This window comes from Xanthocytophaga flava (assembly GCF_030068545.1).
GTDB lineage: Bacteria > Bacteroidota > Bacteroidia > Cytophagales > 172606-1 > Xanthocytophaga > Xanthocytophaga flava.
Genome location: NZ_JASJOR010000014.1, coordinates 173,014 through 230,684, shown reverse-complemented (window position 1 = coordinate 230,684; position 57,671 = coordinate 173,014). Strand labels below are relative to the sequence as shown.

General features: G+C 37.7%; 49 protein-coding genes and 1 pseudogene (1 of these 50 running past the window's edge). 33 read left to right on the top strand and 17 right to left on the bottom strand.

What is annotated here, in order from left to right:
* From QNI15_RS21065 to QNI15_RS21040, 6 genes are all read left to right on the top strand, one after another.
* On the top strand, nucleotides 1–1,021 hold the final stretch of the coding sequence (locus QNI15_RS21065; RefSeq protein WP_314033368.1) for a DUF6443 domain-containing protein. 3,398 nt of this gene lie to the left of the window's left edge; the window shows 1,021 of its 4,419 coding nt (coding positions 3,399–4,419); its start codon lies beyond the left edge, outside the window; its stop codon occupies nucleotides 1,019–1,021.
* A gap of 3 nt (nucleotides 1,022–1,024) precedes the next feature.
* Complete coding sequence (locus QNI15_RS21060) at nucleotides 1,025–1,660, top strand: hypothetical protein (RefSeq protein ID WP_314033367.1); 636 nt, start codon at nucleotides 1,025–1,027, stop codon at nucleotides 1,658–1,660.
* A 31-nt stretch (nucleotides 1,661–1,691) separates the two neighbouring features.
* Nucleotides 1,692–5,165: a hypothetical protein gene (locus tag QNI15_RS21055; RefSeq protein WP_314033366.1), complete on the top strand. Its 3,474-nt coding sequence runs from the start codon at nucleotides 1,692–1,694 to the stop codon at nucleotides 5,163–5,165.
* Nucleotides 5,166–5,272: 107 nt separating this feature from the next.
* Entirely contained in the window at nucleotides 5,273–6,904 is a 1,632-nt protein-coding gene (locus tag QNI15_RS21050; protein ID WP_314003336.1) for a leucine-rich repeat domain-containing protein, read from the top strand.
* Between the two features lie 62 nt (nucleotides 6,905–6,966).
* Nucleotides 6,967–7,608, top strand: coding sequence for a hypothetical protein (locus QNI15_RS21045; RefSeq protein WP_314033365.1), 642 nt, complete (start codon nucleotides 6,967–6,969; stop codon nucleotides 7,606–7,608).
* 156 nt (nucleotides 7,609–7,764) lie between these two features.
* Nucleotides 7,765–9,300, top strand: coding sequence for a hypothetical protein (locus tag QNI15_RS21040; RefSeq protein ID WP_314033364.1), 1,536 nt, complete (start codon nucleotides 7,765–7,767; stop codon nucleotides 9,298–9,300).
* Between the two features lie 409 nt (nucleotides 9,301–9,709).
* On the opposite strand, the gene QNI15_RS21035 is transcribed toward QNI15_RS21040, so the two are convergent.
* Both QNI15_RS21035 and QNI15_RS21030 read right to left on the bottom strand, forming a co-directional pair.
* Nucleotides 9,710–10,681 (bottom strand): nucleotidyl transferase AbiEii/AbiGii toxin family protein, encoded by a 972-nt coding sequence (locus QNI15_RS21035; protein ID WP_314033363.1) that lies wholly within the window; start codon nucleotides 10,679–10,681, stop codon nucleotides 9,710–9,712.
* Nucleotide 10,682: 1 nt separating this feature from the next.
* A complete protein-coding gene (locus QNI15_RS21030) occupies nucleotides 10,683–11,438 on the bottom strand; it encodes a DUF6088 family protein (RefSeq protein WP_314033362.1) in 756 nt (251 codons plus the stop codon).
* Nucleotides 11,439–12,342: 904 nt separating this feature from the next.
* On the opposite strand from QNI15_RS21030, the gene QNI15_RS21025 reads away from it, so the two are divergent.
* Both QNI15_RS21025 and QNI15_RS21020 read left to right on the top strand, forming a co-directional pair.
* Nucleotides 12,343–13,002: a recombinase family protein gene (locus tag QNI15_RS21025; protein ID WP_314033361.1), complete on the top strand. Its 660-nt coding sequence runs from the start codon at nucleotides 12,343–12,345 to the stop codon at nucleotides 13,000–13,002.
* 639 nt (nucleotides 13,003–13,641) lie between these two features.
* Nucleotides 13,642–14,172: a hypothetical protein gene (locus tag QNI15_RS21020; RefSeq protein WP_314033360.1), complete on the top strand. Its 531-nt coding sequence runs from the start codon at nucleotides 13,642–13,644 to the stop codon at nucleotides 14,170–14,172.
* 432 nt (nucleotides 14,173–14,604) lie between these two features.
* On the opposite strand, the gene QNI15_RS21015 is transcribed toward QNI15_RS21020, so the two are convergent.
* The 7 genes and pseudogenes from QNI15_RS21015 to QNI15_RS20990 form a co-directional block, all read right to left on the bottom strand.
* A complete protein-coding gene (locus QNI15_RS21015) occupies nucleotides 14,605–15,435 on the bottom strand; it encodes a hypothetical protein (RefSeq protein WP_314033359.1) in 831 nt (276 codons plus the stop codon).
* Between the two features lie 252 nt (nucleotides 15,436–15,687).
* Complete coding sequence (locus tag QNI15_RS21010; RefSeq protein ID WP_314033358.1) at nucleotides 15,688–16,047, bottom strand: hypothetical protein; 360 nt, start codon at nucleotides 16,045–16,047, stop codon at nucleotides 15,688–15,690.
* Nucleotides 16,048–16,214: 167 nt separating this feature from the next.
* Nucleotides 16,215–16,640 (bottom strand): annotated as a pseudogene (locus QNI15_RS39090) (integrase core domain-containing protein); the annotation flags it as partial.
* Complete coding sequence (locus QNI15_RS21005; RefSeq protein WP_314033374.1) at nucleotides 16,574–16,720, bottom strand: hypothetical protein; 147 nt, start codon at nucleotides 16,718–16,720, stop codon at nucleotides 16,574–16,576. The gene QNI15_RS21005 and the pseudogene QNI15_RS39090, both read right to left, overlap by 67 nt.
* 16 nt (nucleotides 16,721–16,736) lie before the next feature.
* The gene (locus QNI15_RS21000) at nucleotides 16,737–16,979 is read right to left on the bottom strand and encodes a hypothetical protein (RefSeq protein ID WP_314033357.1); all 243 of its coding nucleotides are present in this window, start codon (nucleotides 16,977–16,979) and stop codon (nucleotides 16,737–16,739) included.
* 566 nt (nucleotides 16,980–17,545) lie between these two features.
* Entirely contained in the window at nucleotides 17,546–18,403 is an 858-nt protein-coding gene (locus tag QNI15_RS20995) for a hypothetical protein (protein WP_314033356.1), read from the bottom strand.
* Nucleotides 18,404–18,442: 39 nt separating this feature from the next.
* Nucleotides 18,443–19,735 (bottom strand): pYEATS domain-containing protein, encoded by a 1,293-nt coding sequence (locus QNI15_RS20990; RefSeq protein WP_314033355.1) that lies wholly within the window; start codon nucleotides 19,733–19,735, stop codon nucleotides 18,443–18,445.
* 375 nt (nucleotides 19,736–20,110) lie between these two features.
* Between QNI15_RS20990 and QNI15_RS20985 the strand changes: the two genes are divergently transcribed.
* Nucleotides 20,111–20,962, top strand: a complete 852-nt coding sequence (locus QNI15_RS20985) for a DUF4158 domain-containing protein (RefSeq protein WP_314033354.1) — start codon at nucleotides 20,111–20,113, stop codon at nucleotides 20,960–20,962.
* A gap of 22 nt (nucleotides 20,963–20,984) precedes the next feature.
* A complete protein-coding gene (locus tag QNI15_RS38990) occupies nucleotides 20,985–21,170 on the top strand; it encodes a recombinase family protein (protein WP_390902206.1) in 186 nt (61 codons plus the stop codon).
* Nucleotides 21,171–21,201: 31 nt separating this feature from the next.
* On the opposite strand, the gene QNI15_RS20980 is transcribed toward QNI15_RS38990, so the two are convergent.
* On the bottom strand, nucleotides 21,202–22,782 hold the full coding sequence (locus tag QNI15_RS20980; RefSeq protein ID WP_314033353.1) for a hypothetical protein: 1,581 nt from the start codon (nucleotides 22,780–22,782) through the stop codon (nucleotides 21,202–21,204).
* 388 nt (nucleotides 22,783–23,170) lie between these two features.
* Between QNI15_RS20980 and QNI15_RS20975 the strand changes: the two genes are divergently transcribed.
* The 3 genes from QNI15_RS20975 (at nucleotide 23,171) to QNI15_RS20965 (ending at nucleotide 28,130) form a co-directional block, all read left to right on the top strand.
* Entirely contained in the window at nucleotides 23,171–25,117 is a 1,947-nt protein-coding gene (locus QNI15_RS20975; RefSeq protein WP_314033352.1) for a hypothetical protein, read from the top strand.
* Nucleotides 25,118–25,203: 86 nt separating this feature from the next.
* The gene (locus QNI15_RS20970) at nucleotides 25,204–27,210 is read left to right on the top strand and encodes a type IV secretory system conjugative DNA transfer family protein (RefSeq protein ID WP_314033351.1); all 2,007 of its coding nucleotides are present in this window, start codon (nucleotides 25,204–25,206) and stop codon (nucleotides 27,208–27,210) included.
* Nucleotides 27,207–28,130: a hypothetical protein gene (locus tag QNI15_RS20965; protein WP_314033350.1), complete on the top strand. Its 924-nt coding sequence runs from the start codon at nucleotides 27,207–27,209 to the stop codon at nucleotides 28,128–28,130. The genes QNI15_RS20970 and QNI15_RS20965 overlap by 4 nt, the downstream gene beginning before the upstream one ends.
* A gap of 606 nt (nucleotides 28,131–28,736) precedes the next feature.
* Here QNI15_RS20965 and QNI15_RS20960 read toward each other — a convergent pair.
* Nucleotides 28,737–29,924, bottom strand: coding sequence for a hypothetical protein (locus QNI15_RS20960; protein ID WP_314033349.1), 1,188 nt, complete (start codon nucleotides 29,922–29,924; stop codon nucleotides 28,737–28,739).
* A 159-nt stretch (nucleotides 29,925–30,083) separates the two neighbouring features.
* Between QNI15_RS20960 and QNI15_RS38985 the strand changes: the two genes are divergently transcribed.
* The 3 genes from QNI15_RS38985 (at nucleotide 30,084) to QNI15_RS20950 (ending at nucleotide 31,852) form a co-directional block, all read left to right on the top strand.
* Complete coding sequence (locus QNI15_RS38985) at nucleotides 30,084–30,305, top strand: restriction endonuclease (RefSeq protein WP_390902205.1); 222 nt, start codon at nucleotides 30,084–30,086, stop codon at nucleotides 30,303–30,305.
* 308 nt (nucleotides 30,306–30,613) lie between these two features.
* Nucleotides 30,614–31,282 (top strand): recombinase family protein, encoded by a 669-nt coding sequence (locus tag QNI15_RS20955; protein ID WP_314033348.1) that lies wholly within the window; start codon nucleotides 30,614–30,616, stop codon nucleotides 31,280–31,282.
* Nucleotides 31,283–31,369: 87 nt separating this feature from the next.
* The gene (locus tag QNI15_RS20950; protein ID WP_314033347.1) at nucleotides 31,370–31,852 is read left to right on the top strand and encodes a hypothetical protein; all 483 of its coding nucleotides are present in this window, start codon (nucleotides 31,370–31,372) and stop codon (nucleotides 31,850–31,852) included.
* A 505-nt stretch (nucleotides 31,853–32,357) separates the two neighbouring features.
* On the opposite strand, the gene QNI15_RS20945 is transcribed toward QNI15_RS20950, so the two are convergent.
* The 5 genes from QNI15_RS20945 to QNI15_RS20925 all read right to left on the bottom strand — a co-directional run bounded on the left by QNI15_RS20945 (nucleotide 32,358) and on the right by QNI15_RS20925 (nucleotide 39,240).
* On the bottom strand, nucleotides 32,358–32,771 hold the full coding sequence (locus tag QNI15_RS20945) for an EamA family transporter (RefSeq protein WP_314033346.1): 414 nt from the start codon (nucleotides 32,769–32,771) through the stop codon (nucleotides 32,358–32,360).
* 149 nt (nucleotides 32,772–32,920) lie between these two features.
* A complete protein-coding gene (locus QNI15_RS20940) occupies nucleotides 32,921–35,371 on the bottom strand; it encodes a TonB-dependent receptor domain-containing protein (protein WP_314033345.1) in 2,451 nt (816 codons plus the stop codon).
* Nucleotides 35,352–36,701 (bottom strand): HTTM domain-containing protein, encoded by a 1,350-nt coding sequence (locus QNI15_RS20935; RefSeq protein ID WP_314033344.1) that lies wholly within the window; start codon nucleotides 36,699–36,701, stop codon nucleotides 35,352–35,354. The genes QNI15_RS20940 and QNI15_RS20935 overlap by 20 nt, the downstream gene beginning before the upstream one ends.
* A 17-nt stretch (nucleotides 36,702–36,718) precedes the next feature.
* Nucleotides 36,719–37,822, bottom strand: a complete 1,104-nt coding sequence (locus tag QNI15_RS20930; RefSeq protein ID WP_314033343.1) for an imelysin family protein — start codon at nucleotides 37,820–37,822, stop codon at nucleotides 36,719–36,721.
* A gap of 242 nt (nucleotides 37,823–38,064) precedes the next feature.
* Nucleotides 38,065–39,240, bottom strand: coding sequence for a DUF4856 domain-containing protein (locus QNI15_RS20925; RefSeq protein ID WP_314033342.1), 1,176 nt, complete (start codon nucleotides 39,238–39,240; stop codon nucleotides 38,065–38,067).
* Nucleotides 39,241–39,513: 273 nt separating this feature from the next.
* Here QNI15_RS20925 and QNI15_RS20920 point away from each other — a divergent pair, with 273 nt between their 5' ends.
* The 17 genes from QNI15_RS20920 to QNI15_RS20840 all read left to right on the top strand — a co-directional run bounded on the left by QNI15_RS20920 (nucleotide 39,514) and on the right by QNI15_RS20840 (nucleotide 56,290).
* On the top strand, nucleotides 39,514–40,188 hold the full coding sequence (locus QNI15_RS20920) for a response regulator transcription factor (protein ID WP_314033341.1): 675 nt from the start codon (nucleotides 39,514–39,516) through the stop codon (nucleotides 40,186–40,188).
* Nucleotides 40,189–40,198: 10 nt separating this feature from the next.
* The gene (locus QNI15_RS20915) at nucleotides 40,199–41,458 is read left to right on the top strand and encodes a sensor histidine kinase (RefSeq protein WP_314033340.1); all 1,260 of its coding nucleotides are present in this window, start codon (nucleotides 40,199–40,201) and stop codon (nucleotides 41,456–41,458) included.
* A 291-nt stretch (nucleotides 41,459–41,749) separates the two neighbouring features.
* Nucleotides 41,750–42,772 (top strand): sulfite exporter TauE/SafE family protein, encoded by a 1,023-nt coding sequence (locus tag QNI15_RS20910; protein ID WP_314033339.1) that lies wholly within the window; start codon nucleotides 41,750–41,752, stop codon nucleotides 42,770–42,772.
* Nucleotides 42,773–42,890: 118 nt separating this feature from the next.
* Nucleotides 42,891–43,370, top strand: coding sequence for a DUF2158 domain-containing protein (locus QNI15_RS20905; protein WP_314033338.1), 480 nt, complete (start codon nucleotides 42,891–42,893; stop codon nucleotides 43,368–43,370).
* A gap of 474 nt (nucleotides 43,371–43,844) precedes the next feature.
* Nucleotides 43,845–46,253 carry a TonB-dependent receptor gene (locus tag QNI15_RS20900; RefSeq protein WP_314033337.1) on the top strand — a complete coding sequence of 803 codons (2,409 nt, stop codon included), beginning with the start codon at nucleotides 43,845–43,847 and terminating at the stop codon, nucleotides 46,251–46,253.
* Nucleotides 46,254–46,379: 126 nt separating this feature from the next.
* Nucleotides 46,380–47,675 (top strand): PepSY-associated TM helix domain-containing protein, encoded by a 1,296-nt coding sequence (locus tag QNI15_RS20895; protein ID WP_314033336.1) that lies wholly within the window; start codon nucleotides 46,380–46,382, stop codon nucleotides 47,673–47,675.
* A gap of 113 nt (nucleotides 47,676–47,788) precedes the next feature.
* On the top strand, nucleotides 47,789–48,262 hold the full coding sequence (locus QNI15_RS20890; RefSeq protein WP_314033335.1) for a hypothetical protein: 474 nt from the start codon (nucleotides 47,789–47,791) through the stop codon (nucleotides 48,260–48,262).
* A gap of 108 nt (nucleotides 48,263–48,370) precedes the next feature.
* Nucleotides 48,371–48,559: a hypothetical protein gene (locus QNI15_RS20885; RefSeq protein ID WP_314033334.1), complete on the top strand. Its 189-nt coding sequence runs from the start codon at nucleotides 48,371–48,373 to the stop codon at nucleotides 48,557–48,559.
* A 158-nt stretch (nucleotides 48,560–48,717) separates the two neighbouring features.
* The gene (locus QNI15_RS20880) at nucleotides 48,718–49,446 is read left to right on the top strand and encodes a hypothetical protein (RefSeq protein WP_314033333.1); all 729 of its coding nucleotides are present in this window, start codon (nucleotides 48,718–48,720) and stop codon (nucleotides 49,444–49,446) included.
* A gap of 484 nt (nucleotides 49,447–49,930) precedes the next feature.
* Complete coding sequence (locus QNI15_RS20875) at nucleotides 49,931–50,140, top strand: IS66 family transposase (protein ID WP_314033332.1); 210 nt, start codon at nucleotides 49,931–49,933, stop codon at nucleotides 50,138–50,140.
* A gap of 8 nt (nucleotides 50,141–50,148) precedes the next feature.
* The gene (locus QNI15_RS20870) at nucleotides 50,149–50,505 is read left to right on the top strand and encodes an IS66 family transposase (protein WP_314033331.1); all 357 of its coding nucleotides are present in this window, start codon (nucleotides 50,149–50,151) and stop codon (nucleotides 50,503–50,505) included.
* Nucleotides 50,506–50,537: 32 nt separating this feature from the next.
* The gene (locus QNI15_RS20865) at nucleotides 50,538–50,900 is read left to right on the top strand and encodes an IS66 family transposase (protein WP_314033373.1); all 363 of its coding nucleotides are present in this window, start codon (nucleotides 50,538–50,540) and stop codon (nucleotides 50,898–50,900) included.
* A 146-nt stretch (nucleotides 50,901–51,046) separates the two neighbouring features.
* Complete coding sequence (locus QNI15_RS20860; protein WP_314033330.1) at nucleotides 51,047–51,712, top strand: alpha/beta hydrolase family protein; 666 nt, start codon at nucleotides 51,047–51,049, stop codon at nucleotides 51,710–51,712.
* Complete coding sequence (locus QNI15_RS20855; protein WP_314033372.1) at nucleotides 51,691–52,089, top strand: acyl-CoA thioester hydrolase/BAAT C-terminal domain-containing protein; 399 nt, start codon at nucleotides 51,691–51,693, stop codon at nucleotides 52,087–52,089. The genes QNI15_RS20860 and QNI15_RS20855 overlap by 22 nt, the downstream gene beginning before the upstream one ends.
* Before the next feature lie 546 nt (nucleotides 52,090–52,635).
* A complete protein-coding gene (locus QNI15_RS20850; RefSeq protein WP_314033329.1) occupies nucleotides 52,636–53,076 on the top strand; it encodes a PepSY-like domain-containing protein in 441 nt (146 codons plus the stop codon).
* 43 nt (nucleotides 53,077–53,119) lie between these two features.
* Nucleotides 53,120–53,731: an HD domain-containing protein gene (locus QNI15_RS20845; RefSeq protein ID WP_314033328.1), complete on the top strand. Its 612-nt coding sequence runs from the start codon at nucleotides 53,120–53,122 to the stop codon at nucleotides 53,729–53,731.
* 84 nt (nucleotides 53,732–53,815) lie between these two features.
* On the top strand, nucleotides 53,816–56,290 hold the full coding sequence (locus tag QNI15_RS20840; RefSeq protein ID WP_314033327.1) for a TonB-dependent receptor domain-containing protein: 2,475 nt from the start codon (nucleotides 53,816–53,818) through the stop codon (nucleotides 56,288–56,290).
* A gap of 124 nt (nucleotides 56,291–56,414) precedes the next feature.
* On the opposite strand, the gene QNI15_RS20835 is transcribed toward QNI15_RS20840, so the two are convergent.
* Nucleotides 56,415–57,668: a sensor histidine kinase gene (locus QNI15_RS20835; RefSeq protein WP_314033326.1), complete on the bottom strand. Its 1,254-nt coding sequence runs from the start codon at nucleotides 57,666–57,668 to the stop codon at nucleotides 56,415–56,417.
* Between the last annotated feature and the right edge of the window lie 3 nt (nucleotides 57,669–57,671).

Below are 57,671 nucleotides of genomic sequence, written 5' to 3'. Positions count from 1 at the left end.
TGCAATGGCTAGTGAAGCAGGACAGGAGGTGTATTCGCCTTATGCCGCAATGTTGAACAATCCTGTTTCTACGATTGATCCGGATGGTAATTGTCCTATCTGTCCTTTTATTATCGCAGGTGCAATCATTGGTGGTTCACTAGGAGGTATAAAAGCAGATATGGAGGGAAAAAATGTATTGGCTGGAATTGGAAAAGGATTGGTTATTGGAGCTGCTTCAGGAGTAGCCAGTTACTTTGCCCCAATAGGGTTTTTGCCAGGATTTGCGTATGGTGCAGGAACTGGTGCTGTATTAGGGGGAGCAAGTGCAGCACTTGATGGTACCAACATAGGCAGAGGTGCTTTAATAGGAGGAATAACAGGAGGCATAATGGGAGGAATAAGAGGAGGCATTGAAGCTGTAAAATTAGGTGGGGATTTTATGACAGGCCAACGTCCAATTCACGACTTTACGGCTGAAGAGATTGAAAGCCTTTCTCTCAGTGGAACAGGAGTTGGGGATAAGCCTGTGAAATATGATGAGGCTAGCTTAAAAGCCTTTGCTAAAAAACAGTTCGAAAATGGAAGAGGATCTTTGACTATGAAATATATGCCTGCAAAATATAAGATGCACCCTGATAATGATGGATCATGGTTAAATCCAGATAAGCCTGACAAAAAAATATTAGGAGCAACAATGGCCCGTGTTTGGAAACATGGTCAAATAGGAGGTAATATATATATATCTAAAGCGGCTTTTGTTTCAGAAAAACAGCTTTTTATAACAGTCGGACATGAATATACCCATGCACAGCATGCATTTGACAGATTACCAATTCTATATAAGAAAGGTGATGGTTATTATGATAATTATGATGATATGACTGAAAGAGCAGCGTATGAGTGGACTTTAAGAGCTGCGGCTGAAAATAAATGGTATGGAATATATAATGATTATGCACCTATATTACAGCTAAATCAATATAATATGACTGTTCCAGACGTTTTTAAAAGTAGAATGACCACAGTTTTCACTCCTTAAATCATGAAATATATAATATTATTTTTACTAACAGTCTTACAGATCTCCTGTAAGACTAAAAACGCTTCACCAGATAATGTGATAGAGGTTAAGCTAGGGATAGATATAGTAAAGATAAAAACTCATCCAGCTTACAACAGCGGACTGATTCTATCTGGCTTAATCAAAAATATGTCTGGCAAGGATATTATTGTTCCCAAGCCTGATTTTAAAATATATCAAGTGGGTAAAGATGGAATACCACAGAGATACGATTATTTGAACAACTTTGGTCATGCTCTTCCTGATGGTTTTCTTTCAACCTATGATACTACCTATCTAAATACAATGAATAAGAATGAGAAGTTAGGAATTACAATGATTGAAGAAATGCCAGGAATAATGGCAGAAAGAGATCGATCTTCTATACAAAACCGTCTATTGGCATCCTCCTTACTTTTTTTAAGAAAAGGACAACAACTTCAGATTAAGATGGGAGTAACTGGCTTACAAAGCATGAACGGTCAATATAAAATTGTTATTACCAGCTCAGAATCTTCGTTAATAAAAAGATCTCACATGCCAGATGGTTATAATGGATATACTTTTATACAACCCGTTATTCTTTCAGACACTTTCAATCTGGCTATTATTAAATAATTGACTTAATTTTCTACATATTATTGAATATATGAGACCCCGTCTTCAACTTATTAGTTTTTTTGCATGGCTTATTGTATTCTATAGTCAGGCACAGGATATATCTACAACTTCTCCTACAGTTAAGACATTTACTTCAAATCCTGGTAAGGATGGAGCTGCTACAAATACAGTGAATCTATTTACGGGAGATGTAGCATTGCCTTTAAATTTAATTTCATTGCCAGGAGATAATGGCTTAGATGTGAATTTGTCAATCTCTTATAGTTCAAATGTTCAACGTCAAGTAAATACCTGGAATTTAGAATCGCCTACTGGTATTTTAGGATTAGGATGGTCGATGGATATACCCAAAATCATAGCAGATCATAAGATGACAGGAGCTAAAGATGATGATGAGTTATTTCTCATGGAGGCTGGTACCTCCTATCGATTGATCAGAACAGTCTCTGGTTCTGATGCACAAGGCAATTTTAATGCTTATCAGACTAAAGTGTATCAACTTTGGAAAATCAAATATTATCCAGCGTTAGAACGTTGGGAAATAATTCGTGAAAATGGAACTCGTTATGTTTATGGTGATAAGAACTCAACACGGCAAACCATACAATGGGTAGTTAAATGGGGAAATTGGATCGGAAATAGTGCTCAGGTTATAGGGCAAAGCCAAATGGCATTTGCATGGAATCTTTCTGAGATTAATAATTTATGGAATCAAAAAATAACATTTGAATACTCAAACATAGAGCAATTTGTGGGTAGTCAGTCTGGACAAAAACATACAGAAGCTTCTTATCTAAAACGGATTGTGAATGCAGAAGGTAAGAAGATCGAATTCTTTTACAGTGACAAAGCAACACAATTTTATACGGAACCACACACTGAGAAAGTTGAGCCTGATGCCTATCAGGAGCTTTATGAAAAACAATATCTGGATCATATTGATGTATTAAATGAAACAGGAAGCAAATTTATTTCCTTTGTGTTTGGTTATGGCGTTCTTAATAATGGAACCTCAACAGCAAAGATGCTTTTAACCTCTATTGTTCAGAAGAACACAGTTGGCAATAGTCTTCCTGGGATGCAATTTAGCTATTATACTAGTGGTGCAGTAAATGGTTTTTTACAGACCATCACTTATCCAACAAAAGGAACAGTTACCTATACGTATAAAACTGAGCAAAATCTATTGACTAGGTCTAACCGACAGAAAACAATTACAGCTCCTAGCGGGTATGCAGAAGCAAAGACATGGATTGGAGAAGACTATGTAATAGTTTCATGGAGACAGCTAAATGGAACTAACCATGATGCTGGTTCAAGGCCAGTAAAATTGTTTGTTTATCAGTGGGTAGGTGAGTGGAAGGAACAATTTTTGATGGATGCACCTGGTGTTACTCTAGAAGGAGACGACTTTACAAAAGATTATTCTACTACAAATCAAGGTTTAGAGATAGCTGTACAAAAAAACTATTTTGCCGTAGAAACAGGGGGGAAAATTACAATATATTACAAAGATCTCTCTAATCGGGGCAACTGGCTGAACTATTCAGGAATAGCATTAAACAGATTTATCCCTGGTGATAATTTTTTACTTGCCCATACTACTGTCGCAGGAAGGAATGCAACTTTGCTTTATACATTTTTGGGAGATAGCTGGCAAGGTGGTGAGTCTGATCCCACTTCTGGTACTTCTACTTGTTACTATACTGCCAATGGTAATTACTACATAACTCATAATATTGGAGATCCTCCTATGGAGTTAGCAAACCCAGATAGAGTACAGTTTGCTTATTTAAGTGAAGATAAAATATGGAATTTCAAAACTCTTACTGACGCTTCCTTTAGTCTTGAAACTCAAAAAGGTGCGAGTTATTGGTATTCTTCAAATACAATGGCGTTAGCGATGCTTGCTAATAACTCTGAATGGGTATACCGATGGGACGAAAGTTATGCTAACTTTTATTTAGATAAGAAAGACAAAGACAATAATGATCTAATCGGCTCAGTTACTGATACACGTCCCGTGTATATGATTAACAACAGCATGATTGGTATTGATGGGAGAATAATCCGTTTTGATGGAAATAAATGGTATAGTGCTTCTATTAGTTCAACACATAACAGTCCATATGGGTTTTATTTTTCTTATGGAGAAGATTATGTTGTTCGGCCAATTGAATATGTCCCAGCCTCCACTAATTATAAGGGAGGACTTAAGGTATTTGATCCAAATAATCTTGTCTGGAACTCTGATATTATTATGAGTGGAGCAGATCAAGGACGTGATTTAGCTCACGCAGGTATTGACTCTTATTTCTCAGGAAATGGATTTTATTATAAGCAGTCAAATGGTACCTGGGTGAAAAATCTTACTTATTCTAATGCTTCTACTCCAGTTATATGTTTAAGTGCATATCCGAGACTGTATGTGTTAGCAGCTTCTTATCCATTTAGAGTAATAGAATTAAGAGCTATGAAAAATGGTCAGGCTCTTGCTCCTTATACAATACCTAATGCTAATTTAGTCTATTCATATCGCAAATTTATCAGTAATGGTTTCTCTAGCCAGACAATTATTACATATCCAAGTAGTTTTTCTGAGCCAGAGAATGCAACCTCATTACAGCTTAACCGCTTCATAAATGATGATATTACAGGCCTTCAAAGTGATTATCCTGTAACTATGATTACTGAATATGATGGTACACAATATAGGTATACAAGTTTTGAGTATGATTTTAACTCTGCTACTCTAGATGTAAATGGGACTATTGCTCAATATAATAAGGTTAATATTATTCCGGGTAGCAATTCAATAGCAGTCAGACCTTTTGGATATAGTACCCATTATTTTTATAATGGTTTATCTGCAACAGAATTAGGCATCACTCAGACTGACTTACTATGGTCTGGACTTCCATACCAGATAGTCCATTTTGATAATAATGGAAATCAAGTTTCTATCCAAAAAACTACCTATACAACTTATAAAAACATATTAAGGAATACTAATGGTTCAAAAGTAGATGTTGCCTATTATATCAGACCAACACTTACAAGTAGTATTGTTGATGGAATAGAAACAATCACAACTCAACGGTACAATGATAAAGGACAAGTGAGCCAGACAACGGTCTTGGATTATGATTCTAAGACTGGAAATACTGTGTCCCCAAGTAAAGCCGATTCTTATTATTTCTATTACTGGGAAAAATATGATGCCAGTATCAATAATATCTATTCCCCGGTTATACAAACCATACAAGCTGTTAGCAGTGGAAGTGAAACTATTTATCCTGAAATAACTGCAACAACGTGGAAAAGTTGGAATGGGGTGCCTGCTCCGCACAAAAGTTATATATGGAAAAGGTCAGGAACCCAGATTGTTTTTGATTTTGCCAACTGGTCAAATTTAAACGAACCCTCTTCTGACTGGATTAAGGTGACTGAGGTAAATGCGATAAATGAGAAAGGCAAAATCATACAAATAACACAACGTTAGGAAAAGTTAGGAATGTAAAACAGCGGCTCCAGATAGATACATCTACTCACTTATTAAGGAGTCGCTGTTCATTATGATATCCTCCACATCTTTATTCTGATTTAATCATGAACTTTATTTCTTCAATATCAATATTAATAGCATTGAGTCTATTTTGTATATATTCTACACAAGGACAATCTGGGAAGCAGTTGCAAAATAAATCAACTATAACTTCTATAAATAGGCTAGACACAACTCAAGCAAAAGCCATAATATTCACCTCTCTTGAAAGTGCCTTACAAAAACCTTCACAAGTATACATACTTGTCATAAGTGATTCTGCCCAAGCCCATTCTCACCAACTGAGCAAGCTAAAAAACTTACAAGTACTTAGTTTGACCTCTTGTAAGCTAAAATCGGTGCCTGCTTCTATTATTTATTTGAAGCAACTACAAGTATTAGATTTATCAGATAATTATTTACAAAAGTTACCAGAAGAACTATTTCAAATTTCTACATTAAAAGTATTGCGTTTAAACAATAATAAAATTGATACCTTATCGCCTTCAATTAATCAACTTAAATCACTTAAAACTTTTCATATTATCAATAACCGGCTTTCTGTTTTACCTGAATCAGTAAAGCAAATGCCATTGGAAGATCTGCAGGTTCGAGGAAACCGATTAAAAGACTTAATTTCTTCAAAAGAATTGAGTAAAACCCCTATGGTTCAAAGTTTAGAGGAAGGACTGAGAAATCCAGAAAAAGTTTATAAGTTAGAATTAAGCGGAATTATTTCTTTGTCTGGGGATGATGTTAGGAAATTTGTAAATTTGCAGGAATTGACTTTAAATAATACCTATGTAAAAGAACTACCAACTGAAATTGGTGAATTGACTCACTTGCAATCACTTAACCTTGTAAATACACAGCTTACTTCACTTCCCTCATCAATTGGAGATCTTACAAATCTGGAACGAATAAACGCCAGTATGAGTAAGTTAGAATCTCTTCCAACACAAATTGGTAAATTAAAAAAGCTTTCAAGCCTTGAATTAGTGAACAATAATCTCTCATTCCTTCCTGAAGAAATAGGTGAACTCAAAAAACTTAAGGCAATTAATCTAACCCGGAACAAACTAGAAGAATTACCCAGTCAAATAGGGAATCTATCAGAGTTAAAATCTTTAAGTTTGGGAGAAAATTCACTTACTAGCTTACCTAAGCAAATTTGTAATCTAACTCAATTAGAAAAGCTGAATATATTTTCGAATAAACTTACAGAGATTCCAACACAGATAGGAGATCTTACTCATCTTACTTTTCTCAATACTGAAGATAATCTAATCACAACACTTCCCGAATCAATAGGTAAACTTTCTAATTTAACTGTATTAAAAGCAGGCAATAATCAATTATCCACCTTGCCTCAATCATTAGAAGGCCTGATAAAGCTGCAAAAATTAGATTTAAAAAATAACCAATTGAAAGATGTTTCATCAATTGGAATGCTGAAGGAACTGAAAATATTGAATGTATCGAATAATCAATTATCTGGTTTACCAGAAGAAATGAGTGAACTTTCCAATCTTACAGCACTTGATGTTTGGGGAAACAAACTTACGAAGATGCCCTCTGACTTAGGAAAACTTCACAAATTAGAGCATTTAATTTTTCAACCTGATTGGATGAGTAATTCTCAACTTCGCGTTTTACGTGAACAACTTTCTGGTACTATGGTCCCCATTCGATTTTAACAAAATCAGAAATCAATTATAACAAAGTTTACCACACTATACCACTCTAATCTATCTTTACTTTGGGAAATGTTTATTTGATTATAAAAGCTAACTTATTTCTTATCTTGGCTCTGTCAGTAACTGATGTATTCGGGCAATCTCAAAAGAATGAATTGGAAATCTCTGAGCTTAAACTGCACGAATATAAACATGACGATTCTATTTATGTTATACGTCAAAACAAGTCAACATCAAAGAAAACAAAACCAGGATGGTTTAATAAAATATCTTTAGGAGGCAACTTTGCAGCACAGCTTTCTAATCCATTATTAATAGATATTTCACCAACTGTTGGGTATAAGTTTACAGATCGTGTTATTGCAGGTACAGGACTTACATATATTTACTCAAAAAGTAAATCTACAGGCATTAAACAACAGAACTCTATTTATGGAGGACGGATATTTGCTCAATATGGATTGCGAAAATGGATTGCCTTGAGAGTTGAAGGAGAGGCACTTGATATAAAAGATCTTGCCGATCAAGAAAATAATCGTAAATGGATATTAAATCCACTTGGCGGAGCAGGAATTATTTTACCTGTTGGAAAGCAATCAGGATGGAGTATTTTTGCATTATATAACTTCACTTATTATACCCATCCTTTAAATCAGCAACTCTACCGAAGCCCCTGGATTATTCGAACAGGAATATCATTTTAGGTTACAAGTTCACAGTTATATATTAGTGGTTTTGAGTTCCAGAGTCTGATTATTCAGATTTGCAGGTAAGGAAAACAGTTGGAACAACTACAACCAGACTACTTAAAGCAGTTGTTTATCATTGAAAGATAATTTATAAAAAGGAAATTTGTAAAAATGGGAATTTTCGCCAAAAATAGATTCATAAACAACTATCTGCGGGGCATTTTAGGCTTGTGTCTCTGGATGGGCATTGAACCAACTGTCCAGGCCCAACAACCTTTGCAGATTAGCCTGTCCAAACAAACCCTGACCTTTGATCCAAATCAAAAGGGAAACCCTCCTGCTTTCCATATTATTCGCGTGGTTGATGCCCGCCCGTTGAAAACCCATATTGGCGTTGTGCAGCGGGGGCTGGTAAACACCAAAGCACAAGCTTTCCTGCAGGGAGGGGTGGAAAAGCAGTTGCTGGACTTTTTTCACCGTTCTCTGCCACAACCGTCTCTCCCACAATCAAATGCATCCCTTCCGCTGATTGTAAGGGTAAACCAGCTTAGCATTGCCGAAAAGACGACATTCTCTTCCGAGACGGCCACAGCCGCGGTAGTGATTGATTTCATCGGCTCAAAAGACGATTCATTGCATCTGCTCTACCAGGCCTCCTCTCTGGTTACAAAAGGGGGGTTGGATGTGACGTCTTCCCATGATGACAATATTGCTCGCGCTCTGGGTGAGTGCATGGAGAAGTTTATCAACTACGCCAGCCCTTATGACTGGCAATCATTGCTGGCCCAGTCACTTTACCTAAGTGAAGGCGAGTTGTATACACCCATGATCAGCGAAGACAAACTGCCTAATATGCCGATTTTTCAGAACACCGTTCTGATGCGTGGCATTTATCATTCTCTGATCGAATTTCAAAATAATTCCCCTTCTGACCAACAGCCCTTCATTACCCAGACCCGGGATCGAAACGGCCGTCAATGGAATGATGTGCAGAAGGTGACTCCGTATCATGTTCTACCCGATGGATCGAAGAAGGAAGTCAAAAAAGTGTGGGGGTTCTCCGATGGCGAGAGTGCATACATTTATTTCCAGAAAGACTTTTTTCCACTCAGAAAACAGGCAGGCAGTTTTATCTTTGATGCCTATGCGCCCGTTGATGGGGCCAGTGTCGGTGCGGCAGGGGTAATGGGTGGTGCCATTGGAGGCGCCATTGCAGGGGCAGCAACAGCTAACCGAAGACAAACCTATCAGCTTGACGTCCTGACCGGTCAGATTACCGAATGGGACGAAAACAACTACATGGCCCGTTTGCAAGCCCGCCATACCTCCGGTGGGGATAATTCTGGTGGGGTAGCTAAAATCATCCTCTATTACAAAGGCGGCAAAGCATCCACCGATCAACCTGTTACCATTCTTTTCAGAACTAATTCGGATACGCTTACTGTTAGCCTGAAAGTTGATTCGTTCATCGAAGTTCCCTGGCAGGATCCTTTGTCAGATTTAAACGTATGTGTACAGGGGACCATTAATCCTTGTTACCAGTTTGTGGCTGATCTAACTAAGGTTAACTATCTGGAATATTTACCCACAGCAAAAGGAAAAGATGAGGTTATCATCCGTCAGGTAAATGCTCAGGAAGCAGAGTTTTACCTGAAAAAGATTCGGTATACCCAGGAACGAAATCTGAAACGGCAAGCCAGAAAATAAATTAACTTGAGTTATAGATCAAGCTGTTTATCTTATAATACAACAAGATAGTGTGACAAATATTAATCTGGTCCCAGTCTGGCTCCTTTAAATAGTATTGCAGATAGGCCCTTCATCTATTCATGTATAGGCTTACCATGTATAGGATTATGTTTTAATTCTGTATACAAAACACCCTATAGTACGAGTTTTCTCAAGATTTGCACCTTCCAATTCAGATAAATACCAGGTTTCTAAACAACTAGCAACCTGGTATTTATCCTATGAATGTGAGTAATAGCATTGTAGTACTAGCATTATAGCCCCAACAACTCAAATACTCAAGCAGCAAGCATGTGACTAGTGTCTTTTTATCATAAAAATTTAGAGGTTTATTTGGCTGATTGCTATTGAAGTACAGATACTACTTTCACATTATCCATTGAATAGACTCCAAACGAGTAGAGACTTTATGTAAGGAATCTGTAATTTCCTCTTCCTTAGGAAGATTACCAAAAACCAAGTCTTTGAAAGTAGTATGATAGGTATTTCGAATTTGAGGCCATATGCTATCTGTTTGTGAGAAAATGACTGCTGTTGCAGGGTGATTTGATAACCAGTTATTGTTATTCCTGTAACTCAACACATCATCACTACCTACCCTATGTAACATATCTTCAAAGGCTGAATCAGCAAAGAAACTTCTCAAAGCCTGATCTTTAAGCATCATATGAATATCATAGGCGTGACGAATCTTATTACTTAGGTCTGTAATGGGATCATTCGTAAAAGAAAACCGAACCAGACTCATGATCTTTTCACACAAGGTTCTTTCTTTACTTAAGACTTTAACAGGAAATGATTGAAGCTGATACTGTTCAACAAGCTGTTTTTGCCCATTGGCCAACATCATTTCAGCGATGTAGCAATTCACTGTTGCAGAGGTATTTGGCTCAAAATTACCTAACCATGTAGACTCTACTATAATGGTAGATCGAACCTGGCCCATACTTCCGCTAAAACCTTTTATATACTGATGTGCCGTTTTTCGATTCTTACCCATTTTGGTAGTAATTCCTTCTATTTCAATTTCAGGTAAGACGCCTGACACACATTCAGTTACTTTCTTGTTTTTGGCCTTCAATTGGTTGTCACTTTCACCTTCCTGACGTAGAACGGACAAGTCTATATCTTCAGAGAAACGCTCTATGAGTTGGAAACATTTGGATAATGCAGTTCCTCCTTTAAACACAATCTGGTTTCCTATCTCGCTGGTAAATAAAGTATATAGAGCCAGCGTTACCCAATAGTCTTTTTCGATATACAGCTCTGACAATTTTTTTTGCTGCGCTGTATATACTATCGCATTTTCAAATAGTTCGTTATTTTCGTGTAAATGCATATTATTTCAAGTTCCAATTTTCAACTGTGGGCAATAAGTCTTTTGAAAGACCATAGGTATAAGTGGATAGTGGATTTAAGCTTTCCTTTAACACTTCCAGTTCCCGTACTCCATGCTTACCTACTTGATGAATGGTTTCTAAAATAGCTGTTTCTAAAATAGCTCCTAAAAATGCTCTCACCCGTGGAGGATAATGTAATGCATACTTGAGTAATTGTCTCTTCTCTTTGATGGCCAGTTTGTTTAACCGATCTTTTAAAAGAGCAATACCTGCTTTTTTATCTAAATCCGGAATTTGTTTAAAATCCTTTAAAGCATCCAAAAGTTCTAATAACGGGTAGTTTTCATCCGTCACATCTACATAACTTTTCACCGGCTTTCCTTTCAGACTACCAATAGAAGCAAAAATTCTTTTATCTCTACTGGCAATCTTAATAGTTGCAGGTACTTGTGTGGTTAAACCCATACGATTGTACAACGTTGTACCCGTTATATACGCTCTCCTTTTTCCATCGTCAAACAGATATGGCTTAACTAGTTCTTCCTCTTTGGGTCTGATCTCTCCAAATACCGTTTGCTTTGGCTTATAAAAAATACCGGTCGAGACACGTTTAATAAAGCCTTTTCCAATCAATCGTTCCAGGGCTTTAGCCGCGGAAAAGTATTCATGCGGCTCAATAGCTAAATCACTATAGCAAAAGGTAGTACCTTCCGAAATGCGGCTTAACTGCTTTACTAGTTTTTGAGCTGTTTTCATAGACGACATATTTTGCTTTCAAAGATACTAAAATTTCTAAAATGTCAAGTATTTTGCGCAAAATACTTGACATTTTATAACATAATTAACTCATAAACAATATAATAAACCAAAGACAAGAAAACACTAAAACCTGCGAATATGAAATAGATAGTTGGTTAAATTAACCAATATTATCAACCCAGCAGTTACAAGACCCACCTAGCATTAGCAGTGACCACCAATGACAAATCATTTGCCTTCTGCTACTTGGCTTCTTTCACGTTGCCCTTTACAAAATAGTAATGACTTTGTACAATTTGGAACATTTCGCTTTGTACTACTACAAGTAAACTAAGTTTCTCTTTTAAACTAAGTTTCTCTTTTAAACTAAGTTTCTCTTTAAAAATCGGAAGCGTAAAAATAGTGAAGGGAAAAACTCCTATCAGCCGTCAAAGAAAAAGAGATAAAATTCAAACATGTCTACATTCTATTCGAAGAAATTCTTGGAACGCACGTTTAAGACATGTTAGTCTCCTCAACTCCGTGGAACATTTCGTGGAACATGATTAAACCAGAAATAACATATCAAGGAGGAACCTTCTTGACATGTTAATATTCCTCATATTCGTGGAACATCCGTGGAACATTTGGAATATAAATTTCACAAATCAAGAAGGTTCCTTCTTGCTATGTGAAAAACAGTCCATTTTCCTTGTTTGCTCCTTATTGCTCACTTATATTTATATAAGTTGAGTTATCAAACCAAATTAGACTCACCTAAAAAAAATGACAACCCTTGCCTAACAGTCATCATGACTTCAGATCCATTCAATACCTATGCACAAATGGAAGCTAGATGAGTGAAGCTGGATTAGCGAAGTTTCAATTCAAGGATCTATTTCAAGAATCTACTATTTCAAGAATGAAAAAATATGTAGCGTATTACCGGGTGTCCACTCAGAAGCAGGGACAAAGTGGGCTCGGACTGGATGCACAACGCAATTATGTTGAAAAGTTTGCCAAAGATGCTTCTCTGATTCTAAAGGATTTTATCGAAGTAGAATCCGGAAAGAATAATGACCGCCCAAAGCTTAAGGAAGCAATTGAATACGCAAATAATAAGTCGGCCACATTGATCATTGCCAAACTGGACCGACTTTCCAGAAATGCGGCCTTTATTCTTACCCTGAGAGATTCAGGAGTTGATTTTATCTGTGCGGATATGCCAGATGCCAATACACTTACCGTTGGCATTTTCGCCCTTATGGCACAGCATGAAAGGGAAATGATTTCTCAGCGAACAAAAGCAGCCATGCAGGCAAAGAAGGCAAAAGGATTTAAATTGGGAAAGCCTGAAAACTTTACTGCACAAAGCCGTTTGATGGGAAGTGATGCTAAAAAAGTAATTGCCTCCAAAAATCAAAACAACCGTAGAGCAACCGCTATGATCTTGTATTTGAGAGATTCAGGGATGAAATGGACTCATATTGCCAATCAGCTAAATGAATCTGGCTTTACAACTAGCCAGGGAAAACTTTTCAGAGCTGAACAGGTGAAAAGGCTCTATCTGAGAAATAAATAAAAACCCATCAAAAGTTAGTATATAAACTACTTAAAAAAGCACATGCTTGGCAGTGGTGGTCGGAAGATATTTCTTCTGACCACCACTGGAGTTACAGCACTTTTTGTTTTTTAGTGAAATGCAGTTATCGAACACTGGCGACTATCTTTTCGCGTCTTTTTATCAATATGCTATTAGTGCCTGGTGGTCCCGCTTACCGCACCTATCCGCTATCAAACTCAGTTGACTATCACATACTATTTGCGTCATTTATATTGTAAATAACCATCCAAAGAATCTCTTAATCTTTTTTAAGTTATTGAGATAGTGAACGGCAAAACCAATTATTGCTTCTTGGCGCCCCATCAATTGCCTTATTACTTATTCATGTCGAGTAGATTAATACCTCACCTTAATATCTCATTATGTTCAAAATTCTTTTGGCAGATGTATTATAAGTAGTAAGACAATTTAAATGTTTACTTTTATATTTGCCTAAGCATTGATAATCAGATAATTGCCGAGTTGTTTCTATACTTTTATGTCATCATATTACTTAATAACGAAAACGAAACCTCATTAAGTAATATTGATGAAGAATTTGAATGCGACAAGAGGGCTTTCGCATTTCTAGCTTTAACATATAAGAGTTATTCTGATTTGCAGTCACTTCATTCTTTTGGAGGTCCAACAATAGCTTTATTAGTTGAATACTTCAAAAAAATAGCGACAGGAATTTTTGAACCCTCAAATTCTCATCCTGACATAATAGTAAGATATAGAAAGTTAGCTGAACATGTTTTGAATGCTGAAAAGGATAAAATGATTGCAGAAGGCTCTTTTGATTTGGGTGTAAGTTTATGGAGAACTTTCTTTGATAGAGTCCAAGACATCCTTGATGAGGGTTATGTCATTTTTAACCCATTTGGGAAAATTTTGTACCCGCTGGTTGAAGAAACAATATCTTTTCAGTTAATTGAACAAATTGAAGTTGAAATGCTGCAATTATTTGCATTTGGTAACATTTCAAAAGTCAAGAAATCCTTTATAAAACAAATAGCAAACTCACATTATAAAGAAAATAAATTATTTAGACAAAACATTAAGGTGTTACTACAACACCTTAAAAGGGATTTTGAATCCATTGAAGATACAATAAACCTAAGTGAATTATTTGAACAGTTTGAATAAAAGGAGAACACACAACATCGTATTGGCAATGTACTTGGTCGGGCGCATACGTTGAACTTATCTTTTTGTTCGCTTTTTCCTTACATGTTCAATTACCAACGCTTTGAACGCATTTAAAGTCGAATGCAAATTCTATCGTACTATCCCCTGCAACTATTTTAGTTACGTAAGAACAACCAGTTGAAGTTGGCTTTAGACCTTGAAAGGTCGCTACATTTTCATCAAAAATAAAGTAAGAAATTTCTGGGCTTTGCAATTCAGATGAATAATCCAATTCTAGTGACATAAACAAATGATTTAAGTGTTATGAAAAATAAAACTAAAAAAACGCGGCTAACGTTTTGCGGCTTGGCGAAGGAGACGATTTTCACCACAAACGAGGCCACAGAGCTCTGAACCGCCACTTTAACCAAACCACTTAGCCCTAGTTTTTTATATTTTTGGATATTCAATCCTATTAATTTCGTCAATAAGATATTTGTATTTACTTTTTACTTTTTCGGATTTTATTGTATCATAAATTTCATTCAAATCTGTATGTAAATTTTTTAATACTTCAAGCACTTCTTTTCTTTTATCAGGATGAAATGTAAAATGACTTGTTAATAAATGAAGAATAGATGTACCCAAGTTAATTTCAAACCCATTTTTTATTTCTATGATTTTTCCTGCGTTTTCTCTTTTACTGGAAAAAGGTTTTATCATTTTCTCCATAGCTCCATACAATGAACTTTTTCGGAATATGTTATATGATAAGTCGTCAAACACAACTCTTGGATATTCTGCTAAATTTGTCTCATAATCATATGCCTTGACCATAGCAGGGCCAAATAATGCACCATTTTCTTTATGGATTAATTTGTCTACAGAAACTCCTCCTCGAATTAATATTTTAAAGTCTCGCCAAAGTCTGTATGATAAACGACAGACATACTCTATTAGTGACATGACATACATATTACTATCTAGGCCAATTGACATTACAATACTATCTGAAAAGTGTGTTATTCTTATTGAAGATTCATTTTTTAGTTCGTGTGAAAGTCGAACTTGCAACTCTTTTATTCTTTCAAGCTCTTCTTTATTGACTTCAGTAATGTTTATCTCGGCAAAAAGTTCATTGCTTAAAATTTCACTTTTCATAGAGTCCAATACGGAAAATATTTTGTCCGTATAAACTTCATCTGTTTCAGTTTGGGTTACAATATTTCTAAACCCCAAAATATCAATAAATAATGTAATTCGTTGTTCGTATGTCATCATAAAATTGGTATTAACTCGTAAATAGATATAAGTTTTAAGTTTTTATATTTAAACTACACTGAGGCAAATTTTGGTTAAGAGTATGTCTAAATTTTGATAAAGGGTATTGGTTGCAGCGACCAAACTCAATAGACATGCAAGCTCATTTTCCAGAGTGATGCCCAATGGCAATTTATCGAACAAATTATAAAGGAAAAACGCAAGCGAAAACATTCGAACTTACGTTTGTAACGAAAACTCCTAAATTATCAATTAGAGCTCCTTGTCTATTTCAAATTCGATCGCTTGGGAATATTCGCCCAAATCTATAGAAGCAACGGTCCCTATGCTCTGTTGCAGATATCTTAGTAATTGAAAGAAAAAAGATACAAGTGAAACATCAGGTTTACTAAATTCTATGGCATTTACAGACCTTGAATTATAATAGTGGCAGATCCGCTCAATGTAATCCGCAATTTGCTCATCTTCCTCACCTTGATAATCAATAAAAAAAGCACCATTATCCACGGCACATCCCATATCAATACCCTTCGAACCTGTCAGATTCTTTAAATGCGCTTCTAGTGTAGATTTTCTTACAATTGTATTTGTACTGGCTAGTATTCCGCCCAATATTTTGGTTAGCGGCCTTGGGTTTTCAAACAGGTTTGAGATAGAAAATTTGAATTAATTATTTTTTCAATTACTACTATCAAGGCTGTGAATTGTGGGAAATTCTAGGGCTGGATTTTCTTCCGGCAATTTTCCACTGTTCATGGCCCGCTGACGTCCTCCCAAAATTAGGACCGGGTAGAAGTGGAAAAATCGGCGGTATTGAACACTTGAGATTGAATCATGCAGGAGCCATTTCCATCTGACAGGGTGTAAGTCCAGCGTCTCAGCTCAGATAGTGAACTATGAGGCCGGAACTGGATGACATCGCATGCTCCGTATTCCAGCCGCCAAGCTTCTTGGCTCCTATACGATTTTATCAGCTGCGTCGGACAAAGATAAAAACCTCATCAGATCTGCCTTCAGTTAGTATTTAAACACTCATCTCGAAAACTTCCACCGTCTCAGCTCTGATAAACGACTCAATGGATCATCTCTGATCCTATAGCATTATCCGTTGGCTTGCCTGGACGGGAAAAATCGAGTATTACCCCATTGTCAAAGGATCTGATACGATCCGTTGCCCATTTGTCCATCGCTTTGGAAATAAATTCAAAGGAGCATATACGCTCCACCTATTATCTACCTGAATACGGGTTGGATTTACCCCTTCTTCTTTTTTCAACCGCTCCATAAATTCTACTACGGCTTCACGGAGATGCTTCTCCCTTGATTGATTGACCTACTAAGATGCCTAAGCATTTACGAGAATAATTATCAAGCCGATGCCAGGCACGTAGCAGGTTCACTGTCAGAGTCCTGAATTTACGGCCATCAAAGAGTTGGTCAGAGACGTGAATCGTATCAGATTCACTATCCATACTCCAGGCCTGATTTTTTCTTAGCGGCACAACTCTTTCCAGCCGATGGTTGGCTGACCGATTACGTAGCACCTCGGCTCAGATGGGCGTTTACTACGAAGGTTTAAACCTTCCTCCTCTTCAAGTCCTAATACTCTTGGTTGTCGAAGTAGAATATGTGTATCAAGAATTATTTTTCTCATTATAGCATCACTTTACACTTGCCGGCGATTTTAAATAGATATATATTGCATTCTTTTGTGGCCAAAATATAAGAAAACAAATTTCCATCGAAAGCCGATTAGTCAATACCTCATTTGAGGTATTTTTATCCATTTTGCTCGTAGACTTTCAAGTAGATATCTAACAGGTTAAGTAACCGAACGAGCTGGTTTTTGGTATAGCAACTTCTGTAAACTACTCCCCTACCCTTTAACTCCCTTCTTTTCAGTCCAACCAACCCATATATTCTTAAGATACTTCCTAAATAATTGACAGACTAAAAACCTCCCTTTTATTGTTTTCAAATTTGATATTTATGCCACTCGGATTTTCAGTTTCAGGGTTAATTGACTAAGAATTATGATTGTTGTAGTTGATGTTGTTGCTCAGAGTTATTTGAGTTCCTCTCAATTCTTACAAAGACCTAAATTAGAAACTTATAGTTTTTCTGCTTTTACAAATTTTCCATAAATAAAAAAATCGTCAGTTGATTTTAACCGAATAGTTTTGTTATTAACCACACTAACCTTAACTGTGGCATCTGCATTTCCCAAATTTGCAATTACTTCCGAACTCAATTTTGCTTTTAGTTCAGCAGGAATATCATTTTTTAATTCAATATCTGCCGAAAAGCCTTTTACTCTTATAAGTCTGGTCATAATAATTCTTCCTTCTTTCAGCAGGTCTTCTTTGAATGCCTTTTTCTTTGGATTAGATTCGTCAGCTAATGCGTCCCTAAGTTCGCCTGCAATTAATTCGTCTTTTTGCCAACTCTCAACATTAAAATTAACTTTTCTCCTGTTTTTTATTGCTGTACCTAACCCTAATGATAAATCATCGTCACTCTTAATACTGAGTTTCGTGTTCATTATTGCTTCAATGTCTATGTCACTGCTTATTTCAAATTGACATAAAGTTGATGCCCCAAGCTTAATGATTTTATTAAGTTCTGCATCAGAAAAGGTATTTCCATCTACAAGACGGTAAGTAATATCTAAATTTTCATCAGTAATTGTTCCGAGGCCTAACGTATTACTTGGACCAAGATAATCAGCGTCCTTTTTTTTCAGCAGAAGCGATTGCATGCAATGTTTCATAACTCTGCCCCAGTATTTAGCGGCGTAACCGCTAACATTTTTGGCTGCTAATAAACTTGTATCTGTGACTTCTGTCGTATCTATTTCAGCTAAAGTCACTTCTTTAAAATTTAAATCGTCTTTTTTAGGACCTGGACAACCCATTATTAGTAAACAAAAAGTTACTAATAATGGAAAAAGAACGTGTTTGATTTTCATTTTTTCTTGGTTTAATTTGGTGAACTGTTCGTTGTAAGTTTATCCGCCTTTTCCTCTTGAACTTCTTCGCTGTGGAATCCAATTCCACCCCCCCCCTTTTTTAGAATATTTTTTTATTTCTATCTCAATGGGCGGTATCTTGTCTAAGTCCATTTCCAGAATAAATTTTGAGCCATTCTTCAAATAGATAATTGCTTTAACTTTAAAATTTCCCCAAGCATAAAATGTATATTGAAAACTCGTTTCTTTTTTTTGAATATCAACTTTATTATTTGCAAATGAAGGGTCTAAGTTGTATTCAACTTTATCAATATTATTAAGGTCGGCTTCCTTTCCTGTGATGTAAAGATTCACAATATGCCAATGCCTCTTGATTACCTTATAATCTCTTCTGTCATCCTGACGTTGTTGATTTATTTTAAGTGTAATAGGCTTAGATAAATCTTTTAAAGGTTTTGCAGTGTATGAAATACCAATGCCTTTACTTATTTCAACATTAGGAGGCATTCCATATAATGTCCTAACAGAATTAATATCATAGCTGCTTAATATTCCAAAGTTAAAGTAGTCATTGTTACAGTAATTCATTACAGAATAAGGGTCACAAGGAGTAAACCATAATGCTATATCGTTAGTGCTATGCATTGATTCTAATGCCATCTCTTTTTTTAGTTCTTCATTCGGGGTGTTGCATAAATAGCAACTGTCTCTTATTTGTTGATGTGAAAAGCCAATTGCATGACCAAATTCATGAACAGCAATGGATTGAATTGCTGTCTTTCTGTTTGGAACTACTTCTGGAACTAGTGATTTACCCCACTTTTTAAAAGTGAAATTTAATGTCATGCCATTTTTTATTTTGTTCAACTTTACTCCAAGAGCTTTTACTTTAGCACCTGAGGTATCATCAGCAATTCTTATTCGCAATATCTGCTTGGAATTAGATTTGATTTCATTACAGCTACACCAGTCAGTAAAAACTAATCGTGATTCTCTTTGCCACGAATTTATAATTGCATCCTTAACCCATTCTCGCTCTGTTGTATTTTTTTCTTCCGGGTTTTCCCAGCAAACAGCAATATTTTTCTCTTTCCAGAAAATATCTGCTTGTGTTTTAGATTTTTTTATCTCTTTTTTTTGTGCAAAAGCAATTTGATTTTGCACAAAAAAAAGAAAAATAACTATATAAAATTGATAACTGCATCTACATATATGCGCTGCACAAAAACGGATGCGAGGCAATTTGTGTTGAGTCTGCTTGAGGTGTTGCTTCTCTTTTGCTTTTAGAAGAAATAGCCAAACTGCTTTGTCGAAAACTGTTATATCGATCATTAATTGTAAGGTAGCTATATATTATCACATCCAAATACTAACTATAAATCGTAAATAGGTACATGTTTTCTGTCAACGTGTGCTAAAACTTGAAAAATAGAAGCTATAATAAAAGAAATGCACATTTTTGAATGTTACTAAAAGTCGAAATTGTGTTACATACAACGAATACCTTTGATAGGCTTTTCAATTTCACAGATTATAACTAAAAGCAAATCAAAGATTAGTTCACCTATTAGTCAATACCTCAAATGAGGTATTTTTATCCATTTTGCTAGCATGTTTGCTGTTGATAGAGTGTCAGATTCCTTCTGCGTACGACTCCCCTACCCTATAACTCCAGCTTTTTTAGTCCAAAAACCCCTTAATAACCAGTTGAGCTTTCTGCTCCAAGCCGGTTATTTCCGGGTGAGTGGGCGTTTCTTCGAGGTGAATGTTTTTCAAGCTGCTGATGTGGACTACCTGAAAAAGCGGTGGTTGGTAAATGATGCCTCTCTTTCCCGCTATGCTCCAGCTACGGTAAGCCAACACCGTAAACTCATCCTGGATGGATTCAGGGTCAAGTCATTCCGAAGCGAGCAGACGGCCATACTTAATCAGGCGGTTGCTTTTGTCAAATGGCAAATGAATCCACTAGCGGTCTTCCGATCTATAGCTGATTATATCCGCACCCACCGCATTGAAGTACCAGCCTATGCTACCTTGGCTTTATTGTTAACAGAAGCCTTTAAACGAGTAGATGCAGAGCTGACTGATATGATGGATCTTTATTTAACTGAACAGGAGCGAAATAAACTCGATCAGTTACTGGAAATAGAAGGTACAACCGAAGGATCGTCACATAAACCCTATCGTCTAACCCTGCTCAAGCGGAATCTGGAGTTGATGAAACCCACCGCTATTCGCACCAATGTTGATCACTTCCTTCAACTGGGTGAACTATTCCATTCTTTGCAGCTGGTGGTTGAGAAACTGCAATTGAGTGATGAAATGATACAGTATTATGCCCGGTTCGTAATCCGCTCCAAGGTATTTCAAGTATCAGGGCAAGCCAATCGAAAATATTTAATGCTGATCTGCTTTATCAGTTATCAGTATTACCGGTTGGGGGATATACTGATTGAAAACCTACTGCAAGCGGTTCAAACTACGTTGAATGCGGCACAAAGGGAAGAAAAAGCAGGGACAGAGTGGACTCGACTTGGATGCATAACGCAGTTATGTTGAAAAGTTTGCCAAAGACGCTTCCCTGATTCTAAAAGATTTTATCGAGGTAGAATCTAGAAAAAACAATGACCGCCCAAAGCTTAAAGAAGCAATTGAATACGCAAATAATAAGTCGGCCACATTGATCATTGCCAAACTTGACCGGCTTTCCAGAAATGCCGCCTTTATTCTTCTTTGGAAGAAAACTTTTCAATACATACCATTCTAATACAATCCTGGTTGGGTATATAGCAGTTTCTTTATTCACTCTTTTGTTTCTGTTCACCTAACTGGTTTAACTTAAAAGTATTAGCAGTTGGACGAATGTAAGATTTTAATGCAGCACTAAAAAAGGGGGTTACTATTTTTATTCTTTTCTCTTTCACAGATCCAACATCCATTATTGATTTTTGCTTAACTACTAAACATAAATAGGCAATCGGTCCACTCTTATCTGATAGCCCAGATATAATTCCAGGAAAACATTCGCTAGCTTCAAAGGCGATTAGTTCATCTGGAATATTAAAGGTTAACAAAATAGGGTCTTCATATTCTTCATTTGTTTCAGAACTTTTTTCATTTGATAACTCTAAAATTATACCTTGTTTGGGCTCATTTAAAAATACCTGACCTTTCCATCTTTTTGTATTCTTTTTATCTATGTCTGGTGAATGTTCGAAAGTAGCATAAATCAAATCTGCATATTTATCATCGTCAATAAAAAGACTATCCTCTTCGATATATCCATCACGCTGAAAGTATACATAATATTTACCAGTGAAGTGATTCAATATTCGATCTATTTTTTGGCGACGATGTTCAACCAAATAATTATTTAATTCCTCTAAGCTACTTATTTGCTCTTTAGGCATACTCATACGATTTCTTTCTCTGAAGTATAAGAATTTGGCTATTTGTATCGGGATTTTTTCAAAATACGGGTCACCTTCATAGTAAGACTCAATCTTTAGTATTATATCTTTTATAGAGTCTTTTTTTAATAATATGACAGTTTTACTTAATAAGTGTCGGTAGAGCTTAGAATGATAACTATAGTGACCTATCAGAATCGTTTGCTTGCTTATTTCCTCTTCAGCAAGTCTTAAAATTATGTTGGATCGCTTTTTGGAATCATCCTCAAAAACTAAATCTAGATACAGGTAATCATTTTGAGTGTCTTTGGAAGCAATTCCTTTAAAAATTCTATCCCTATTTTCCAGCATTGTTGTCATTGTAACTTCCAAATAGGGTAGATCTTTGTTCTTCTTAAAAGAAATACTACCGACGGCAATACCCCACTTTTCATTTTTCAATAGCTTCTTACCAATACGTTCAAAAATATACCATTCTGAGTTTTCCAAATACTGGGGACATGAACCACTATTAAACCAATTAGGTAAGTGCGAAGGTTTAAATTGTATCGTCTTAGGCTGATTAGGCTTTATTTTATCAAAACTGTTTTTAAAGGTTATATTCAGGAAGCTCAGTTCCAGATCGCTTAGTTTTTGCGCTTGATTGGTTTGCTGCGTATTGTAAAAACTGATGGCTAACCGTAATTTCTCCCAATAATTTTGCGTCAAACTGACAGGTTTCCTGTTTTGGTATTTTATGATGAATCTCTCCCGGATTTGACGGGAGTTCAGAGGCTCATATTCCTTTTCAGCAACACTGGCATGTTGTTGGCTTACCCTATGAATGAAGTCTGCTTTCTGTGAATTTGTTGTAAGGTTATTAGGTTGGAAAAGTTTCTTTTCCAATAAGTCAAACAACTGCTTTATTATAGGGTGATTATGTGCAAATTCTGTTTTGCTGTCTGGAGCTCCTCCCTTACCTGGTTTCATATCTTTAAAAGTTATACATATAAACCCACCATTTAGTGTTTTATAGATTTAGTGAAATTATTTTCTTTAAAATCCCTATTTCACCAAATAAAAGGCGTCTTTCCTGCTAGATACAGAAATAACACTAAAACACCAAATAGTTTTAGTGTTTTAGTGTTTTAGTGTTATTTTTTAATTATTTCTCAGACGTATATATGTTTAGGTATCGACTTATGGTTTAGCCTATCATAATTCAAATCCACACCCGCCTGAAAAATTTTAACATAAACATCTATTCGGCTTTCTATCATGACAGATTGTTACAATGGACGCTTTTCTGACTAGTGTTCCCTGGCGTCGGAAGAAACACACCACTAGTCTCTTCCTATCACACTAACCTAGTGAAATCATGAAAATAATCATCTTAATGTTTGTTTATTGGTACAGAGCGATTATCAGCAAATGGGCCATTGATGATTTGATAGACGCGATCAAATCGAAATCTTGGGGTTGGGCAAAAAAAAGTTATGATAAAAAAAGTAAACCCATGACTGTTCGAATATCTGATATTCTGCTACTTGAAGATCATGCTTTTGTTCAAATTACCGAGATACAAGCTCTTAGCGAAAGGAAGGCAGCAACCAGAAACTTCTTGTTTTCCTTGATATTAATTTTGCTTGAAGGGTTCTTCGTTAGTACAGGTTGGAATTATGTGATGAACAAAGGCACAACATTAGACTCACTTTCCCTTAATGGTCTATTGCTGCTTCTAGTGACAGGTATATTGACAACTATTGTTATTGTTTTATCAGTTGGATGTGTTTTTCATTATCAGGGTCAAGCAGCTCTAGAAAAAAATACGCTTAAACTCAAAATTCCCTTCAAGCAGCTTTATGTCTCAGATAAGATAAAGATAGCTGTATATACTATCGCTGTATTAGGACAGATACTGAATGTGTTTCTTAATTATACAAGAAGTATAAACATAACTGGACAAATCGCCATTGATTCGATTTCCATTTTTGTACTAGCAGCAACTATCACCTCCTGTTTCTCCGGATATCTGGGTTACGCAGCCTATCAAAGTTATATATTGTATAAGGCTTACAAGAAAAAGCGGCAATATGAGAAACTTGTTGCTCAGCATAACACTGGTAGAACAGATAAGCGGGAATTAATAATTAAACTCTCTGATCAAGCAGCAACTACATATATGCCCTTGATAACTTATGTCAGAGCTCTTCTTAAATATAAATCTGAAAAGAGGCAGAATCCTGAAGACTTCGCCCAACTACGTGATTACTTGATTGCACAATTTAATGAAATAGTAGATGATACAGAAGCAATTTGGTATCAAAAGCCTACCGTCCCTCCCGATTATTTGTTTTCGGATATGGAATTGAAAACAGCAAGTATTAATGGCAAAACTTCTTCTGCTTTTTTCACTAATAGTTTGATTGTTCTCACAGCAGCAGGGCTAACAAGTTGTGATTTTATAGAAAGCAAATTAAAGAATGAAAATAAAGAAATTCGAATCTTACTTGATGTTTCTGGTACTACAACAAGCGAGAGGTGGAATTCGTATAAAAAAGGTGTGAAAGAGATAGTTATTAACTTAGAATATGACGATAATATCGTGGCCTATTCAATTGATGATGCATCATATACTAAACCCGTTCGAATGTTTGAAATTAATTTTGCAAATGGCCAAACAAATAGCATTGCGCTTAAAGATTTGCTTAAGAGTTTACCTGATACATTGAGGCCTCCATTTAAGCGTCGCGGTGAATATGAAAAGGAGAGCGATGTTATACAAAAAAGGTTTAAACCATTTATTGATAAGATCTGGCCCATTTTAGAGCTAGAACTTGATTCGATTGCAATAAGTAGAAAGCCCTATTTCAAATACTCCAACATTTTAGGTGCCATTTCGAATTTGGAACAAGATTTCACACATAACCAAACCCATAAAAAAGATAATAGTAATTCTGGGTTCCTTAATTTATTTACGTCATCACAAAAAAAGACAAGCACTAGTTATTGGCTATTCATCTTTTCGGATATGGTGCATAGTTCACAAGAAGGCTTAAATTTTGAAAGGCCACTTGGTCCTACACGGATAGAAACAGAGAACTATTTGAATATTCTACGTGCTAGCAATAAAATATCGGCTCTGCCAGAAGTTAATGTCGTTTGTATTGGCAAAGGAGTAGTTCCACATGGCCCCAGTACAGATGAAGGCGTTGACAACATCATGTTTTTTTGGACTGAGTATTTTAAAAATACTCAGGGTAAACTCATCAGGTACGGTTCATTAGACGATGTCAATGACATTGGTGAAATCATCAGACAATAAGTCCACATACAGAGGTAGTACTCTGACTTTTAGCGTACTACCTCTGTATGTTATTAGAAAATTTAGCCATATAAAATGACAATCATATGATCGCTGATAGTATTGTAAAGAAAATAGCATCTCCGTTGAGCAGTATGCTCCATAAAACAGGATTTCCTATTTTGTTAGGAATCTTCACTTCTTTTTTGATCGTATTAAAGCAGAGCAGTTTCGGTAGTGATTCTACTTTATATGATTTGTTTATCGATTATCTCACCTTTGACATAAGCAGCAACTCAGCTTTTAACTTAATTATCATCATTGCAGTCACATTAAGTTGGTATTTCTTTTTAACATCCACCCCTCTTCGCTTTCTTAATTCTGAATGGATAAATGCAGTTTCAGCTTTAATTATCTTTCTACTAGCATTAGGTGTCTTTTTGAAAAATAGCAACGGCTTAATTTTAATAACTCTAATTATATGGATGTCACTTTTAGGATTATATAAGGTTTTACGAGGCGATCATATAAATTTAGGCTTAATCTCAAATCTAGGCACAGCTAAATTTGTAGAAGATTTCTTATCTCTTAAGAAACTGGAATTAATATCTAATGATGATTCTGGAAGCTTCTTGCTAGGAAAAATATTAAATAAAAGTTCAAATAGAAGTGACTCTTTTATCCGAATAAGTGGAGAGTATAATGGAATTACGTTTGCCAAGACAGGATCTGGTAAAGGTATAGGTGTTATTATTCCTAATCTTTTGTTTAATAAAAGTTCGATAGTAGTTCTTGATATAAAGGCAGAAAACTTCCTCAAAACGGTGTTCGCTCGTACTCAATTGGGGCAGGAGGTGTATTTAATTGATCCTTTCTTTGAGGTATCACATCAGGTTAATGCTAAAATCATAAAATTACAAGAGGCTATAATTAATGATACACAAAATGTAGAAGAATTAACGAAAGCACTAGAATATTATCAAGGTTTATTACCTAAAGTCCAAAAAGATGGACACTATATGAAAGGCATAAACCCGATGAACATCATTCTTAAAATGTATGAAACAAAAAAGTATGATGCCATTTTTGATGAGGCTTCTGTGTTAGCCAATGCTATTGTAATACGTACTGGACAGGAACGCGATCCTCATTTTGACGAGAAGGCCGTTTCTTTATTTCGCTGTGGAATTCTACTACTTGTATTTTGTGAGATGTATGAAGACACACCAAAAAATCTAGTAGAAGTAAGAAACTTAATTCTGGAAATATTTGAATATAAGGACATACTCCAGTCAGTAATTGTAGAATGTAAAGATACTTCTCTACAATTCTATCAATACCTGAAAGATATCCCAGCAGAATTTCTTCTTATAGGAAAACAAGAAAGGAATAGTGTACTCTCTACCTTTCAACGGCATACAAGTTTTATAACCTCTCCCTACGCAGGAGCTTCATTATCTAGAACTGATTGTGATCTCAGTAATCTAAAAAACAAGAAAATAACTATTTTTTTAGTAATGCCAGTAGATAAGCTGGATGCATACTCACGTTTGATGCGATTATGGTTAGATACACTTTTTCAGGCAGTTACTTATGGTACATCCTCCCAAAAAAGGATTTTATTTCTTCTTGATGAGATAGCCCAACTTGGTAATATGCCCAGTATTGCAAGAGCAATAAGCCTCATGCGAGGATATGGCGTTAATCTTTGGATGGTTTTTCAAGATATCCCGCAACTTAAATCCATTTACGGAGAAAAATGGCAAACATTTATCGCTAACAGTAAAGTACAACAATATTTTGGTATTACAGATTTAGAAACGGCAAAATATCTTTCTGAGCAATTAGGACAAACTACTATCATAATGGAAAGTATAAATGCTACTGAGACCGAAATTGAAAAGGGCTTTCTGGGCAATAGATCGAAAAACTTTTCGTCCTCAGCTCGTGCTCTAATGCACCCAGATGAAATTCGTCGCTTTACCCATCAAATTTTGATACATGAGCATTCCTTTCCCATTCGTGCAAAACGAATAAGCTACTTCAATGATGAATACATCAAAGCAAATATTAATTATCCATTTGTTTTACCTCCTAAATATAAAGACTTATGAATAGGTTAGATAAGAGCCAAGAAAGACTCATGCTAAGAATCGCATCATTAAAGATGCGAGAAAAGAAGATCGAAGAGGAAATTAAGAAAATCAAGTCAAAATCGCTACAGATTCAGAAAGAATCAAATTCTGCTGAAGGAGTCAGTAATAGAAATAAAAAAATACTGGATACACTAAAAGAAAGAGAAAACAAACTAAGTTTTGAAATTAAAAAAACAAATAAAGACAGAGCTGTAGAAGAAAAGAAGGTTCCTGGTAGCTTAAGACGTATACTAGATCAATACAAAAAAAATGTTAACAAGAATGCCTCAGTTGGAACATTTGAAGCACATAACAAGTTAGGATTTGCAAAAAAAATAGATGCAACTAAAAACATACTAGAAGGTGTAAACCAAGCGGTCGTGTATGCAGGAATAATGAAAGCTGTTTTAATACCTCCGACAGATAATAAGCAAGCGATCGACCTAACAAAGCGACTTACTGACTTGACTCCCGGTATTGAAGCTTTGGGGGAGGCTCATGTTAATAAATATAAAGAGGACATTGATAAGCTATCAAAAAATAAAAAGAACTCTCCTGAAAAAAGCCTTGAACTTGATCAATTGATAAGTGAGTATAAAAAAGATATAAAGAAGTCTGTAGTGAAAGAAAAAGACCTATCTACAGCTATTAGAGAATCAAATATCAAATTATTAAAAAAACATAATAACGAATCAAAAGAAAGTGATAAACAAAATGATTTTTCTGATAAATCAAACGAAGAAATAATGACCTACACAAAAAAACATATAGAAAAAAAATTTGGATCTATTGGTGTTAATGTATTTAATGAGGAAATGAAAAAAGAAATCGAGAAGAGAAATGCTCCGGAGCACAACCATCTAATACAAAGAAATAAGACAAAAGATCGTTCATATTAAAATATGTCCTTGTATATGTATATGTGTCCCATAACTAGGGTTGATAGAACTAAGGTGGTGCTAAAAGCAAAGATGCCCTGCTTGTCATCGCCAAACTTGACCGTCTTTCACGCAATGTATATTTTATTTCTTCGCTACTAGTGTTTAAGAAACCTTAAATTAATGGGTATAATTTAACTAGCTTAACTTTAAAACCCAGGACTTCATAATTGGAGTTTGACACAGCTCCAAGTGTGGTTTGAGTCTTTCTTCAAACCACACTTGGAGCGCAGTTAACACAAACGATTAGTTGTTGAAATAGTTAGCTGTTGGCATGTGGAAAACTCGAAATGAGTTTTCCACATGCCAACAACTTAGTAGTAGTAACAAAAACAATAAACTGACACAGTTGATTTTACACTCCCGAAACTGACACAGTTCTTTTTACACTCCTAATCCTGAGGTGGTCCTAAAAATCGGAGGGTCTGAAAAAATAAGCTTTCTCTGTTTTGTCAACCCTTGTTATGGGACACACAGATACTGTCACAGAACTCAGTTGACAGGATATTCTTTGCTCTCTGTCCGATTAAATTCTGACTACTACAATTCAACGAACCGGGCTTTTTATTAGTCACTGACTTTTTCAGATTCCCTTTCCTTTTTCTCCCTTTCTGATTTCTCGGTTTTCAATTGCAAATGAGGCTTAATCTTTTCCATTTCACTTTCAGTGAGATCCTCCCAAGAAATCAAGTATTTCATCTCTTGGAATATCTGTCTAAAGACATCTTCCAGAATATGTCTTATTTTATCTAACAGTGGATTATCATTCTTCTTGAATACCTCTTTTTCATAAATAAGTGACAAGGGAGTATCTATATGGGATTGAATAATTGATCGTAACTGTTTTAACCTATAAGAGTTATTATATTTTTCAACAATAATGGCATGCTCGTGAGCTTTACTTACAAAGTAGTAGTAGAACATTGCTTTAGACCGCTGAGAAATAGGACGGTGCCCATTGATCATTGCCGATAGTTCAGCCTTCTCCACTCCAAGCTCTGGAACCATATCTTTAAGTTTGATTTTTAGCTGATTCATTTCCTTGCCAATCCACTCAGGTTTGACTACTTCAATCGGAGATTCGACATATTCAGTGGCATGCACGTGTATTTTGTCGACAAACGGCTCGAATGTTTCCTTTGCTATTTCAATTAAACGTTTCTGATCGAAATATACTTTCTGAAATGTTTTCCCCTGTTTTACCTTGATGGTTGGAGTATCCTTATCCAACACTTCAAAGGTGATATTGGAATACCTTTTTTGCATTGTGGCCAGATTCTCCAGCCGTTCATTTTCTTCATTGGACAAATTGAGCCTTTTTAAGTTTTTAATTGCTTCCATCGCATTTCTTTGTTTAGAGAAAAACCATTGATAGTGTTGTAATTTATACCATTGAAAATAAAAGGGGTCACCCCCCCTATTTTCAATGACTCTACCAGTATCTATCTGATAGATAGCCAGTTGGCGGTGTTGTTTCATCAACTCAATCGCCACCGCTTCGTCAAACTCGATAATTACCATATCGAAATAGTAATTACCATCTTTGTCGTTATACCACCCCCCAACGATTCGAGTTGTTCTTAAGCTGTGTTCGATCACAAACATAAGCCCACTTTCTCCGAAGCGGTTTTGTGTTTCGCTGTGGCCGATTGCCCATCCGGCCCTGACCGGTTCAAGCTTATCCAGACTTACAGTAAAGCCACCATACTCCTGTGAAATCGTCCAAATATGAGAGAAGTAGTTAGAACTTGACATAGGACGTTCGGCAGTATTTATTGCGTCGCCCGCGCATTAGTTTGACACTATGAAGGTAATAAAAAGTTTGTTATTTGCAAACATTTTAGCGTTAAAACGTTTGCAAATAACAAACTTTTTCAAAGCAGATACGACTAAACTAACTTTTACTATAAAACAATTGCATTTTACAGATTTGAATCCTTTGAGGTTAGAGGATCTTGTCTAAACATTATACCACGATCCAACAATCGGGCAGAACTTAGTTATTTTGATAGAAACGGATTCGACCAAGGAGTAGACATAGTTGCTATCGAGTGGGAAGGCCGACAAGAACGTCCTTGGTTTATTCAATGTAAACGGTATAGTGAACCTGCTACCTTTAGATGGACAAGAAGTTAAGCTTGTTATTTTGTAAGGCTCCCAATTTTTCAGACAACCTATAAATCAAAAATACTTTTACATGACTACTACCTTAAAATTTTCAACCCATTTGTATGCTATAGCTTAATAATTTCCTTGAATCAGTAGAAACTTCGCTACTGTTACAAACCACAAACGCTCCTTTAAGATTTGTAACACACCCCCATTTTACCTACTTTTGCCTGCCAGTATGTCATAGTTGACCAAAATATCTCTCAACAATATTTTTCAACTCACTTGCTAATACTAAACAGTCAAACCAAACCGTAGGGAAAAAGATAAAAGCTATGTTGTTTTCTAAAACCTATGTTGCCTATTACCGGGTCTCGACCCAAAAGCAGGGACAAAGTGGTCTTGGCCTGGAAGCTCAGAAAAGAACGGTGGAGAAATTCTGTGAGGGTGGCCAGATCCTGGCCGAGTATACTGATATTGAAAGTGGTAAGAATAACAACCGGCCTGAACTGTTGAAGGCCATCGTGTACGCCAAAAGCAAAGACGCTCTGCTAGTCATTGCCAAATTGGATAGGCTTTCACGCAATGTCTATTTTATTTCTTCGCTGCTCGAATCCAGAGTACATTTCAAGGCGTGTGATCTTCCGGAGGCGGATCACTTCACCGTTCATCTGTTTGCCGCTCTGGCCGAAAAAGAACGGAAGATGATCTCAGAAAGAACCAGGGCAGCACTCCAGAGTAAAAAGGAGAAAGGCTTCAAATTAGGTACTCCTGCTAACCTGAATGATCAAGCCAGATTAAAAGCAGTAGAAATAATTCGTAAAAATGCACAGCAGAATAAACGGAATATCAAGGCCAAAGCAATGGCCTTGCTTTTAAAAAAGGAATCGTTATCTCTCCGGCAGATCGCAGCCCGCTTAAATGAACTGGGATATGTCACCCGGTATGGCAAACTCTTTCAGGCTACTAGCGTTAAACGATTGGTAGATCTCTCCTCTGTTTAACAACAAAGGCATAGACAATTATTGCTACATATATCCTCTCTACTCTAATTTAACTATACCATTTCACAATGTTAAAATTGCAATAAAATGAATGTAGATTACAGGTTTTCAAGCTTACATGATGAACATTTTCATGCTGAAGAAAAATTCTGGGAGATATTTTCTCTAGAACCAGATGAACCTATGACTAAAATTGGTAAAGCATTTAGAGAGATGATGGATACATATAATAATTCTAAACCTCTATCTGATCAAATGCGTGGAGTATGGTATTGGAAGATTGAGAAGTTTATCTGCATCTATTTATATAACCTTGTTAAGCAAAAAACAAATATTTACACTATTGAGATAAGTAGACAATACATGAATGAAGGAGACAGGCCCAGAACTACATTAAACCATCTTAGAAGGCTTCAAAAAGCTGGATTTATCACATCTTTTGTACTTTCTACATATATAGACCCCAAGAATAAAGCTGAAGATCCCAGCTTTATTCTATCTCTAAACCCAGATCTCTCTTTCTTTAATGACATAGAAGTACAACGATACATTCAAAAATTATTGAAATAGTATGGCCTTCCTGTTAAAATTAACAATCAGGTGATCCTGGATTTTTCCCATCAGGGTAAGCCGACGGACAACTCTATAGGATCAGAGATGATCTAATGAGTCGTTTATCAATGCCGAGATGGTATAAGTTTACGTGACGAGTGTTTGAACAACCACTTGTTATTACCTTTGGCAGATTTGACTGAAAATTTAGAACTGGCGGTTGGAATAAGGGAACTGCGGAAGCCATCAGTTCCAGCCTCACACATCATTGAAAGGGCTCACCGCCTGCCGGATGGAAATGGCTCCTACAGACAGCTCCTACATGAGCCAATTTGAAGTGTTCAATACCACCGATTTTTCAATAGTTGTGAGAAGAAGCGACTCCGCTGTGAAAGACTCCGCTGTGAAAGACTCCGCTGTGAAAGACTCCGCTGTGAAAGACTCCGCTGTGAAAGACTCCGCTGTGATTTACTTGGTATTAAATTTGGATGGGGTCACATCAATCAAGACGTTTATTAAACCTTCATAAAATCAGAATTAGTGTACCCACAATAATTAATCCTGCACCCAGTGCAGTTTTTACAGTAAGGGTTTCCCCAAGAAACAAGACGGATAATACAATAGCTAATGCAACACTTAGTTTATCAATAGATGCCACTTTAGAGACATCTCCCATTTGCAAGGCCTTGAAATAACATAACCACGAAATGCCAGTAGCCATACCTGAAAGGATCAGGAAGATCCAGTTTGTTCTATTCAGATCCATTAGTCCCTTCACTTCATTGCGGCTCCAGACAATAACCCATGCTATAAGCAGGATAACGACAGTACGAATAGCAGTAGCCAGATCAGAGTTTACTCCTTTTATCCCCATCTTGGCCAATATAGCTGTTAATGCTGCAAAAACAGCCGATAATAAGGCATATGTCCACCACATATAACAAGCCTTTAGTATAGTACAAAGAAGTATAGTACTAACGATTCTTTAAAATTACGATAGTCCCTGTCAGTATCTTCTACCAGAGACAGTGGTAAATAGTTTTAAACCTATCAAACATGTCAGAAAAGGAAAATCTGATTATGTAATCAGATTTTTACCTGTATTGTCAGATAAATGCTTCTCCCATCAGATGGCAGAATACCAGGTCCGGGATATCCGGTAGCTCGTCTGGTAAAATACATTCTGTTGGCAAAATTATTCAGAGTTCCTTCTACTTTAACTCTTTTTATCTGATACGATGCACTTATATCCATAATAGTATAAGCAGGAATTAGTCCAATCACTGCCGAAACCCCTCCCTCTCTGGCATTGGTTGCATCTGAAAACTGATCAGAAAGATAGGTATACTGAAAGGAGGCTTTTATATTTTTGTATCCCACCCGAAGGCCACTTTTCAGATTGACAGTTGGAACAAATTCAACCTGCTTATTTTTTACTCCTGGAATCTCACTGGCTTTGTAGGTAGAATGGATCAATGCCGTATTGGCAAAGATAATCCCACTCCATAATTCATTATTTGGGTAAAAAATATGGAGTAAATCACCTTCTACATACGACTCAAGACCCAGTATTACAGCCTGACCGATATTGCCTCGTCTACGTAATACACGATTATTCTCGTCTGCAAACTGTACTTCACCAATCCGGTTGTTATAGTTAAGATAGAAAAAACTCACATCATAACTGTATGCTGTAGTCTGTTCGCTTCGTATACCAAGATCAATAGAATAGCCTTTCTCATCTTTCATGTTCGGATCAATTACAGAGGATGGATTATCAATCCGCATGTCACTAAACGTTATAGAACGATAGTTTTGAGAGATATTCGAATAAATATCTATATGTGTTGCGGGTTTATAACTGATCCCCACTCCAGCCAGTACAAACTGACGGGGGTTATCGCGTTTTTCATTGGTTCGACTTATATTGATGACATTTCCAGCAAGATCTCTGGAAATACTGCCATAATAACCATCTGAACGGGTATCAATGTATTCATATCGTATACCAGGTGTAAGAGAAAGCTTTTGGTGCAGATAGTAAATGTGTTCAATGAAAGCAGATACATTACGATTGGGAAAATGATAGCGATAGGTTATAAATTCTTCAGGATTTACATAGGTAAAATCGGCTCCTTTTCCTATGCTTCCCTGCCCTTGCGTACTGTAGTTTAAACCATGATAATAACGTCCCCCAACTAATAGTACCGCGGGTTTACCAGCCAGTGTATATCTTTTCAGATACCGTGCTTCTGCTCCCCAGTTGGTAAAATCGCCTTTAATCAGATCACGGGCACTATTGTCATCGATTGTTGCCACCCGATTAGGCCTGAACCCCAACGAATACCGGTAGGCTGACAATCCAAATACCCGCAGGTTAAATTCGCTGGACTGGGAAAAAGTGTGATGGATATGAAGAGCAAATAAATTCCAGTTGACTTTAAACCAGTTGCGTTGCCGGTTTGTTTGTTGAGGGTTTTCTTTAAACATTTCATCAGAAAGACCGCCCGGTTGCTGGGCCAGATATCCCATTTGAGTTACATCAACCCCAAGACTTGTCTTTGAAGTAAGTGCATAGTTCACATTTGCATAGACAGTATAACTATCAAAGTGTGAATTGGCTCGCCACCCATCTCCGCGTTTGTATTGGAAAAAATTATAGTAACTGACTTTGCCCATTGTTCCACTGGCACTGGTAAATGCATTGTAAAAACCAAATGAACCTGCACTCTGCCTGGCAAGAAGTTCGATCTTTTTATCTTTTACTGGTTTTTTCATAGAAAAGTTAATCAACCCGCCAAACTGGGTACCATATTGTAAGGAAGCCGCCCCTCTTACAATCTGAATACGTCCGATTGCTTCTGTAGGAGGTGTATAATAGCTTTCCGGATACCCTAAGGCATCCGCACTGATGTCATACCCATTTTGCCGGACATTGAAATTAGATGTCCGGTTTGGGTCCAAGCCTCTACCTCCAATGCTAAGCTGAAGGCCAGCTCCATCGTTTTCCCAGATATTTAATCCGGCAACCCGTGAATATACCTGACGAGCATTGTTAGTGGCAAGATTGGCAACCAGTTGATCGGGTATAATCACTTCCGACTTTTTTCCTTCATAGATTCCCATATTATCGACAGCTCTCAGATGTGTGAAGCCAAAGTCTGTACGCTGATCACTCACCACTACTTCTTTTAATGTGTCACTACGTTCTTCAAGCTGTATGAGAATATGTTGATTGTGACCTTTTATTAGTACTTCAGTCTTTTTATAACGGAAACTGGTATCGGTAATCTGCACTGTATAACGGCCTTCAGGCAAATTGTGAAATACAAACTGGCCATAGCTATCTGTAAGAGCAGTTTGTCTTCCTTCATTGATGTATATTTTGCAATTTTTCACAACCGAGCTATCCCGTTGGGCAATCACTTTGCCAGTCAACTGATACTGAGCCCAAAGCTGATAACTGGTTAAAAATAACAGAAGGATACAGCTGACTTTTATTAAATAAAACTTTATATTATAGACCTTTACTTTCATAACAAAATGGTAATATCCAGGTTTTGTGGTAAAATGAGTCTTTTTCTTGGGCTAGATCTGTTTCCGGATCTATCAGAGGCTTTCCTAAGCGACCGTTGAGCACTACATACGAATCCACATATACTTGAGGAGACTTGAATCCTTGCTCAGCATAGTAATCTCTGAGCAAATGGGCATACTGCAGGATCATATCCGGCTGTGTTGACATCATCTTTTCCTGTAGGGGCGTTAAAAACACTGTATTATTTACAATTACTTGCTTTCCAGACTTATCTTTTATGGTAAACTGTGCATACCCGGCTTTTTCCATAAGCATCACCCGCCAGGAGAACCGGTATCCTTCCTCTGCCCAAAATAATTCGTCCGGATAAAACAAATACCGGAATGGCATTATAACCTGAATTGCGAAGAAGATAACAAAAATGCTGAGCAGAATCGGCTTGGTAAAGTTCGGATAGGTATATGTTTCTGGAGACAGGACTTGATCTATTGCTAACTTAAACCATTGCCCCAGCCATACCAGAATTTTAGTATGAAAGTCTGCCGAGAAAAAGAGTAATCCTGTCCCGATCATGATATAAGGAAACATACCAATCGGAAATAATAAGGAGGTAAGCAAATGAAAAACAACTACTGCACCATAGCCAAATAAACGGGTAGAACGATAAAACAACAGAAAGGGAATTGTAAGGTCATAAATACAACCAACCCAGCTAAACAGAAAAGCAATCCAGGTCTTATTGAATAAAAATCCAATAACAGGTAGATCATTTCTGGCAACCAGCCATAGACGAAGAGGTTGAGCATGCAAAAGCCAGTCACTATTTACCTTTGCCAGACCCGCAAACACATAGACCAGTCCTATAAATCCTTTCAACACATCAACACACCAACAGGGAATCTGTCCTGCTGCCTTATGCTTATTCCGAAAAGCATCCAGCGAGAAGCTGGTATGTGCAGGAAGGAATATCATCAGAAAACATACCATACTGACAAAATAATAGTGATTCAGATAGGTACTTTTATCCATGAGTTCAATGTAGGTAAAGCTCAGAAACAGAACGATACTAGCTACCCGGTAGAATAGTCCTAAAGCCACCAATAGCGCAGAAAAGCCACAAATGATAAAGATCACATACGTATAATCTCCCAACGGATGAACAAATTCAAAACCATAGAAGGAGAAGAAATAGTAAGGCTCTATATATAGTGCTTGAATCCAGCCTTTGGACCAAAAACGAATAATACTGATAAAAACCAACAGCCCCAGCATTATCCGAAATACTACCAGTGGTGAGGCCGCGGTTGTTTTTTGTAAATATGCTTTCATGACTACCTATACACTTACTAATCGCCATCGTTATCGGTATAGGTAATCGTAATGCTCATAACAGAGGTCATATCCACTTTCAGCATCCGTACAGCTTTTTGCATCTGTGTATATACATCAACCATAGCCTGATTGTTAGACTGCACCTGTTCATAAAAATTGGGAGATAACAGGTCCATTTTAGCAGTGGTAGTTATAAACTGACTGTTTATCACCTCAGATAATAACGTACCTGTATTACTATCTTTGGCTTCCAATGCATCCAGATATGATTTAAAAGAAGGTCCCGATTCGCCTGTCTTTACATTCTTCCCATTGAAAAAGTCAATCGTGGCCTGATGTGCCGTTTTTGCCAATGACAGTGACAGATCCTTCATATAGAAGGCCTCTACTTTTTCAGGATACTTTGTACCTGTCCCGGAAGCCATGGCCCCTGAAGGGATACCAAATTTTCCTGAACGAATATATCTTTCATAATAAAGCACATAGGTATTGACCATCAGGGCCATAGGAGAACCAATATCCAGACCCGTTTTGCTTATAAATGTTTCACGGTATGTTCCATTCCATTCTTCTATTACACTCTCCAGCAGGGTATGCATACGATCTGTGATGCGTTTTAGATATGCAATGCGTTTGGATGCATCCTTATCTATTGTATAGTAAGTCAATATTTCAGCATCTGTAGACCCCAGGCCATTGATAAGATAATCCAATGCAGGAAAACCTTGTCGGGCAAATGAGGCAGGCAGAGCCATATTCACAGATGGATCTGCTATGTTTTGAGCAATGCCTGTTACATCTGCAGGATAAATATTAAAGAAATTACGAATAGTATATTTGTCTCCAGGTCCTACTTCAAACAGCTCAACTTTCTGCCACTCTGTGTAGGCTTCTGCCCAGGCAGTACGAAGTGCAACCAGTGTAGTAGCATCAGGGGCTGTGGCAAAAGCATCCGAACGGGCAATCATTGCATCCAGCTTTATCTTAAAATTGACATAGGATGGAATAATGATATTATCTACCCAATGAGTAAGTATGGGTTTTCTATCCAGCGCATCTGGGTTAGGATCCGGGCTGGTTCCATTGCTACCACCACATGCCCATAGCATGATTGTCATACAGTAGAACAGACCAATCTTCTTAAATTTCAAGGATAACATAGGTCATTAGTAATGATTTATAAATGAAAAGAAATAAGTAGCAGAATCAAACATGATAATTGTGCAATCAGCTTTGCCAATCCTTATTTTTTAGGAGTAAAACTTAGCTAATGAAGTGGTAATCCCACTACTTATAAATGATAAAATGGACTGATAGTAAATCCTATCAGTCCACATAGTGAAGAGGAATCCAAAATAAGTTAGAGTCCGAATTTTGCTTTGATTGCATCAGAAGCTGTATTAATCTTGGTCGCATCCAGATCCCAGAATCCACCTTCTGAACTGGTAAGACCATTCAGTACACTATCCGAAAAAGCAGCATCTGCCCCATGAATCGTTGCAAAACGCAAAGAGTAGATAAAACCAAGTCCTTCTCCGATTGCATGTGCACGGGCATCATCAGTGGTACTTGTCTTCCATTTATCCAGGTATCCTAGTGCCGCACTGGCAATGGAACGTTCAATTTGTGTACGAATGAAGGTTGCCTGTGTCTGCAGTTCAGTTTTATCATTGTTTACAATGGCCGCTCTTCCTCTTAAAAAGGCAGGATATATTTTAGCATAATTTGCTTTATTGTATTCCCACATATAAGAACCTGCACCAAATTCCACAGTTCCTCTTGCCGCATCCGTAGAATTTGCCAGGTAAATAGGATTCAGTGTTAATAAACCATATGCCTCGTCCCAGTTGTGCTCCAGTTGGGTATATACTTTTCCTTCAGCTAAAGAATGGTTTTCTGCATTCAACCCTGTATTCAGTAACACATTGCTGATGTAGTCTAACTGAATGGCACCAATTAGGGACTTTTGAATCAATTGGGCTGATTCTATTCCTTTGGCATCCAGCAAGTAGCTACCCAGTTTGCCTGCTTTTCCTTTTGCGGCTGTTTCATTTACTGAAAGGCTGGCTGTAGCAATAGCATCAAAGTTATCTTCCATTTTCTTCCGAACAGCTTCTGCCTCTGTTGAAGACTTGGAAGACGCTGTGACATTTCGTAGTTGAACCGGAGCAGAATTAAGCGTTGCACCTGTAACAGATATAGTTGATGTAGAAATATCTACAAATGGACTGCCTGTATTAGCAAACAGACTTTTTAACTTGGCTGCATCAATGGTTGTTTTTGCACTAATAGAAGAAGTAGAATAATAGCTAAGAGCCTGAAACATCTTGTGACGGTTGTTTCCGTCCGTAAGGTCTACAGTAGTTGTACCACTTTCGTTTTTGAACTGGTCAGAATAGGCTACATTGGCATTGAGTGTGTTATACTCAATGTCTGCACGAAGATCAGGTTTAACATCATTATTATCCTTACATGAAGAAAAAAGAATAACTGAGGCTAAAATGACAGTAAGGGGCTTGCGTACTATGGCTAACATTTGTAAAAAGATTAAGATATTAAGTATGTTGTTTTTATTTAGAATAGATCTAAATTTGTGGCAAGGTAAAAGGCAGTTCTGAAGAAAGTCTGAAGAAAAGAAAGAACCTGATTTTTTTTGAACTAAGCCTGTTAGCTATTTTTTCAGATCTACCCATTTTGGATTGGTCTTTTGGCTCTCTTCTCTTATTAAAATTTAATAAGCGCAGAACGTTGGGTTTACCTAAAGCACTCAATAGTGTATCCCCAATAATTCTTTAAGATGTAACTATATATGAAACTTCTGATCATTGAAGATGAGAAAAGACTATCAAGTAGCATAACCAGTTATTTATCGAAAGAGAACTTTTTATGTGAAGTAGCTTATACAGCATCGCAAGCAGATGAACTGCTTTGTTTGTATGAGTATGATTGCATTGTTCTGGATATTACTCTCCCAGATGGAAATGGGCTTTCTATACTGGAGTCCATCCGGAAGCAGAACAGGGAAGAAGGAATTATTATCGTTTCTGCCAAACATTCGCTTGATGACAGACTCAAAGGTCTGGATCTGGGAGCCGATGATTATCTGATGAAACCTTTCCACATGGCAGAGCTACGGTCCCGGCTTCTGGCAGTGATCCGCAGGCGTCATTTCAGCGGCAATAACCGGATTTCGCTGCATGAAATAGATATTGATCTGCATGCAAAATCCATTAGTGTTTATGGAAAGCTGATAGAGGCAACCCGGAAAGAATTTGATCTTTTTCTTTTTCTGACAGCAAATCGGAACAAGGTAGTCTCCAAAAGTTCCATTGCAGAACACATTTCCGGCGATAATGCACAATTGTTCAACAATTTTGATTTTGTCTATACCCATATGAAAAATCTGAAGAAAAAACTTTCGGATGCAGGATGCCGCGATTATATCAAAACAGTGCATGGGTTAGGATACAAACTGGAAGCATGAGATTACTGACATGAGATTACTGACCCGAACAGTCCAAAGTTATAGTATATACTCGGGGCTACTACTTCTTATTGCCATACCTGTATTTTACCTGATTTTGAATCAGTTGGTTATTGATGAGATTGATAAGGTATTGTTTTCGCATAAACGCGATTTCGCCAAAGCATCTGTACATTTGCGAAGTATAGAAGATATTCAGTATTATCCTTTACTGAATGAAGAATTCTTCATCACTCCTGTAACTCATACCATAACCCTTGACTCATTCTATACAGAATTAACACAGAAACCTGGTATTGACAAACCAATCCCATTCAGAGTTATGCGTACAGGTATCACTATTCTGGGTAAACCGTACGAACTACTGGTAAAAGAATCACTCATAGAAAGTAAAGATTTAATTGCTACTATTATCTATACACAATCTGCACTAATTGCTGTTTTGCTGATTGGATTAATCCTTATCAACAGGCGTCAATCTAAAAAAGTCTGGCGACCTTTTTATGATATGTTGCAGAAGCTTAAACAATATGACATTCACACAAATGAAATACTCGAGTTAAGTTCTTCTGAAATTAGTGAATTTCAGGATATGCGCCAGGCAATTTATCAACTAGTAGGTAAAGACAGACAGGCTTTCCTGAGCCAGAAAGAATTTACCGAGAATGCCTCCCATGAAATTCAGACACCATTAGCCGTTTTCTCCTCCAAACTTGATCTGCTAATGCAAACCCATGAACTGACAAGCGAACAGGCAGAATTAGTTCACCAGATGTCAGAGGTAACTCATCAGTTATCACGTCTGAATAGAAATCTGGTTCTTCTGACAAAGATTGAAAATGCCCAGTTTTATACTCAGAAAGAGATACCAATAACGGATCTTGTCAAAAGAATATGGGGACAAATGGAAAGCCCGCTCCATGAAAAAGAGATAGAAGCAGACCTTTCTTTACACAATTTTACTCTGATGGCCAACGAAACCATGCTGGAAGTACTGATTGTGAATCTGCTAGGAAATGCTGTTCGTTATACACCCCAAAACGGAACTATCCGAATTGAAATAGAAAACGAGCAATTCAAGGTACAAAATAGTGGGAGCCCACTTCATAATCCGGAAAAGATTTTTGATCGGTTTTATCGGGATTTGTCTGATTCGTCAGGTAGTGGGTTGGGACTGGCTATTGTATCTAGAATTTGTAGTTTGCATAACTATACATTAAGTTATCAGTATGCAAATGGTTATCATGTTTTTCAGGTCTTATTTGTATAAACCTGAAATGTATTTGTATGATGGAGGCATTTATATTGTGTTTTGATTTTAGGTGTAAGAATACTATTCATCTGATCAGAAGTCTTTATTTTTAAGAAGAATACAGGATGAAACAATAGCTTCCAGAACCGAAAAACAGACTCTAGCTGAAAAGATAGAGGAAAAAAAATGTATTTCTCCAAAAAGCCTCCAGAATTCTCAGCTAGATTGGCAGAAAATGTGTCTCGAATGGAATATAGGACACATGAATAGACTATCTATCCGACGAATAGAAACTCACCATACATTGTTATGTCTGCTTTCTGGTTAATGATTTGTGCCTTGTTCGCTTTTTCGCTTTCAGCTGTTTGTGGAGGAGGAGCCGGGTTGCTTTTAATCCCATTACTGAAAACACTTTTACCTGCTTCCAATGTTCCCGCAGCACTCTCGATTGGAACTGCCATGAGTTCTATCTCCCGGATTGCTGTTTTCAAATCCCATATTCAGTGGAAGATCGTTAGCTGGTTTGTACCTGCTGCCGTACCTGCTGTCTGGCTAGGTGCATGGCTACTTAAATACCTGAATCCTTTATATCTGGAACTGATCCTGGGATTGTTTCTGGTAAGCAATCTGCCTATGCTTTTTAACTCAAAAAAAGAATCTGGTTCTACCCGACAACTACCCGTTTTTTATCTTTCCCTTATCGGTGCAGCCGCTGGTTTTGTATCTGGTCTGACAGGTGCCGTTGGGTTACTGTTTAACCGTTTTTATCTTCGCTATGGGTTAACCAAAGAACAAATACTGGCAACACGGGCTGCCAATGAACTGTTGCTGCATCTGATCAAGATTTTTCTGTATGCTATGTTAGGCCTTTTAACCCGTGATGTACTGATTCTGGGGGGTCTGATTGCCATAGCGGCGATTGCTTCTTCCTGGGGAATGAAATGGTTGCTATCTAAAATCAATGATAGCTGGTTTAAACGACTAGGCTATGGAGCGATGATTGTTTCTGGAATATCGCTCCTGACAGGTGCAACCAATCGGTTAATGGAGACTAATCAGGCACATATAAATCTGATTCCTGTTTCAGATGGGATTCAAACCCAGGTGCAATGGAGGGAAGGTTCTTTTCTGCTCGAGTTTGAATATGATGAAGGGATTGAATTCGAAACCCGGATTGACATTGAGGATCTACCAGAAGTTGAACAGAATATAGCCCTGAGGATAGGTCAGAATGCAGATAAAGTTATCATTGAGGAGGTTTTTGGCATTAACAAACACTATTATGAGGTATATGTATTTAAAGATGGAAAAATTACCAAGACTGACATATGATAACTGCCATCTAATATATGTTCATACAAAGTTATATGTTCATACAAACCCAAAAGCAGATTCTGTAAAAGGATTAATTATCTAAAAATTAATTATCTGAGAATTGATTACAAATACAATGAAACAAACTTCAGAGGGTCTGAAAATAGGAGATGTAGTGGAAAATATTTATTCTGGTCAGAGAATGACAATAATATATATATCTGAAAATCATGGAGCCTTTCATAATATTTACCATTGTGCCTGGTTTACGGTTAAGGATTCTCTCCAGATAGATTTATTTTCGGAACACCAGCTACAATGTATTGTATCATTGCTGCAAACAACTCATACAGAAAATCAAGTGGAAATAAATGCTAAATTTCCTCTTAAAAGTAAAGTATTACTCAACCATCAGTCTTATTCAGAAAGTCCGACTATAGTAGTTCTGGAAACAGTAACCAATGAGGGTATTGCTCATGCCATTTGTAAATGGATAACCAGCGAAGGGAACACAGGTGTTGACATTTTTCCGTTAGCCGCACTAAAAAACATAGTGAATACAGACAAAAATGATGATAATACTCTTATTGACCCACTAATCAAAATTTCTACGTAGTTCTATCTTCTTTATAGCAGGTGATATTAGCAAATAGTATTAATCAATTCCAAGAATTTTTACAATTTTACAAAGAATCCAGGATTTCTCCAGAATTGCCTAACAGCTTTGCCTATTATCTAATTACTTCATTTTCCAGAAAAACTCTCAAATATAATAAATAGCTTTTCTGTGATTGGTTGTCCTTTCTAATGAGGTAAGGTGTAGGCTCACTATTAATAAAAGCAGAATCTGCCCACTACTCAGATGTAATAATTGACTCGTTTCACTGCATTTGATAGATAGTTCCCCCCGAATAGATATATGCAGGCAAATTTTCCAGTATATTTTGTAGAAGGTTTGGTATGATTCCACTATCTGGTTGTACGCAACCTTAAATACTGGAAAAAACCACTATATATTTGTTTATTTGGAATTAATCTTAATAAATTTACTGACTTTACAGTGTGAGCAATCTTAAATTAGTTACTTTTTATGAAGTTAGTTTTATCCGTTTTACTCCTTTATTTTTTTTATCTGTCTGGAATTTGCAATGCCCAGAATACAGGCTCAATGAATACAGGCTCAATATCCGGACATGTTACCTCTATAGATAGTCTGCCTCTTGAACTCGTTTCTGTTTCTATTATTGAACTTCACAAGGGTACACTTACTGACAGTGATGGAAAATATAGTCTTCCCAATCTGACTCCAGGAAAATATACCATCCGGATACAGATGTTGGGAGCAGCAGAGAAAGATTTTGCTGTAGAAGTAGTAGCCGGGCAAAATACTGTTACTGATTACCAGCTTCCCCAGGAGAATATACATGCTCTCCAGGAAGTGACTGTAGTAGGAAGCACCAATAAATTTTCCAAAAAAGAAAGTATTTATGTGGCTAAGTTGCCACTGAAAAACATGGAAAATCCACAGGTATATACAACTGTCCCCAAAGAATTGATTCAGGAGCAGATGGCGGTTGACTTGGGAAGTATTTCCAAAAATGTGCCGGGAGCTGGTATTCCCATGATCGCCAATCAGGGACGGGTTACTTTTCGCTCACGTGGATTTGAAACTGAACCCAATGCCCGAAATGGTTTGGCTGGAGCTGCATTTTCTTCTATTGATCCTGCCAATCTGGAGCGGATTGAAGCCATCAAAGGACCTTCTGCCACCTTATTTGGTACGAGTATATCCAGTAGCTACGGCGGCTTATACAATCGGGTAACAAAAAAGCCTTACAATGGTTTTGGAGGAGAAGTAGCTTATTTTGGTGGGAGCTGGAACTATAACCGTCTGACAGTGGATATCAACACACCTGTAAATGCAGACAAAACGGCTTTATTCCGGTTAAATGGGGCAACCACTTTTGAGAAAAGTTTTCAGGATCTGGGTTTTACCAATACTGTCAGTCTGGCCCCCAGTTTTTCCTATCAAATTACAGACCGTCTCTCATTGCTGCTTGATGTAGAGTTTGGACAGGCCAAAGGCACCTCTGTCGTACGTTTTAACCCTTATACGGCAAGCGACAAAGTGCAATCAATTGCCGATATGCGCTTTCCCTATACCAGGACTTTTCTGAGCAATGATATCACCTATCAGACCCAGATGTTGAACATCTTTGCCCAACTGAATTACAAAATATCAGAACACTGGACCTCTCAGACAATTGTTTCCAGAGCCCGTTCCTCAATCAATGGATATATCACGGCCTTAAATGGTCGTAGTGATTCTACACTTCGGGCTCAGGTAATTGTGGGATATACTGCTTTTATTGCCACAGATATTCAGCAAAACTTTGTTGGAGACTTCAAAATTGGCTCCTTACGCAATCGTCTGGTGGTAGGTCTGGATTATTATAACAACTACAATGATTTTGATCGTTCTTCAGTCAACACACAGACCATCAATTTTATTCATCCACCTGCCAACTACCGGATCAGTCGTTTCAAGGTAGACTCTCTGTCTACAAGTGGCACCTGGCGTAAAGAAACCAACCGGGATAATACCTATGCTGCCTATGCTTCGGATGTAATCAATCTGACAGATCGGTTAATGGCCATGTTGAGCCTGAGAGTAGATCGGTATCAATACGCAGGGGTATACAACATTAACACAGGTGTAACAAGTGGAGGGCTTGGTGTAGGTGGAATCCAGGCAGGTCCATATGGTCAGACTGCTTTGTCTCATAAGCTGGGTTTGGTCTATGAGCTTGCCAAAGATCGGGTGACCCTGTTTGGAAACTACATGAATGGCTTTTTCAATAAGAGTGGTGTAGACATCGATGGAAAGCAGTTTAAACCCGAACATGCGAACCAACTCGAATTTGGAGTGAAAGCAGATAGCTGGGATCATAAGCTGGTGGGTACTGTCAGTTATTATGATATTCAGGTAAAGAATATACTACGTACAAATCCTACTGATATCAACTATTCTATTCAAGATGGAACACAGCTAAGTAAGGGCGTAGAGATTGAGCTTACAGCCAATCCATTTCCTGGATTGAATTTGGTAATGGGTTATGCTTATAATAATAGTAAATATACTAAGATTGACTCACTTCTTCAGGGGTTACGTCCTGCTTTATCCGGCCCGGAAAGAATGTTGAACTTCTGGGTAAGCTATCGTCTGGTTCAAGGACCTTTACAGGGATTGGGGCTGGGATTTGGTGGCAACTCAGGCAGTTTCTCCTACCAGACCAATACGCGGAGCACTACCACTGGAGAACCTCTACAAGTCATTATTCCTGCATATACCCTGCTGGATGCCACTGTATTTTATGACCAGAAACGTTTTCGTATTGGGTTTAAGGTAGACAACCTGACAAGCGAAAAGGCATGGTCTGTACGATTGACCCCTCAGGCTCCTGCCCGTTTTATGGGAAGTATGGCATTGAAATTCTGATTTTATACACCTGCACTATTCCTGATACCATTCAGGAATAGTTTGAGTGAAATAAACTGAATCGTTTGTTAACTGTGAATCGTTTGTTAACTGTGAATCGTTCATCTGTGAGACACTAAGAATCAAATGAAGAAAAACTATTCGTTTCGTAATCTGATTAATGATATCCATCTGTGGATTGGAGTACCCAGTGCACTGGTACTGGTAATCATGTGTATGAGTGGAACTTTGTATGTGTTCCAACGGGAAATAACCCAATGGGCTGATCATGATCGGTTTTATCTACAGATTCCGGAAGGAAAAACAACCTTGTCTGCAGATAGCTTAAAACTACTAGTTGAAAACCAGATGAAAGGCAAGGTGACTACCATTCAGATTCCTCAAGAGTCTGATCAGGCCTGGACATTTACAGTAGTGCACCAAGAGGACAAAGGACTAAGAACAAAAGAGAAGCCAACAAAAACAGATCCTACAGAGAAGTCTTCTAAAAAAAACAAAGAGGGGAAACCTGAGAAAAAAGTAGCTGATAAAGAAAAAGCAAAGAGTTATCTGATCAATCCCTATTCAGGACTTATTCAAGGAGATGCCAAAACACCTTCTGTTGGGTTCTTTGCCAAAGTATTACAGTTGCATAGGTGGCTGTTGATTGAAAATAAGGATATTGGAGGGGCTATTACCGGAACAGCCTGTATCCTGATGCTTTTCTTACAGATTACCGGTTTTATTCTCTGGTTGCCTGCCAAACTATCCAGCTGGAAAAAATGGCATGCGTGGGAAATCGGATTTAAAATTAAAATGGATGCAAGCTGGAGACGGATCAATTTTGATCTGCATAAGAGCTTAGGATTTTATGCGTTCCTTTTTGTGACTATTATGGCTACTACAGGTCCTTATTTTGCTTTTAAGTGGTACAAAGAAGGGACACAGGCTTTGCTTGATGCTAAACCTTTTGCCAAGGAGAATACAGTTTTATCTGAAATTCAAGACAGAGAGTCGCTTGCTTTGAATAGAATTATTTCCCATACCTACACAATTTATCCTTATGCTGGAAATGTGCGGATAAACTTGCCAAAAGATGAAAAAGGATCGTATGCAGTGCAGAAATACCAGGAAGGATTTTTTGCCTGCTCAGGCATTGACAGAGTAATACTGGATCAGTATTCAGGAGCTATACTGGAGTTAAAACCTTATGCAGATCTATCTTTTGGTCAGAAGGTGATTTTTTCTGCCAAGGCAATTCATACAGGAGAGATTTTTGGAACATTTACCAAACTGCTTTATTTTCTGGCTTGTCTGATTGCGACAAGTCTACCCATAACAGGAGTGCTGATATGGCTCAGGAAAGGGAAGAAGGAAAAGAAAAAGCCTGTAACTGCATCCGCTACACATCCCTTACAAACGAGTATGGGTAAGAATCTATAACTCTCAGCATACGGGTCTGATCCAATCTGACTCTACCAACCTTTTTTATCGGTTTATATTTCAGATTTTTCACTCACAATACTTCACTCACAATAACTTTTTTTTAAAAAACCATGAACTATACAATTATTACAAAGACACAAATCAATTATATCACGGCTTTTCTGGGGTGTCTTTTTTTAGGTATTCTTTCAGCCAGAGCAGACTCTTTGTGGATTGAAACAGAGGCAAAAGGGAAAACAGGAAAATCCCAGTTGATAAAGGTAATTTTTGGTTCCTACAATCAGTATCGTCTTCAGAAGGTAAAGGGAGAGTTTGAAGAAGTCAAAGAATTTACCTGCTGGGTAGTTAGTCCAACCGGAAAGACAATTCCGTTATCCTTTACACCATCAGAAACCTCTTATGATACGTATTTTACTCCGCAAGAAAAAGGTATATATACAGTGTTACTGGAAAACAAACAACGTAAAGTGGAAGACTGGCGGAAGTCTTCGACAAAAATTGGAATAACCAAACAACATTATTATGCCCGTACGTCCATTCAGGTAGAAACATCATCTATTGTTACTCTTACTATTGCTGAGTAAGCCATTACAGATCTCTCTATTCTGAAACTACCCGAAAATCAGAATGGAAAAGATCTTACCCTACAGGTAGTCTTTCATGGTAAACCACTCGTTAATACGGTATTGATAATGCGTCATCCAGATATGGAGGAGCAAAAATATACTACAGATGAGAAAGGATGCATCTACTTTAAAGCACCTAAGCCAGGAAGATATTTCGCACTGGTAACTCTACGGTTTGAAAGTCCTGGGACATATAAAGGTGTACATTATGATGTGTTTCGGGAAAAATCCACTCTGACAACAGTAATAGAATAGAGCATATTTTATATAAAGCATTTTGTATAAGGATTGTTGTGGGATCTTGCCAAGGATCAACTCTGTATTAGCCAAGCCATCTAAATACTATTATCTAAATGATGCTATCAAAATAGGCTGCCCCTGGCTTTAATTATTTAGTATTTAACTACATTAAAATGAGACTATTAATTTTGTCTATCCTGCTGATTGTTCCACTAGTAGGTAAGGGACATGGGTATTGGCTTGATATAAAAGGATCCGGAAAAATAAATCAGCCTGTTCGGATTCAAATTTGTTTTGGTGAAATAGACCAATATAGTATGCGCCATAGAGAAACAGGACCTGAACTGGCAGAAATAGGAGGTTTTCAGGTCGCAGTCCTGGATTGTAAGGGAAAACGTACAGACTTAACTCTTTCCCCGCTGTCAGACTGCTGGGAGGCTGTTTTCACACCAGACCAGAAAGGGATATACCAGATTGTTGGTATTCATACAGATCTGCCTGTTGTTGACCGGTCCCAAAGCGGGGGTGAGAATATCAGGCCTATTGACTACTTGTGTGCTCACTATCAGGTCGGCGAAACCCAAACAGGAGAAACAACCTGTAAGGCAATGCCAAGCCAGTTTTTGGATATCATCACCTGGTCAAAAGATAAGTTTGTTGTTATCAAAGCGTTTAAAAACCACCAACCTGCTGCAAACAATACACGATTACGGATTTTCAATCCGGAAAACTGGGAAAAGAATCTAGTTGTAAACATGCAGGGCGAAGCAAGTTTTATGCCTACTCAGAAGGGATTATACATCATTCGTCAGGACTGGATCGATTCTACCCCTGGCAATTATAAAGGAAAATCGTATACAAGTGTACGTCATCGGTGCAACTACTGCTTGTGGGTACAATAGTATACTTTTATAAGATAGATAACTCTAGCTTCAGGCAACCTTTTAGGCTATAAAAGCCTACAAATATCACTGCTGTGGTGCTTAGTTCGTGATAGCTACAACTCTTATAGACTCTTATTTATTCCCTAACAACACTTAACATAAATGAATAACATCGCCTCTACATGTCCTAACTGGTAAGATTTTTTAACGAAAAGAACCTTATCAACTTTTTAGTTTCTACATCTATTACATACCATGTATCTAAACATCTTAGAGAATCCAGAAATTCGACAGAATCAATTGGCAGCTTTGGAGATTATCCATCTAAATCTCTAAAGCCCATGAAATTTCGTGTTTTAATGTTGCTATCTGTTGGTAAGATATTGCCTGTTGGTATGATCTTACCTGTATTTACCTGTGAAAGACAGGTGCTTTATAAAGGTAAGACCAAGTAAACACATGATATCTTTATGAAACCTTATGTTGTAGGCTTTACGATTGTGTGGTATCCATCCGCCTCGGACCGCTTTACAATAGTCTTCAAAGGGAAGTGTTAACCAACCGCTATCTGCAAGTAGAAGAAACGGGTTTACGGGTGCAGGACGGAGAAAAACCAGGTGCCTGTCATCTGGGCTATCTATGGGCCTATCACACTCCGGTTTCCAAGCTGATTTTGTTTGATTACCAGAAGAGGCCAGGAAGGGCCGGCTAAATTATTAGTTGATTTTAAAGGATATTACAAACGGATGGTTCGTAGCTTTGTTTGTTGAGAGTGAACACATAACGCTAGCGGCTTGTATGGCTCACACCCGTCGTAAGTTTGACGAAGCGGCTTCTTATGATCCTGCTAGAGCTAAGTATGCCGTTGCCCAAATAGCCAAGCTTTATGCACTCGAACAACAGATCCACGATGCGACAGCAATGGATGCGACAGCAATGGATGCGACAGCAATGGATGCGACAGCAATGGATGCGACAGCAATGGATGCGACAGCAATGGATGCGACAGCAATGGATGCGACAGCAATGGATGCGACAGCAATGCAGGAACAGGCTATTTGCCAACTACGCTTATAACAGCACCTATTTTGGAGGAGTTAAAAGCATGACTGGATACCGAATCTAGTAAAGTGTTACCCAATAGTCCTATCGGAAAAGCAATTACCTATTCATTAAAGTTATGGGATAAACTCACCGTCTATCTCTACCACGGACAGCTTCAGATCGATAATAACCTGATTGAAAACTGTATTCGCCCCATTGCGTTAGGTCGTAAAAATCACCTTTTTGCCGGTTCCTATTCCGCTGCTCAAAATGCTGCAATGTTATACTCCTTTTTAGGTTCTTGCCAGCGCAATAACCTTAATCGGCATGAGTGGTTAAGTGATATATTAGCTAAATTTAATAGTTCAGACTATGAAGGTAAGTTTTCAGATTTGCTCTCTAATCGATGGAAAAAGCAACGTGTATAAAATCGAATGAGTTGCAATCGAATCGAATGAGTTGCAATCGAACAGATACAATTAACAACTAAACCTGGACTATCGTCTTCTGTAAAGAAAGATATAATAACACAATATGACTTCTACCAGCACGTTATCAAGCAAACCACTCCTATATGCCACGTTCCACTGGAAATAAAAGGTTGCTCCGGTTCTTTCTTTCTACCTTGGCTTGTCTGTGCTTACTGGCTTTGCTCACTTTGGGGATCATCTACCAGGAATTTGGTCCAGTAGAAGTTTCCAGCATTGAAATGAGAAAAGTTAGAGAAGCTGGAATCATAGCAGAATTTTTCTACCCTAAAGGTTCTAAAAAACTACCCATTGTTATTAGCTTAGCAGGATCTGGGGGAGGTATGCTAGAGGACAAGGACATGCAACTATTAGCATTGGAAGGGTATGCAGTTCTCTCCCTGGCTTACTTCAAAATGGAGGATTTACCCAACAAGTTGGAAGAAATTCCTTTAGAGTATTTTAAGCAGGCAATCGGATGGGTAAGTGAACAACCGGTAGCAGACCCAAACAAAATCATCGTATTGGGTATTTCCAGAGGCGCTGAACTGGCTCTGCTGCTTGCGTCCGTTTATCCCCAGATCAAAGGCGTAATAGCGTTTGCTCCTGGAAATATTATTCTTCCCAATGCGGTAGATATTGGCGATAGTACTCCTTCTCATTCTTCCTGGACGCTGGCAGGAAAACCCTTCCCTTTTGCTCCCTTACAAGAATTACAGGCCGATAATTCCAAGCCGATAATTCCAAGCCTATTCGCTACCGCTCTTACATAGAGCCTTTACTGGAAAGGTCTGATCGGGAAATCTATACGATTAAAGTAGAAAATAGCAGAGGGCCTATTCTGTTACTTTCTGGCCAGGATGATCAGCAGTGGCTCTCGGAACGGATGGCCACCTTAATTGAAGGCCGGTTGAAGGATAAGAATTATCCTTACGAAGTCCGCAATGTCATTTACCCAGATGCTGGACACTGGCTACTTTCCTTTAAGGACTCTTATCCCATCATTGCCAGTAGTTTTTTCCGTAATAGAGGTATGAACATTAATGGCAAATACTATCAGTTTGAGAACGGAGGTACTGCCTGGGGTACGATGGTTGCCCGAAGAAACACAAGAAAAGAAACCCTGCAATTCTTAAAGCAGTTTAAGTAGAAACTCCTTCATTGTACTGCTCCCAACACCTGGATTCATTTGGCCATGTACAGGAGCGGACAGATACATTGCGCACAATGTGCAAAAGTATGATTACCCGTTGGTATAGTCTATCTGTTCCATTCTCCCTTTATGTGATGAGTTTATTGTCAGTGTGGAAATATATACTAAAGGCTGATTGTCTTTGAAAGCGTAACTACCCTGACAAAAAGTAAAGATTCAGGTCTTTACTTTTTGTCAGGATCTCAACTTTAATCCGTTTGCTTCTCTTCAGGCATTCTGTCTATCCTTTTTGTATGCTCAGGTCAAACTAACAACAGATTGACCTGAGCATACTTTTCAAACCTTTTTGTGTACTTGTCAGGTAATTTCCAGACAATGTATAGGTAGAGCAAGTACATACTGCACACCTTAGTAGATACAGTTATCTGATTAGTGGACAGAGCTATCTGAAGGATAAAAAAGAAGAAGAATAGTTGGTAAATCCAGAAAGTCTACAGAATCGGATAGCAAATTGGAGCATTATCCAATTAAAACTGTAAAACCATGAAACAATTTATTTGCCTGATGTTAGGAGTATTTGCTAGCGGAATATGGGCAGAAGCTCAAACCGAGGCCAAAAGCAAAAAAGAACAGCCTCCTGTTGCCGTTATAAATGCTTTCCAGAAAGCATTCCCTCAATCACAGAAAGTAAAGTGGGAAAAAGAGAAAAAAGATGAGTATGAAGCTAGTTTCTTGCAAAATGGAAAAGAAATGTCTGTTGTCTACACCACTCAGGCTGATTTGCTGGAGACAGAGGTAGGTATAACGGCTTCTGAACTGCCTGAATCTGTGCAGAAGTATGTAAAGCAACACTACACTGGGAAAACTATTAAAGAAACAGCCAAAATTACCAAAACAGGCGGACAGGTCTTTTATGAAGTAGAAATCGATAAAAAAGATCTGATGTTTGATGCGGATGGAAACTTTCTTAAAGTAGAGCCATAATAAGGTAAGAAGTTACACGAGAATTTACATGTGAGCAATTACCATGAACTACAAGGAGTTACTTAAAGAGATTGAAAGCTATGTGGAAAGCCTTTTCCACATAGCTGTTGATTCATTACCCTATCACAATCTGGAGCATACCCAGCAGGTAGTCAATCAGGCAAAACAAATTATAGCACATTATCCTTTAGACGAAACGCAGGTGTTTATGGTCTGCTCGGCTGCCTGGTTTCATGATGTGGGTTATCTGACAGGACCTGCTGCCGGACATGAAGAACGAAGCATGGAAGTAGCTTCCGTTTTTTTACAAGGCAGACAGATTCCATCTGCTCTAATCAAGCGCATCCAAGCATGTATCCTCTCTACCAAGCTACCACAAAAACCTCATACATTGTTAGAACAGATTATCTGTGATGCAGATCTTTACCATTTTGGAACAGATGCTTTTTTTACACAGGACGCGTTAATGCACGCTGAAGTCAGTAAAGGCAATCTCCCCCCTTCCGAATGGATAAAAGGTACAATCCGATTACTCGAATCGCATACTTTCTTTACAACCTACTGTCAGCAAACTTTGAACGAAAAAAAGAAACTAAATCTGAAAAAACTATATGATTGTCTGGTTTGGTCTGCTGTATATAAGGCAAAACCATAAAATAGGAATCTATTTTTCATAGTAGCCTCCAGGCTATTTTCTCATTTCCCGTTAGTATGTTTCTGCTTGTTTAACCTTGATCATATGAGATCTTTTATCTACCCTATACTCTTTATTTTTCTGACCAGCATTCCTCTTTATGGACAGACAAAAGCCAGCCTTTGGGTAAAAGGGAAAGTGCTGGATGCCTCTACGAGCCAACCTGTTGAATTTGCTTCTGTAGCGCTTACCAACCAGAAAGATAACAAAGTGGTTCATGGAACGGTGACAGATGCTGCTGGAAATTTTGAAATAGGCATTGCTATTTTTGGGATCTTTACTCTTAGCGTGGATTTTATCGGATATACCCGGTCTACACAAAAAGACATTCTCATTGACGCCAGCCACAAAATAATTCAAATTCCTGCTATCTCTCTTGTAGCAGCAGTGAATGAGCTTAAAGAGGTTACCGTTGTCGGTAAGACGCCGATTGTAGAAAACAAAATTGATAAAATGGTATATAATGCGGCCAATGACATTACCTCGCAGGGAGGAGTAGCTTTGGATGTATTGCGAAAGGTACCTCAGGTGTCTGTGGATCTGGATGGCAATGTAGAATTACAGGGAAATTCAAATATTCGCTTTCTGATCAATGGCAAACCCTCCACACTCTTTGGAAACAATATCGCAGATGCATTATCTGCTATTTCCGCTAGCCAGATTCAGCGCGTTGAAGTATTAACGGCCCCAGGATCCAGTTATGATGGTCAGGGAACAGGAGGAATTATCAATATTGTTCTGAAGGAAAATCGTCTACAGGGAGTACATGGAAGCCTAAATCTGACTGCCGGAACTCGCCTAGAGAATGGGTCAATGAATCTGAATCTGAGAAAAAATAATTTGGGAATAAATTTGTTTATCAGTGGCAATAAGCAACTCAGTTCCCGAACCCCTAATAGCCAGAACCGGTTGATAACACCGGATAGGGATCAAAACAGGACACAACTGATACAAAATGGCTACCAGGATTTTGAAAGGAGCGGATATCAGTCAGGAATAGGATTTGACTGGAGTATAAGCAAAATGGACAATCTGACAGGTTCTGTCGGCTATACTGATTTTCGCAATAGCAACACTGGCAGTACTAATCTGAATCAACAGCTATTTGATAGTAATGGTTTTCAGCTCTCATCACTGGATCTGATCCGTCATTCTGCTTCTGGAAATGTGGTCAATGCATGGGAATGGAGTCTGAACTATTCCAGAAAGTTTAAACGCGAAGGCCAGCAGCTTACACTGCTTTATACAGCAAGCTTTGGAAAACCTTCCAATATTTATAACCAAACGCAATTCTATCCTTCTGAGCAATCGCCTTATTCAGGCACCTCCGGGTATACTCCTGGTACGAACAGGCAAACCAATCTGTCATTGGATTATACCTATCCGTTCACCAAAAATATTATTTTGGAAACAGGGGCCAAAACTGTGATTCAACATATTGGCACCAGCGCAGCTATCGGGCTACTTAACCCATCACGTAATGAGTATTTGCCAGACTCCACCCAATCGTATCAACTACAGTATGATATGCATATTTATGCAGGATATATGTCTGCGACTTTTGGCCTATTTAACTACCTGAATGTCAAAGCAGGCTTACGCTTTGAACACACTAATGTGAAAATAGACTTTCCCAATACATCTATTCCTTCCTACAATACCCTTCTTCCTTCGCTGGTTTTGTCACATACCCTTACAGAAGACCGATATGTGAAGCTTTCCTTTACCCGCCGCATTGAACGGGCTGATTACCGGGAAATTAATCCCTTTATGAACCTGAGTGACCCTTACAATATTACGACAGGTAATCCTGTACTTAAACCCGAAATCGGTAATAACATTGAACTGGGATATAATCAGGTATTTAAAAATGGCGCAAGTATCTATATGGCTTTATTTGAACGGATCAATACCAACGATATCAAATTCTATACAACTTTTTATCCTACCTATATGGTTGGAGATTCTCTCTATCAGAATGTTTCCCTGACCAGTCGGCAAAACATTGGAATTGAGTATAATTCAGGGATCAGCCTTTCGAGTCAGATGACCTTAATCCCTCAGCTAAATCTGAGAGGAAATTTGATGCTTGCCCAGAAACGTGTGGTCAATACTGTGCAGACAAAAGCTGTAGCCAATGGAATAAATTATCGGTTAAATCTTAATTTATCCTATCAGTTGCCTTGGGATCTGGTGATGGAAGCATTTGGAAATTATTCTTCTGCTGTAAATACTATTCAAGGCAAAAGACCCCAACAGTTTACCTATACCTTAGGTGGACGCAAATTCTTTAAACATAAAAATGCCAGCATTGGTTTTGTGATAACCAATCCTTTCAATCGCTACATCAACCAGATTACAACCATTTACACAGACAATTATACTGCATATAATAGAGTACAGGTTCCTTACCGTTCATTTGGAATAAACTTCACTTATAAATTTGGAAAGCTGGAAGTAAAAAAAGAGAAAGAGCAGAATAGTAATTTTCTACAAAACGCACCCAGTACAGATCATTAAGGCATACCTGGGAGGAATATGGAGTGAAAAAATTTTTAGGTAAAGAGAGTGGAGCTGAGGGTATGGATTGATACCATTTCTTCCAGATCAAGAGACTGATATAAATAATAATAAGAGACTGATTTTAGCACAAACTGATTGTCAGAATATGCCAGTTGTCTTCAATTTTGTAACTTAGTATAAAATGATGTACTTGGCAGATCTTTTTGACAATCGCCAAACCTAAGCCGGTCGAATCACTTGTAGATCGTTGTTTTTGAAAACGCTCAAAAAACTGCTCTGGATCACCTTCAAACTGATGCCCTGTATTGGCAATCGTCAGTTTGGTAAGTGTGGATTCTATGCGAATTTTTCCTTGAGCAATATTGTGTTTAACTGCATTACCCAGTAGATTACCAATCAGGATATCGGCCAGAAGTGGATGAATTGACACTTCAAAGTCAGCCAAAAGAGAGAATTCTGTCACTATTTCTTTAAAATCAAGCATAGCATTCCATTCCTGAAGCCTTTTGGCAACCAGTGCTGAAAGTAAAACAGGCTCTTGTGCCGGAAACTGACCATTCTCAATTTTGGCTAGTAATAACAGGGAAGCATGCAGACGGGTTAATCGGTTTACCTGTTCATTAATGGTTTGTAGAGGGCGTAATTGAGTGTCACTCCAAGCTTCTGATTGCAGTAACAATTCAATCTCACTCCGAATTATTGACAAGGGTGTCTGGGTCTCATGAGAAGCATTTTCGGTAAATTCTTTTAACGAACGGTAATCGCGTTGCACTTTTCGGGTCAGTTCTCCCACTGCTTGATTAAGTGCCATAAATTCATCAATAGTTGTATCAGGTAAGAATAGTAATTCATTTTGACCCGGCTGAAAGGTTTGTAGTCTGGAAAGTGTATCCCAGAATGGTTTCCAGACCTTAAGCGTCACAAAACGGTTGATCCAAAACAGGCCACTCACCAGTACTGTCAGTAGCAGCAATAAAGAGATAAAGACAGCTTTGATCAGATCATCCGATTCGATTAGCGACTCCCGCATCACAATCTGGTAGGCTTTCCCATGAATCTGTACTACCTGTACAAGCTGACGGTAAGGTATAAATTCTTTTTCGCCCTCATTGTAAATCAATGTATCAGACCAGATAACATTAGAAGGAAGTAAAGATGTCTGAATTGCCTTAACTTCCAGGTTATGGAAGTATGAGTAGTGGGTAGGATTTTGCTTGAGTTCTTTGATAACATTGGTTTTCTCTGACAGCAGGGTCTCATCAATAGAGTCATGAATCAGGCTTCGCAAAATAAAGTAAAAAGCAATACCTGCCAGCAGAAAGGCAATGGAAGACCAGAGCAGGTAATAACGGCTTGTGCGGGAAAGGAGCTTCATAAT

Coding starts and splice junctions, on each gene's coding strand:
- QNI15_RS20845 (WP_314033328.1), top strand. CDS start 53,120: ATGAACTACAAGGAGTTACTTAAAGAGATTGAAAGCTATGTGGAAAGC.
- QNI15_RS20890 (WP_314033335.1), top strand. CDS start 47,789: ATGAACTATACAATTATTACAAAGACACAAATCAATTATATCACGGCT.
- QNI15_RS20990 (WP_314033355.1), bottom strand. CDS start 19,735: ATGATCGATATAACAGTTTTCGACAAAGCAGTTTGGCTATTTCTTCTA.
- QNI15_RS20965 (WP_314033350.1), top strand. CDS start 27,207: ATGAATAGGTTAGATAAGAGCCAAGAAAGACTCATGCTAAGAATCGCA.
- QNI15_RS20860 (WP_314033330.1), top strand. CDS start 51,047: ATGCCACGTTCCACTGGAAATAAAAGGTTGCTCCGGTTCTTTCTTTCT.
- QNI15_RS21035 (WP_314033363.1), bottom strand. CDS start 10,681: ATGCATTTACACGAAAATAACGAACTATTTGAAAATGCGATAGTATAT.
- QNI15_RS20980 (WP_314033353.1), bottom strand. CDS start 22,782: ATGAAACCAGGTAAGGGAGGAGCTCCAGACAGCAAAACAGAATTTGCA.
- QNI15_RS20895 (WP_314033336.1), top strand. CDS start 46,380: ATGAAGAAAAACTATTCGTTTCGTAATCTGATTAATGATATCCATCTG.
- QNI15_RS20935 (WP_314033344.1), bottom strand. CDS start 36,701: ATGAAAGCATATTTACAAAAAACAACCGCGGCCTCACCACTGGTAGTA.
- QNI15_RS20900 (WP_314033337.1), top strand. CDS start 43,845: ATGAAGTTAGTTTTATCCGTTTTACTCCTTTATTTTTTTTATCTGTCT.
- QNI15_RS20975 (WP_314033352.1), top strand. CDS start 23,171: ATGAAAATAATCATCTTAATGTTTGTTTATTGGTACAGAGCGATTATC.
- QNI15_RS21050 (WP_314003336.1), top strand. CDS start 5,273: ATGAACTTTATTTCTTCAATATCAATATTAATAGCATTGAGTCTATTT.
- QNI15_RS20960 (WP_314033349.1), bottom strand. CDS start 29,924: ATGTCAAGTTCTAACTACTTCTCTCATATTTGGACGATTTCACAGGAG.
- QNI15_RS20880 (WP_314033333.1), top strand. CDS start 48,718: ATGAGACTATTAATTTTGTCTATCCTGCTGATTGTTCCACTAGTAGGT.
- QNI15_RS20920 (WP_314033341.1), top strand. CDS start 39,514: ATGAAACTTCTGATCATTGAAGATGAGAAAAGACTATCAAGTAGCATA.
- QNI15_RS20840 (WP_314033327.1), top strand. CDS start 53,816: ATGAGATCTTTTATCTACCCTATACTCTTTATTTTTCTGACCAGCATT.
- QNI15_RS20915 (WP_314033340.1), top strand. CDS start 40,199: ATGAGATTACTGACCCGAACAGTCCAAAGTTATAGTATATACTCGGGG.
- QNI15_RS20940 (WP_314033345.1), bottom strand. CDS start 35,371: ATGAAAGTAAAGGTCTATAATATAAAGTTTTATTTAATAAAAGTCAGC.
- QNI15_RS20925 (WP_314033342.1), bottom strand. CDS start 39,240: ATGTTAGCCATAGTACGCAAGCCCCTTACTGTCATTTTAGCCTCAGTT.
- QNI15_RS21030 (WP_314033362.1), bottom strand. CDS start 11,438: ATGAAAACAGCTCAAAAACTAGTAAAGCAGTTAAGCCGCATTTCGGAA.
- QNI15_RS21005 (WP_314033374.1), bottom strand. CDS start 16,720: ATGGAGCGGTTGAAAAAAGAAGAAGGGGTAAATCCAACCCGTATTCAG.
- QNI15_RS21060 (WP_314033367.1), top strand. CDS start 1,025: ATGAAATATATAATATTATTTTTACTAACAGTCTTACAGATCTCCTGT.
- QNI15_RS20955 (WP_314033348.1), top strand. CDS start 30,614: ATGTTGTTTTCTAAAACCTATGTTGCCTATTACCGGGTCTCGACCCAA.
- QNI15_RS20995 (WP_314033356.1), bottom strand. CDS start 18,403: ATGAAAATCAAACACGTTCTTTTTCCATTATTAGTAACTTTTTGTTTA.
- QNI15_RS20930 (WP_314033343.1), bottom strand. CDS start 37,822: ATGACAATCATGCTATGGGCATGTGGTGGTAGCAATGGAACCAGCCCG.
- QNI15_RS21055 (WP_314033366.1), top strand. CDS start 1,692: ATGAGACCCCGTCTTCAACTTATTAGTTTTTTTGCATGGCTTATTGTA.
- QNI15_RS20970 (WP_314033351.1), top strand. CDS start 25,204: ATGATCGCTGATAGTATTGTAAAGAAAATAGCATCTCCGTTGAGCAGT.
- QNI15_RS20905 (WP_314033338.1), top strand. CDS start 42,891: ATGAAACAAACTTCAGAGGGTCTGAAAATAGGAGATGTAGTGGAAAAT.
- QNI15_RS21040 (WP_314033364.1), top strand. CDS start 7,765: ATGGGAATTTTCGCCAAAAATAGATTCATAAACAACTATCTGCGGGGC.
- QNI15_RS20945 (WP_314033346.1), bottom strand. CDS start 32,771: ATGTGGTGGACATATGCCTTATTATCGGCTGTTTTTGCAGCATTAACA.
- QNI15_RS21015 (WP_314033359.1), bottom strand. CDS start 15,435: ATGATGACATACGAACAACGAATTACATTATTTATTGATATTTTGGGG.
- QNI15_RS20835 (WP_314033326.1), bottom strand. CDS start 57,668: ATGAAGCTCCTTTCCCGCACAAGCCGTTATTACCTGCTCTGGTCTTCC.
- QNI15_RS20850 (WP_314033329.1), top strand. CDS start 52,636: ATGAAACAATTTATTTGCCTGATGTTAGGAGTATTTGCTAGCGGAATA.
- QNI15_RS21025 (WP_314033361.1), top strand. CDS start 12,343: ATGAAAAAATATGTAGCGTATTACCGGGTGTCCACTCAGAAGCAGGGA.
- QNI15_RS20910 (WP_314033339.1), top strand. CDS start 41,750: ATGTCTGCTTTCTGGTTAATGATTTGTGCCTTGTTCGCTTTTTCGCTT.
- QNI15_RS20950 (WP_314033347.1), top strand. CDS start 31,370: ATGAATGTAGATTACAGGTTTTCAAGCTTACATGATGAACATTTTCAT.
- QNI15_RS20885 (WP_314033334.1), top strand. CDS start 48,371: ATGCGTCATCCAGATATGGAGGAGCAAAAATATACTACAGATGAGAAA.